At 71.4% G+C, this 56,136-nt stretch carries 44 protein-coding genes (1 of these 44 running past the window's edge); 12 read left to right on the forward strand and 32 right to left on the reverse strand.

All coding sequences use genetic code 11. From position 1 onward, the window contains the following. A protein-coding gene (locus AC4MBH_RS14645; protein WP_491795635.1) for a glycosyltransferase family 61 protein crosses the window boundary here: on the forward strand, positions 1-888 show its 3' portion. It extends 132 nt beyond the left edge of the window; the window shows 888 of its 1,020 coding nt (coding positions 133-1,020); its start codon lies off the left edge, out of view; its stop codon occupies positions 886-888. Between the two features lie 4 nt (positions 889-892). Here AC4MBH_RS14645 and dmpG read toward each other — a convergent pair whose 3' ends face one another. From dmpG to AC4MBH_RS14660, 3 genes are read right to left on the reverse strand one after another with little or no spacing between them, the layout of a single operon-like run. Beyond that, positions 893-1,996, reverse strand: a complete 1,104-nt coding sequence (gene dmpG, locus AC4MBH_RS14650; RefSeq protein ID WP_491795636.1) for a 4-hydroxy-2-oxovalerate aldolase — start codon at positions 1,994-1,996, stop codon at positions 893-895. A 1-nt stretch (position 1,997) separates the two neighbouring features. Then, positions 1,998-2,912, reverse strand: coding sequence for an acetaldehyde dehydrogenase (acetylating) (locus AC4MBH_RS14655; RefSeq protein WP_491795637.1), 915 nt, complete (start codon positions 2,910-2,912; stop codon positions 1,998-2,000). Between the two features lie 2 nt (positions 2,913-2,914). Further along, positions 2,915-3,721, reverse strand: coding sequence for a 2-keto-4-pentenoate hydratase (locus AC4MBH_RS14660; RefSeq protein WP_491795638.1), 807 nt, complete (start codon positions 3,719-3,721; stop codon positions 2,915-2,917). Between the two features lie 34 nt (positions 3,722-3,755). Here AC4MBH_RS14660 and kstD point away from each other — a divergent pair, with 34 nt between their 5' ends. Beyond that, positions 3,756-5,486, forward strand: coding sequence for a 3-oxosteroid 1-dehydrogenase (kstD, locus tag AC4MBH_RS14665; protein WP_491795639.1), 1,731 nt, complete (start codon positions 3,756-3,758; stop codon positions 5,484-5,486). Further along, positions 5,486-6,367 carry a MaoC/PaaZ C-terminal domain-containing protein gene (locus AC4MBH_RS14670; RefSeq protein WP_491795640.1) on the forward strand — a complete coding sequence of 294 codons (882 nt, stop codon included), beginning with the start codon at positions 5,486-5,488 and terminating at the stop codon, positions 6,365-6,367. The genes kstD and AC4MBH_RS14670 overlap by 1 nt, the downstream gene beginning before the upstream one ends. Before the next feature lie 32 nt (positions 6,368-6,399). Here AC4MBH_RS14670 and AC4MBH_RS14675 read toward each other — a convergent pair whose 3' ends face one another. Then, the gene (locus AC4MBH_RS14675; protein ID WP_491795641.1) at positions 6,400-6,867 is read right to left on the reverse strand and encodes a winged helix-turn-helix transcriptional regulator; all 468 of its coding nucleotides are present in this window, start codon (positions 6,865-6,867) and stop codon (positions 6,400-6,402) included. 74 nt (positions 6,868-6,941) lie between these two features. Here AC4MBH_RS14675 and AC4MBH_RS14680 point away from each other — a divergent pair, with 74 nt between their 5' ends. Both AC4MBH_RS14680 and AC4MBH_RS14685 read left to right on the forward strand, forming a co-directional pair. Beyond that, the gene (locus AC4MBH_RS14680) at positions 6,942-8,345 is read left to right on the forward strand and encodes an MFS transporter (protein ID WP_491795642.1); all 1,404 of its coding nucleotides are present in this window, start codon (positions 6,942-6,944) and stop codon (positions 8,343-8,345) included. A 10-nt stretch (positions 8,346-8,355) separates the two neighbouring features. Further along, positions 8,356-9,348, forward strand: coding sequence for a lipid kinase (locus tag AC4MBH_RS14685; protein ID WP_491795643.1), 993 nt, complete (start codon positions 8,356-8,358; stop codon positions 9,346-9,348). On the opposite strand, the gene AC4MBH_RS14690 is transcribed toward AC4MBH_RS14685, so the two are convergent. The 15 genes from AC4MBH_RS14690 to AC4MBH_RS14760 form a co-directional block, all read right to left on the reverse strand. Then, complete coding sequence (locus AC4MBH_RS14690) at positions 9,345-10,577, reverse strand: DUF480 domain-containing protein (protein ID WP_491795644.1); 1,233 nt, start codon at positions 10,575-10,577, stop codon at positions 9,345-9,347. The two genes, AC4MBH_RS14685 and AC4MBH_RS14690, sit on opposite strands and share 4 nt — an antisense overlap. Positions 10,578-10,613: 36 nt before the next feature. Then, positions 10,614-11,102 (reverse strand): hypothetical protein, encoded by a 489-nt coding sequence (locus AC4MBH_RS14695; RefSeq protein WP_491795645.1) that lies wholly within the window; start codon positions 11,100-11,102, stop codon positions 10,614-10,616. Next, on the reverse strand, positions 11,099-23,134 hold the full coding sequence (locus tag AC4MBH_RS14700; RefSeq protein ID WP_491795646.1) for a DUF7507 domain-containing protein: 12,036 nt from the start codon (positions 23,132-23,134) through the stop codon (positions 11,099-11,101). The genes AC4MBH_RS14695 and AC4MBH_RS14700 overlap by 4 nt, the downstream gene beginning before the upstream one ends. A gap of 175 nt (positions 23,135-23,309) precedes the next feature. Continuing rightward, positions 23,310-23,867 (reverse strand): hypothetical protein, encoded by a 558-nt coding sequence (locus AC4MBH_RS14705; protein ID WP_491795647.1) that lies wholly within the window; start codon positions 23,865-23,867, stop codon positions 23,310-23,312. 73 nt (positions 23,868-23,940) lie between these two features. Next, positions 23,941-25,089 (reverse strand): zinc-dependent alcohol dehydrogenase, encoded by a 1,149-nt coding sequence (locus AC4MBH_RS14710; RefSeq protein ID WP_491795648.1) that lies wholly within the window; start codon positions 25,087-25,089, stop codon positions 23,941-23,943. 73 nt (positions 25,090-25,162) lie between these two features. Continuing rightward, the gene (locus tag AC4MBH_RS14715) at positions 25,163-25,666 is read right to left on the reverse strand and encodes a 2'-5' RNA ligase family protein (protein WP_491795649.1); all 504 of its coding nucleotides are present in this window, start codon (positions 25,664-25,666) and stop codon (positions 25,163-25,165) included. After that, complete coding sequence (locus AC4MBH_RS14720) at positions 25,666-27,171, reverse strand: cryptochrome/photolyase family protein (protein ID WP_491795650.1); 1,506 nt, start codon at positions 27,169-27,171, stop codon at positions 25,666-25,668. The genes AC4MBH_RS14715 and AC4MBH_RS14720 overlap by 1 nt, the downstream gene beginning before the upstream one ends. A gap of 50 nt (positions 27,172-27,221) precedes the next feature. Then, entirely contained in the window at positions 27,222-28,019 is a 798-nt protein-coding gene (locus tag AC4MBH_RS14725; protein WP_491795651.1) for an MBL fold metallo-hydrolase, read from the reverse strand. Positions 28,020-28,136: 117 nt separating this feature from the next. Further along, positions 28,137-28,883: a hypothetical protein gene (locus tag AC4MBH_RS14730; protein WP_491795652.1), complete on the reverse strand. Its 747-nt coding sequence runs from the start codon at positions 28,881-28,883 to the stop codon at positions 28,137-28,139. Between the two features lie 10 nt (positions 28,884-28,893). Continuing rightward, complete coding sequence (locus tag AC4MBH_RS14735) at positions 28,894-29,532, reverse strand: SatD family protein (RefSeq protein ID WP_491795653.1); 639 nt, start codon at positions 29,530-29,532, stop codon at positions 28,894-28,896. 51 nt (positions 29,533-29,583) lie between these two features. Further along, a complete protein-coding gene (locus AC4MBH_RS14740) occupies positions 29,584-30,756 on the reverse strand; it encodes a lipid-transfer protein (protein WP_491795654.1) in 1,173 nt (390 codons plus the stop codon). Further along, a complete protein-coding gene (locus AC4MBH_RS14745) occupies positions 30,753-31,139 on the reverse strand; it encodes a MaoC/PaaZ C-terminal domain-containing protein (protein ID WP_491795655.1) in 387 nt (128 codons plus the stop codon). Before AC4MBH_RS14745 ends, AC4MBH_RS14740 begins: the two co-directional genes overlap by 4 nt. Continuing rightward, positions 31,136-31,519, reverse strand: a complete 384-nt coding sequence (locus AC4MBH_RS14750; RefSeq protein ID WP_491795656.1) for a Zn-ribbon domain-containing OB-fold protein — start codon at positions 31,517-31,519, stop codon at positions 31,136-31,138. The genes AC4MBH_RS14745 and AC4MBH_RS14750 overlap by 4 nt, the downstream gene beginning before the upstream one ends. Beyond that, positions 31,519-32,034: an FAS1-like dehydratase domain-containing protein gene (locus tag AC4MBH_RS14755; protein ID WP_491795657.1), complete on the reverse strand. Its 516-nt coding sequence runs from the start codon at positions 32,032-32,034 to the stop codon at positions 31,519-31,521. Before AC4MBH_RS14755 ends, AC4MBH_RS14750 begins: the two co-directional genes overlap by 1 nt. Beyond that, positions 32,031-34,238 (reverse strand): acyl-CoA dehydrogenase family protein, encoded by a 2,208-nt coding sequence (locus tag AC4MBH_RS14760; RefSeq protein ID WP_491795658.1) that lies wholly within the window; start codon positions 34,236-34,238, stop codon positions 32,031-32,033. The genes AC4MBH_RS14755 and AC4MBH_RS14760 overlap by 4 nt, the downstream gene beginning before the upstream one ends. A 58-nt stretch (positions 34,239-34,296) precedes the next feature. Here AC4MBH_RS14760 and AC4MBH_RS14765 point away from each other — a divergent pair, with 58 nt between their 5' ends. Continuing rightward, entirely contained in the window at positions 34,297-35,205 is a 909-nt protein-coding gene (locus AC4MBH_RS14765) for an alpha/beta fold hydrolase (protein ID WP_491795659.1), read from the forward strand. A gap of 226 nt (positions 35,206-35,431) precedes the next feature. On the opposite strand, the gene AC4MBH_RS14770 is transcribed toward AC4MBH_RS14765, so the two are convergent. The 11 genes from AC4MBH_RS14770 to AC4MBH_RS14820 form a co-directional block, all read right to left on the reverse strand. After that, positions 35,432-36,559, reverse strand: coding sequence for a DUF222 domain-containing protein (locus tag AC4MBH_RS14770; RefSeq protein WP_491795660.1), 1,128 nt, complete (start codon positions 36,557-36,559; stop codon positions 35,432-35,434). A 464-nt stretch (positions 36,560-37,023) separates the two neighbouring features. After that, entirely contained in the window at positions 37,024-37,449 is a 426-nt protein-coding gene (locus tag AC4MBH_RS14775; RefSeq protein ID WP_491795661.1) for a hypothetical protein, read from the reverse strand. Between the two features lie 511 nt (positions 37,450-37,960). After that, entirely contained in the window at positions 37,961-40,681 is a 2,721-nt protein-coding gene (locus tag AC4MBH_RS14780) for a hypothetical protein (RefSeq protein ID WP_491795662.1), read from the reverse strand. A gap of 605 nt (positions 40,682-41,286) precedes the next feature. Continuing rightward, positions 41,287-41,484 (reverse strand): hypothetical protein, encoded by a 198-nt coding sequence (locus tag AC4MBH_RS14785; protein ID WP_491795663.1) that lies wholly within the window; start codon positions 41,482-41,484, stop codon positions 41,287-41,289. 50 nt (positions 41,485-41,534) lie between these two features. Then, entirely contained in the window at positions 41,535-41,714 is a 180-nt protein-coding gene (locus tag AC4MBH_RS14790; protein ID WP_491795664.1) for a hypothetical protein, read from the reverse strand. Positions 41,715-42,124: 410 nt separating this feature from the next. Next, entirely contained in the window at positions 42,125-43,300 is a 1,176-nt protein-coding gene (locus AC4MBH_RS14795) for a hypothetical protein (protein ID WP_491795665.1), read from the reverse strand. Between the two features lie 1,097 nt (positions 43,301-44,397). Continuing rightward, the gene (locus AC4MBH_RS14800; protein ID WP_491795666.1) at positions 44,398-46,104 is read right to left on the reverse strand and encodes a hypothetical protein; all 1,707 of its coding nucleotides are present in this window, start codon (positions 46,102-46,104) and stop codon (positions 44,398-44,400) included. Between the two features lie 28 nt (positions 46,105-46,132). Continuing rightward, entirely contained in the window at positions 46,133-46,894 is a 762-nt protein-coding gene (locus tag AC4MBH_RS14805) for an ATP-binding protein (RefSeq protein WP_491795667.1), read from the reverse strand. Further along, positions 46,891-47,103, reverse strand: a complete 213-nt coding sequence (locus tag AC4MBH_RS14810; protein WP_491795668.1) for a hypothetical protein — start codon at positions 47,101-47,103, stop codon at positions 46,891-46,893. The genes AC4MBH_RS14805 and AC4MBH_RS14810 overlap by 4 nt, the downstream gene beginning before the upstream one ends. Before the next feature lie 238 nt (positions 47,104-47,341). Further along, complete coding sequence (locus AC4MBH_RS14815) at positions 47,342-48,274, reverse strand: pseudouridine synthase (protein WP_491795669.1); 933 nt, start codon at positions 48,272-48,274, stop codon at positions 47,342-47,344. 22 nt (positions 48,275-48,296) lie between these two features. Next, positions 48,297-48,602: a hypothetical protein gene (locus AC4MBH_RS14820; protein WP_491795670.1), complete on the reverse strand. Its 306-nt coding sequence runs from the start codon at positions 48,600-48,602 to the stop codon at positions 48,297-48,299. 197 nt (positions 48,603-48,799) lie between these two features. On the opposite strand from AC4MBH_RS14820, the gene AC4MBH_RS14825 reads away from it, so the two are divergent. Further along, entirely contained in the window at positions 48,800-49,393 is a 594-nt protein-coding gene (locus AC4MBH_RS14825) for an AMIN-like domain-containing (lipo)protein (protein ID WP_491795671.1), read from the forward strand. A gap of 154 nt (positions 49,394-49,547) precedes the next feature. Here AC4MBH_RS14825 and AC4MBH_RS14830 read toward each other — a convergent pair whose 3' ends face one another. Continuing rightward, positions 49,548-50,369 (reverse strand): MBL fold metallo-hydrolase, encoded by an 822-nt coding sequence (locus AC4MBH_RS14830; protein ID WP_491795672.1) that lies wholly within the window; start codon positions 50,367-50,369, stop codon positions 49,548-49,550. 345 nt (positions 50,370-50,714) lie between these two features. Here AC4MBH_RS14830 and AC4MBH_RS14835 point away from each other — a divergent pair, with 345 nt between their 5' ends. From AC4MBH_RS14835 to AC4MBH_RS14855, 5 genes are all read left to right on the forward strand, one after another. Next, positions 50,715-51,164 (forward strand): VanZ family protein, encoded by a 450-nt coding sequence (locus AC4MBH_RS14835; protein WP_491795673.1) that lies wholly within the window; start codon positions 50,715-50,717, stop codon positions 51,162-51,164. Then, positions 51,161-52,339 (forward strand): cytochrome P450, encoded by a 1,179-nt coding sequence (locus AC4MBH_RS14840; RefSeq protein WP_491795674.1) that lies wholly within the window; start codon positions 51,161-51,163, stop codon positions 52,337-52,339. Before AC4MBH_RS14835 ends, AC4MBH_RS14840 begins: the two co-directional genes overlap by 4 nt. A 17-nt stretch (positions 52,340-52,356) precedes the next feature. Further along, on the forward strand, positions 52,357-52,692 hold the full coding sequence (locus AC4MBH_RS14845) for a hypothetical protein (protein ID WP_491795675.1): 336 nt from the start codon (positions 52,357-52,359) through the stop codon (positions 52,690-52,692). An 88-nt stretch (positions 52,693-52,780) separates the two neighbouring features. Beyond that, a complete protein-coding gene (locus AC4MBH_RS14850; RefSeq protein WP_491795676.1) occupies positions 52,781-53,377 on the forward strand; it encodes a dihydrofolate reductase family protein in 597 nt (198 codons plus the stop codon). A gap of 738 nt (positions 53,378-54,115) precedes the next feature. Further along, positions 54,116-54,562, forward strand: coding sequence for a hypothetical protein (locus AC4MBH_RS14855; RefSeq protein ID WP_491795677.1), 447 nt, complete (start codon positions 54,116-54,118; stop codon positions 54,560-54,562). A 32-nt stretch (positions 54,563-54,594) separates the two neighbouring features. Here the strand turns inward: AC4MBH_RS14855 and AC4MBH_RS14860 are convergent, their stop codons facing one another. Next, complete coding sequence (locus AC4MBH_RS14860) at positions 54,595-55,893, reverse strand: IS110 family RNA-guided transposase (RefSeq protein ID WP_491794885.1); 1,299 nt, start codon at positions 55,891-55,893, stop codon at positions 54,595-54,597. Between the last annotated feature and the right edge of the window lie 243 nt (positions 55,894-56,136).

Below are 56,136 nucleotides of genomic sequence, written 5' to 3' on the forward strand. Positions count from 1 at the left end.
ATCCGCGGCGCCGTGCACGAGGCCGACGGCGTCCTGGTGCCGGCCTCCCAGCACCTCTGGAACGGTGACCGGATGAACCCGGTCGCCGCCGACCCCGAGGTGGTCCCGGTCCCCGACGGCGCGCGCCGCCTCGACGGCACCTGGTTGTACGCCGGCCACTGGGCCGGCCACTTCGGGCACTTCCTGGTCGAGCTGCTGCCCAACCTGTGGCCTGACCCCGCCGACACCGGGGCCGTCGCCGGCGTGCTCACGCACCGGCCGGCGCGCGGTGTCGACTCCCAGCCGATGCGCCGCCTGCAGGCGCCGACCCTGTCGGCGTGGCAACGCGACCTGTTCGCCCTGGCCGGCTACGACCCCGACGGCGTCCGCATCGTGCGCGGCCGGCCGTTGCGGGTCGACCGGCTGCTGGTGCCGGCCCGGCCCGTCGTGCTCAAGCGGTGGGCCGCGCCGCCGGCGGTGCGGCTGTGGCGCCGGGTCTCCGACGCCGTCGGCACCCGTGGACCGCACCCGCGCGTCTACCTCTCGCGCACCCGCTTCCACGCCCAGGCCAAGGAGACGCGGGTGCGCACCGGGTCCGACCAGGACGCACGGCTCGACGCGGACTTCGCCGCGGCCGGGTTCGCCGTCGTCCACCCCGAGACACTGTCGATCACCGAGCAGATCGCGCTGGTGCGCGGCGCCGACGTCCTGGCCGGGCTGTCGGGCTCGGCCCTGCACCTCTCGGTCTTCGCCGCCCCCGGCACCCGCGTGCTCACCCTCGGCGACGCCCGCTCCCCGCTGCGCCCGACCCCGGCGCAGGTGGCGCTCGACGCCGCCTGCGGTCACCGGACGGCGTTCGTCGCCCAGGGCGACCAGGCCGGGCTGGAGGCCGTGCTCGCCACCCTGTGACCGGTCAGGAGCCGGCGGCGACCTTCTCCTGCTCGGTCCGGTCCTGCTGCTGCAGCATCAGCGCGATGTCGATGAGCTGGTCCTCCTGGCCGCCGATCAGCTTGCGGCGGCCGGCCTCGAGCAGGATCTTGGCGCCGGAGACGCCGTAGCGGTCGGCGGCGTTGCCGGCGTGCTTGAGGAAGGAGGAGTAGACGCCGGCGTAGCCCATCATCAGCGTCATCCGGTCGAGCCGGCACTCCTCCGGCATCGCCGGCCGGATCACGTCCTCGGAGGCGTCGACCACCTGGAGGAAGTCGACCCCGGTGGTCCAGCCGAGCTTGTCGCACACGCCGATGAACGCCTCGAGCGGCGTGTTGCCGGCGCCGGCGCCGAAACGGCGCACGGACCCGTCGATCTGGGTCGCCCCGGCCCGGGCGGCGATCACGGTGTTGGCGACGCCGAGGCCGAGGTTCTCGTGGCCGTGGAAGCCGACGTCGGCGACGTCGCCGATCTCGGCGACGACCGCCGAGACCCGGTCGGCGGTCTGCTCCATGATCAGCGCCCCGGCCGAGTCGACGACGTAGACGCACTGGCAGCCGGCGTCGACCATGATCCGCGCCTGCTTCGCCAGCACCTCGGGCGGCTGGGTGTGGCTCATCATCAAGAACCCGACGGTCTCGAGCCCGAGCTCGCGGGCCAGGCCGAAGTGCTGGACGGAGGTGTCGGCCTCGGTGCAGTGGGTCGCGATCCGGCAGATCTGGCCGCCGTTGTCCTGGGCGGCGCGGATGTCGTCCTTGGTGCCGACGCCGGGCAGCATCAGGAACGCGATCCGGGCGCGCGTGGCCGTCTCGGCCGCGATCCGGATCAGCTCCTGCTCGGGCGTGCGGGAGAAGCCGTAGTTGAACGACGAGCCGCCGAGGCCGTCGCCGTGGGTCACCTCGATCACCGGGATGCCGGAGGCGTCGAGGGCCGCGACGATGTCGTGGACCTCCTGGGCGGTGAACTGGTGCCGCTTGTGGTGCGACCCGTCGCGCAGGCAGGTGTCGGTCAGGCGCAGGTCGAGGTGGCCGAACGGGTCGTCCCCGTGGCTGCCCGACCAGGTGCGGGTGAGGGTGTCGCGGTCGTCCATGTCAGCTGGCTCCGATCCGGTGGCGGGCGATGTTGTCGCCCACCCGTGCCGCGGCGGCGGTCATGATGTCGAGGTTGCCGGAGTACGGCGGCAGGTAGTCGCCGGCGCCCTCGACCTCGACGAACACCGAGATCTTGGTGCGCCCCCGGGTCGCCTCGGACGGCCCGTCGACCTGCGGCTCCTGCAGCAGCCGGTAGCCGGGCACGTACTCCTGCACGGCCTTCTCCATCGCCACGACCGAGGCCACGATCGCATCGGTGTCGGCGTCGGGGTCGACGGCGCAGAAGATCGTGTCGCGCATGATCATCGGCGGCTCGGCCGGGTTGAGGATGATGATCGCCTTGCCCCGCTCGGCCCCGCCGATGGTCTCGACGCCGGCGGCGGTGGTGCGGGTGAACTCGTCGATGTTGGCGCGGGTGCCCGGCCCCGCCGACCTGGAGGAGACCGAGGCGACGATCTCGGCGTAGGACACCGGCGTCACCCGGGAGACCGCGGCGACCATGGGGATGGTGGCCTGGCCGCCGCAGGTGATCATGTTGACGTTGGCCTCGGCCACGTGCTGCTCGCCGTTGACCGGTGGGATGACGGCGGGCCCGACCGCGGCCGGGGTGAGGTCGACGGCGACGATGCCGGCCTCGGCGTAGCGCGGCGCGTACTCGCGGTGCACGTAGGCCGAGGTGGCCTCGAAGATCAGGTCGGGCAGCTCGTCCTGCTTCAGCAGCCAGTCGACGCCCTCGTGGCTGGCCTCCAGCCCCTGGTCGGCGGCCAGGCGCAGCCCCTCGGAGGCCGGGTCGACGCCGATCATCCAGCGCGGCTCCACGCTCCCCCCGTCGGCGGCGCTGCGCAGCAGCTTGTACATCAGGTCGGTGCCGATGTTGCCCGGCCCCACGATCGCAGCGGTCAGCTTCTCGCCCACACCTACTCCTCGAACTCGACGGACAACGGGGCGAACCCGCTGATGGTGGCCACGACCCGGTCGCCCGGGGCGAACGGCACGAACGGGCCCAGGGCCCCGGACAGGACCAGGTGGCCGGCGCGCAGCGGGTCGCCGAAGCGGAACGCCTGGACGGCGAGCCAGCGCAGTGCCTCGAGCGGGTCGCCGAGGCAGGCGGCGCCGGTGCCCGACGAGCGCACCTCGCCGTTGACGGTCAGCGACATCGCGACCTCGCGCGGCTCGACCTCGCCCAGGGTGCGGCCCTCGCGGCCCACGACGTACAGGCCGCTGGAGGCGTTGTCGGCGACGGTGTCGGTGAACCCGATGTCCCAGTCGGCGATGCGGGAGTCGACGATCTCGAGCGCCGGCAGCGCCACCTCGACCGCGTCGCGGACCGCCGCGAGGGTGATCTCGTCCTCGGTCGGCGGGGCGATGTCGGAGGCGAGCACGAACGCGACCTCGGCCTCGACCCGCGGCTGCACGAGGGTGCGCATCGAGACCGGCGTGCCGTCGGCGCCGTGGCTCACGTCCATGTCGTCGAGGAGGTAGCCGAAGTCGGGCTGGTCGACGCCGAGCTGGTCCTGCACCGCCTTCGACGTCGCGCCGATCTTGCGGCCCACGACCGTGGCCCCGCGGGCCAGCCGGGCCCGCACCAGGCCCTGCTGGACGGCGTACGCCGCGGGCAGGTCGTCGGTGCCGATCAGGTCGCGCACGGCGGCGCACGGAACGCGGGTCTCCTGGGCGGTCGCCAGCCGCTCGACAGCGGCCGCGACGGCGTCCTGGGAGGTCACGGCGCAATACTAGAACCTGTTACAGTTTCGCGCCATGAGCACCCCTCAGTCGTCGCTCCCCCGCGAGGTCGACGTCGTCGTGGTCGGGGCCGGCGGCGCCGGGATGACCGCGGCCCTCGCGGCCGCCGATCGAGGGCTCGGGACGGTCCTGCTGGAGAAGAGCGGCTGGTTCGGTGGCTCGACCGCCCGCAGCGGCGGCGGGGTGTGGATCCCCGGCAACTACGCGCTCAGGGCGGTCGGCCAGGACGACCCGCTCGAGAACGCCAAGCTCTACCTCGACTCGATCGTCGGCGACGTGGTGCCCAAGGTCCGTCGCGACACCTACCTCGACCGTGGCGCCGAGGTGATGGACTTCCTCCGGCGGCGCACGCCGGTCCGGTTCGCGTGGGTGCCCGACTACGCCGACTACCACCCCGAGCAGCCGGGCGGTCGCGCCCGCGGCCGGACCGTCGAGCCGGTCCCGCTCGACGCCCGCTTCCTGGGCCGCGAGCTCGAGCGGCTGCACCCGGCGTACACCAAGGCGCCGGCCAACCTGATCGTCACCCAGGCCGACTTCCGCAAGATCAGCCTCGGCCTGCGCACCCTCCGCGGCCCGCTCACCATGGCCAAGGTGACGTTCAGGCGGGTCGTCTCCGGGCTGCTGCGCCGGCGGATGTACGCCATGGGCAACGCGATCGCGATCGGGCTGCGCCAGGGGTTGGTGGACTGCGGCGTCCCGGTGCACTACGACACCGAGCTGCGCGACCTCGTCGTCGAGGACGGCCGCGTGGTCGGCGTGCGGGTGGTGCGCGACGGCGTCGAGCACGTCGTCCGCGCCCGTCGCGGCGTCGTGCTCGGCAGCGGCGGCTTCGAGCACAGCGCCGAGCTGCGCGAGCAGTACCTCCCGCAGCCGACCTCCACCGACTGGACCACCGGGTCGCAGAACAACACCGGCGGCGGCCTGCTCGCCGGCATCGCCGTCGGCGCCCGCACCGACCTCATGGACGACGGCTGGTGGGGGCCGACGATCCCGCTGCCGGGGCGGCCGTGGTTCTGCCTGGCCGAGCGCAACCTGCCCGGCTCGATCATCGTCAACCAGGCCGGCGAGCGGTTCATGAACGAGGCGCTCCCCTACGTCGAGGCGGTCCACGAGATCTACCGCGGCGAGGCCACCGGGGTCGGCCACGTGCCGTCCTGGATGGTCATCGACCAGCGCTACCGCAACCGCTACGTCTTCGCCGGGCTGATGCCGCGCCAGCCGTTCCCCGGCAAGTGGTTCGCGCAGGGCGTGGTCAAGAAGGCCGGCACCCTCGCTGGGCTCGCCGCCGAGATCGGCGTACCGGCGGCGGCGCTGGAACGCACCGTCGAGCGGTTCAACGGCTTCGCCGACAGCGGCGTCGACGTCGACCACCACCGCGGCGAGTCGGCCTACGACAAGTACTACTCCGATCCCACCGTCAAGCCCAACCCGTCGCTGCACCGCATCGACGAGGGTCCGTTCTACGCCGTCCAGATCGTCCCCGGCGACCTCGGCACCAAGGGCGGGCTGGTCACCGACGAGCGCGCCCGCGTGCTGCGGCCCGACGGGTCGGTCATCGCGGGCCTGTACGCCGCCGGCAACGTCTCGTCGGCGGTGATGGGCCACACCTACCCCGGCCCCGGCGGCACCATCGGCCCGGCGCTCGTCTTCGGCTACCTGGCCGCCGAGGACATCGCCGGCACGGTCGCGGTGCCGTCGACGCCGGCCGCGCCGGCCGTCGCGCGCCGCGAGCAGGAGACCGCCTGATGCCCATCGACCCCGACGTCGCGATCGGCGCCGACCTCGGTGACCGCACCTTCTCCTGGGCCGAGAGCGACGTGCTGCTCTACCACCTCGCCGTCGGCGCCGGCGCGCGCGAGGGCGACCCCGTCTCCCCCACGGCGCTCGCCTACACCCTCGACGGCCCCGGGCTGCGGGTGCTGCCGTCGTTCGGGGTGGTCGCGCCGACGTTCCACGAGACCGACCCGCCCCCGCTCGACCTGCCGGGCTGCGACATCAACCTGGCCCAGGTGGTGCACGGCTCGCAGGCGGTGACCGTGCACGGGCCGGTGCCCACCTCCGGCACCGCGACCATCTCCACGACGCTCACCGACGTCTGGGACAAGGGCAAGGCGGCCGTCATCTGGCAGGAGGGCGTCGCGCGGTCGGGGTCCGGCGACCCGCTGTGGACGGTGCGCTCGTCGATCTTCGTCCGCGGCGAGGGCGGCTGGGGCGGTGACCGCGGCGTCTCGAGCGCGGTGGCGGTGCCCGACCGCCGGCCCGACGCCGAGACGACGTACCGGGTCACGCCGCAGCAGGCGCTGCTCTACCGCCTCTGCGGCGACCGCAACCCCCTGCACGCCGATCCCGACTTCGCCACGAGGGCCGGCTTCCCGGCGCCGATCCTGCACGGCCTGTGCACCTACGGCATCGTGCTGCGCGAGCTCACCGACGCCCTGCTCGGCGGCGACGCCACCCGGGTGACGTCCTACGCCGCCCGGTTCTCCGGGGTCGTGTTCCCCGGCGAGACGATCCGGGTGCAGGGGTGGCGCACCGAGGGGTCGACGGTGGTGGCGACCGCGACCGTCGCCGGCGGCGAGCGCGACGGCTCCCCGGTGCTCGCCGACGTGGTGCTCGGCTCCGCCTGACCGGCGACCGCTAGTCGGGCGCTAGTCGGGCGCTAGTCGGGCGCCTCGCCCTGGGCGGCGTCGAACTCGGCCCGGGCGCGGGCGATCTGCTCCTGGTGCTCCTCGGTCCAGCCCACCAGCGCCTGGATCGTGCCGAGCAGCGTGCGGCCCATGGGGCTCAGGCAGTAGTCGACCCGGGGCGGCACGACCGGGTGCACGGTGCGGCACACCAGCCCGTCACGCTCGAGCTGGCGCAGCGTCACCGTCAGCATCCGCTGGCTGATGCCGTCGATCTCGCGCCGCAGCTCGGTGAACCGCATGGTGCGCTCCTGCAGCAGCGAGATCACCAGCAGCGACCACTTGTCGGCGATCCGGTCGAGGATCTGGCGCACCTCGCAGTCCTCGCGCCGGTCCCACTGGAAGGCGTCCCAGCAGTCGGGGCCGCCGGTCGGGTCCTGCTCGGGCCCGGACCCGGTCACCTCGGGGTAACCGGGTGACGTCGAAGTGCCTACTTCCTCCACCCGGGCATCGTGGACCACGCTGGGGGTCGGTTACAAGAGGTAACCAACCGTCGCCGTCGGCCCGAGGAGTGCCCGTGTCCACCGTCCCCGCCCAGGAACCGCACCGTCCCCTCGCCCGGATGACCGGGCGCGAGTGGGCCCTGCTGCTCGTGCTGTGCGGGGCGCTGTTCCTCGAGGGCATCGACGTCGCGATGCTCAACGTCGCCGTCCCGTCGATCAGCCGCGACCTCGGCCTGGCCACCGGGACCGCGCACTGGGTGATCAGTGCCTACGTGCTCGGCTACGCGGGCTTCATGCTGCTCGGCGGCCGCTCGGCCGACCTGTTCGGCCGGCGCCGGGTCTTCCTGGGCGCCCTGGCCGTGTTCGTGGCGTTCTCCGGCCTCGGCGGCCTCACCGACTCCGGGACGATGGTCGTGGTGGCCCGGTTCGTCACCGGCGCCGCCGCCGGGTTCATGACGCCCGCCGGCCTCAGCATCATCACGACCAGCTTCCCGGCCGGTCCGCTGCGCGACCGGGCGGTCGTCATCTACGGCGCCACTGGGGCCGCCGGCTTCACCCTGGGCACGGTCGCCGGCGGGGCGCTCACCAGCCTCAGCTGGCGGCTCGTCTTCCTGGCACCGGTGGTGCTGGGGACGGCGATCCTGGTGGCGGGTCGCGCGCTCATCCGCGCCGACGCGGTCACGCCGGCGCCGGCCGGTCGTTTCGACGTCACCGGCGCCGTGGTGGTGACCGCAGGGATGGTCGCGGCCGTCTACGGCCTGGTCTCCCTCGGCGAGGACGGCGACGTGGTCCGCGGTGTCATGGCCCTGGGCGTCTCCGCCCTCGCGGGTGCGGCCTTCGTCGCGGTCGAGCGGCGCGCGGCCGAGCCGCTGGTCCGGCTCGGGGTCCTGCGCGACGGCCAGCTGGTGCGCGCCACCCTGGCCGGCCTGCTGTTCATGGGGTCGTTCTTCGGCTTCCAGTTCCTGGTCACCCTCTACCTGCAGGACCTGCGCGGCTGGAGCCCGCTGGAGACCGGGATGACGTTCGCGGTGATGGGCCTGGACCTCCTGGTCGCGCCGCTGGTCACGCCGTACCTGGTGCGGCGGTTCGGGCACCTCGCGGTGATGACCGCCGGCCTGCTGAGTGCCGCGCTCGCCTTTGCGCTCTTCCTGCGGCTCGACGACGACTGGGACTACCTCGACATGCTCCCGATGCTGGTCCTGGTCGGCCTCGCCTTCGCGCTGGCCTACGGACCCCTCACCCTCGCCGCCACCCAGGACGTCGCCGAGTCCGAGCAGGGCCTGGCCGGCGGCGTGCTCTACACCGGCTTCCAGTTCGGGGCCGCGCTCGGGCTGGCCGCGGTCACCCTCGCCCTGGGCACCGAGGCGCACGAGACCTCGACGCTGGCCGACTTCCGCGGTGCCCTCGTCGTCCCGCTCGCGCTCACGCTGGCCGCGGTGCTCGTCATCGTGACGCGGTCGCACACCCGACGGTCCTAGAGTCGGGGCCATGGACGCCCCCGACACCGGTCACCAGCCACCAGGTCCCACGGTCTCCCTCGCCGACGTCGCGCTCGTGGTCAACGGCGGCTCCCGCAAGGGCCGCGAGGCCGGCGAGCTGGCCCGCGACCGGTTGCGGGCCGCCGGCGCCGGCACCGTCACCCTGTACGCCGCCCCCGACGGCTCACACCTCGGCTCGACCCTCGACGAGGCGATCGCCAGCGAGCCGAGCCTGCTCGTGGTCGGCGGCGGCGACGGGTCGGTCGGCTGCGCGGCCGGCCGGGTCGCGCACACCGGCACCCTGCTCGGCGTCCTCCCGCTCGGCACCGCCAACGACTTCGCCCGCACGCTGGAGATCCCGCGCGAGCTCGACGGCGCGGTCGCGGCCCTGGTCGACGGCCGGGTCGTCGACATCGACCTCGGCCGCGCCGGTGACCTGCCCTACCTCAACGTCGCGTCCCTCGGCCTCTCGGTCGCCACCACGGCGCGGCTGACGCCCGGCATGAAGAAGCGGATGGGGCCGCTCGCCTACCCGGCCGCGGCGGCCCTCGCCTACCGCACCCACGTCCCGTTCTCGGCGCGCCTGGAGTTCCCCGACGGCGACCACCCGCCGCTGGAGGCCCACGACCTGCTCCAGGTGGCCGTCGGCAACGGCCGGCACTACGGTGGCGGCTTCACCGTGGCCCGCGGCGCCGGCATCGACGACGGCACCCTCGACGTCTACTGCATCGAGAAGGCCCGGATCCGCGACCACGTCTCCATCGCCCGGATGTTCCGCACCGGCGAGTTCATCGACCACGACAACGTCCACCACGCCGTCACCTCCGCGGTCCGCGTGGTCACCGACCCGCCCCAGCCGGTCAACCTCGACGGCGAGGTGATCGCCGAGACGCCGCTGACGTTCCGGCTCGAGCGCAACGCCGTGCACGTCGTCGTCCCGGCCACCAGCCGCGCCGCCCGCTGGGACGGGAGTGGTCCCCAGGACCAGGACCCAGCGCCCTAGGGCTTGCGGCCGATCACGTAGAGGCGCTCCGACGTCTCGCCGCGGGCGGGGACGGGGCCCCGGCGGTACCACTCGACGTCGACGAGCCCGGCGCGCTCGACGAGCGCGGCGACCTCCGCGGGCTGGTGGTGGACGAAGTCGAGGTCGACCTCCTGCTCGAACCACGACGTGTGGTGGCGCACCTCGACGCCGGCGTGCATCGCCACCACCAGCCAGCCGTCGGGGCGCAGCGGCCGCACCAGCGACTCCACCGCGCCCGGCAGCTCGGAGGCGGCGAGGTGGATCAGCGAGTACCACGCCAGCACCGCCGCCCAGCCCGGTCCGTTGACGGGCCGCATCAGCGACCTGAGGTCGCCGACCTCGTAGACCCCGTCGGGGAAGCGGCGCCGGGCCTCCTCGACCATCTCCGGCGCCAGGTCGATGCCGGTGGCGTCGGCGCCGGCCTCGGCGAGGTACGCCGTGACGTGGCCCGGCCCGCAGCCGACCTCGACCACGGGGTCGGTGCCCGCGTGCGCGGCGACGCGGTCGAGGACCCAGCGCTCGAAGGGCAGCCCGGCCAGCTCGCCGGTCAGCGCCTCGGCGTACGACGCCGCGACGGCGCCGTAGGCCGCCCGCACCTTGGCGTCGCGCGCCGCGGGCCCGTCGGCGAGCACGACGTCGCGGTCGACCGCGTCAGCGGCGGGAGCGGCGGTGTCGGCCGGCAGCTCCACCGGGCCCAGCAGGTGGATCCACCGGCTCTCGCGCTCGCGGGGCTGGCGCGGCAGCTCGCGCACCAGCGGCAGGTCGCGGCCGGCCAGCCGCGCCAGGCACGCCTCGACGGCGCCGCGGTCGGGGAAGGTGTGCAGCCGCTCGGTGCGGGCCTTGAGGGCACCCGGGGGCTGGGCACCACGCAGCAGCAGCACGGTGACCAGCGCCCGCTCGTCGTCGGCCAGGTCGAGGCGCACCGACAGCGTCTGCACGTACTTCAGCGTGCGGCGGCCGCGGTCGTCCCAGGTGACCGCGGCAAGGTCGCGCTGCTTGAGCTCGCGCAGCGTCTCGTGCACCACGCGCTCGTCGTAGTCGACGACCGGCTCGCGGCTGCTGTTCTGGTTGCAGGCGGTGCGCACCGCGTTGACCGTCATCGGGTAGGTCGACGGCACCGTCACCTCCTTCTCCAGGAGGCTGCCGAGGACGCGTTGCTCCTCGGCGGTCAGCACGGGCAGGGCGGTCGGGCCGCTCGTCTCGCTCACGTCGGCCGAATCTAGTCCAGGTCGGACGACCCGCGGTCAGGCGCGGCCGCGCTCGACGAAGAACGTGCACTCCGAGACCCCGGCCGGCACCCGCGCCTTGAGCCTCGCCTCCGTCGACCCGTCGGGGCCGACGTCACGCACCACCTCCACCGCGCGGGCCAGCACGTCGGAGGTGTCGTTGATCCAGCTGACGGTGAGCGCGTAGTCGTAGCGCTCGTCGGCCGCGTTGGTGATCGTGCCGCGCACCACCTGGCGCCCCTCGTCGGTGCCGCAGTCGCCGAACTCGACGTCGCCCAGCGCCCCCTCCGCCCTGCGCAGGGTGGGGACCGGGGGCAGGTCGCTCGGCGAGATCTTCGCGGTGTCGACCTCGGGTGCCGGCGCGGCCTCGGAGGTGGTGCCCGTGCCGGTCCCCGACCCCGGGTCGGGCCCGTCGTCGTCCCCGGAGCACCCACCGAGCAGCAGCGGGGCCAGGAGCAGCGTCGACACAGCCAGGCTCGGCTGCCGGAACCGGCGGAACGTCGTCACGGGGTGTCCTCTCGATCTCTGCGGCGGCCGAGCAGCATCAGGACGGCACCCGCCAGCAGCAGGCCGGCGGTGAGCAGCAGGAACACGAACGCCACGCCGCCGGTGTCGGGCAGGAAGCCGCCGTCGCCGGTGCCGTCGGACCCGTCGTCGGTGTCGGTGCCGGTGTCGTTGCCGGTGTCGCTACCGGTGTCGGTGTCGGTGCCGCCCGGGTCGGGGTCGCTCGTCGTGGGCGGGTCGCTCGGGGAGTCGTCCCGGTCCACGGGCACGGCCACCGCGTCCTGGGTGCTGGCGACCTGCGCGCCGTCCGGGTCCTCCGCCGTCGCGGTGGCGACGTTCTCGACGGGTCCGTCGAGGTCGTCCCGGGTGACCTCGTAGGTCGCCGTGCAGCGGACGGTGTCTCCCGGACCGACCGGGCCCGCCGGGCACACCACGCTCGTCCCGGCCCGCTCGAGCATCGGGTCGTCCACGCCGACGTCGGTCACGGTGACGGTGCCGGTGTTGGTGACGGCGAAGGTGTAGGCGATGGTCTCCCCCGCATCGGCGCGGCGGTCGCCGTCGGCGTCGGCCAGCGTGGCGCTCTTGGCCAGCGTCAGGGCGGCCCGGGCCGCCAGGTCGGTGGACGTGGAGTCGGGCTGGCTGGTCACCGGGTCCCCCGCGGCCGCGGTGCCCGGGGCACCCGCCGCAGCGGCGGTGGCCGTGTTGGCGACCGAGCCGGCGTCCACGTCGCCCTGGGTGATCACGTAGGGCGCCGCGGTGCAGTCGACGGAGTCGCCCGGGGCGAGACGCCCCGCGGGGCAGGTCGCGCCGGCCAGCAGGTCGTCGTCGACGCTGACGCCGGCGAGGGACACGGTGCCGGAGTTGGTGGCCTCGAAGGAGTAGGTGATGGTGTCGCCGACGCCGATCTCACCGTCGTCGTCACGGTCGACCGGAGTGCCCGCCTGCTTGTCCAGGCGCAGGCCCAGCACGACGTCCGTGCTGGTGGTCAGGCGGTCCACCGCGTCCGGGACGGCGTCCCCGTCGGGGTCGACCGCGCCGGCGGTCGCGGTGTTGACCACCTCGCCGGCGTCGGCGTCGGCCTGCGTGACGACGTACGGCGCGTCGGCGGTGCAGGTGGTCGAGCCACCCGGCAGCAGCGGGGCCGGTGCACAGGTGACCGTGCCGACCAGGGGGTCGGTGATGCGCACGTCGCGGACCGGCACGTTGCTCGCGTTGGTGACGTCGAAGAGGTAGGAGATCGTGTCGCCGGCGGCGATGCGTCCGTCACCGTCGACGTCGACGGGGTCGGCGGCGCGCTTGTCGAGCAGCAACCCGGTGGCCGGCACCGTGGTCGTGGTCGCGGTGGTCGCCGGACCGCTCACCTCGGGGTCGCCGTCCGGGTCGGTCCCCCCGACGGTGGCGGAGTTGGCCACCACGCCGCGGGACTCGTCGGCCGCCGTGACGACGTACGGACCCTCGGCGCGGCACCGGGCCTGGCCCTGGGGGTCGAGCCGGGTCGGCGTGCAGGTGACGTCGATCCCGGCCTCGCCCAGGAGCGGGTCGTCCACCGCGACGTCGGTCATCGGCACGTTGCCGGTGTTGGTGACCACGAAGGAGTAGGTGATCTCGTCGCCGGCGTCGACGACGCCGGAGTCGTTGACGTCGATGGGGTCGCTCGCCGCCTTCTCGAGCACCAGCCCGGGCGCCGGCCGGGTCGCCGGCCGCTGGGCCGTGGCGGGCCCGCTCTCCACCGTGCCGCCGTCGGGGTCGCGGCCCGCGGCGGTGGCGATGTTGGCCACGGAGCCGGCCTGCTCGTCGGCCTCGTCGACGACGTAGGGCCGGTCGCCCGTGCAGCTGCTGCTGCCACCCACGCCCACCACCAGCGGGGCGCAGGTGATCCGCACCCCCGCCGCCTCGAGCATCGGGTCCGCCACCGCGACCGCGGAGACGGGCACGTTGCCGGTATTGGTCACCGTGAAGAAGAAGGCGATCTCGTCGCCGGCGTCGGTGAGGCCCGAGCCGTTGACGTCGATCGGGGTCCCGGCGCGCTTGGCCAGCGCGAGCGCCGGCTGCGGGACGGTCGTCGGTGTGGTCGACGTCGCCGGCGGGCTCGCGACCTCGGCGCCGTCGGGGTCGGTGGTGAGGGCCCGGGCCGAGTTGGCGACGGCACCGGCCCGCACGTCGGCGTCGGTGACGACGTACGGCTCGCTGGTGGTGCAGGTGGCCTGCCCGCCCGGCGGCACCGGACCCGCCGGGCAGGTCACGACGATGCGGCCGAGCAAGGGGTCGTCGATGCGGAGCGACCGCAGTGGGACGTTGCCCGTGTTGGTCACCGTGAAGCTGAAGTCGATCTCGTCGCCGGCGTCGGTGAGGCCCGAGCCGTTGACGTCGACCGGCTCCCCGGCGTCCTTGCGCAGCACCAGCCGCGGGGCCGGCACGGCCACCGGTGTCGTGGTGGTGTCGGGCAGGCTGCGGACCGGGGCGCCGTCGGGGTCGGTCGCGGTGGCCGCGGCGCGGTTGGTCACGAAGCCCGCGGCCTCGTCGTCCTCGCTGACGACGTACGCCGTGCCGGCCTCGCAGGTGGCCACCCGGCCGGCCGGCAGGGTCGTGGGTGCGCACTCGACCGCACCGACCAGCGGGTCGTCGACGCCGACGCCGCTCAGCGGCACGTTGCCGGTGTTGGTGACCACGAACGTGAACCGGATCCGGTCGCCGGCGTCGACGATGCCGGACCCGTTGGTGTCGACCGGCGCCTCCGCGGTCTTCTCGACCAGCAGGGACGGCCGCGGGGTGGTGGCGGTGGTCGACGTCGTGCTCGGCGGGCTGACCAGGGTGGCGCCGTCGGGGTCCGTGGCGGCCGCCGTCGCCCGGTTGGCCACCCGCCCGGCGGCCTCGTCGGCCTCGGTCACGACGTAGGGCCGGCTCGTGGTGCAGGTGGCCACCTCGCCCGGGCCGAGGGCGACGGGCTCGCAGGCGACGTCGACACCGGCCTCACGCAGCATCGGGTCGTCGACCGCGACCGCACCCACCGGCACGTTGCCGGTGTTGGTGACGGTGAACGAGAACCGGACGGTGTCCCCCGCGTCGGTGAGCCCGGAGCCGTTCCGGTCGACCGGCTCGCCGGCACGCTTGTCGAGCACCACGCCCGGCTGCGGCACCGTGGTGGTCGTCGACGTCGTGTCGCGCGCGCTCCGGACCTCGCCACCGGCGGGGTCGGTGCCGCCGGCGGTGGCCTCGTTGTCCACCCGTCCGGCGGACTCGTCGGCCTCGGTCACGACGTAGGGGTCCGCGGCGGTGCAGGTGGCGACGCCACCGGGGGTGAGGGTCGTCGGGTCGCAGGTGACCGCGATGCCGGCGCGGGCGAGCAGGTCGTCGGCGACGGTGACCCCACGGACCGGGACGTTGCCGACGTTGGTGACGGTGAAGGCGTAGGTGATCTCGTCGCCGGCGTCGGTGATCCCCGAGGAGTTGACGTCGGCGGGCGTGCCGGCGTCCTTGTCGATCGTGAGCGCCGGACGCGGCTGCGTGGTCGCGGTGGTGGTGGACGCCTGGTTGCTCGGCGGGGTGGCTGCGCCGTCGGGGTCGGTCCCCGTCGCGGTGGCCACGTTGACGACGTTGCCGGCCTGCACGTCGGCAGCCGTGACCACGTAGGGTCCGTCGGTCTCGCAGGTGGCCGTGGCCCGGGGCGACAGCGTCGTGGGCGTGCAGGTGACGGTGACCCCGGCCGCCTCGAGGGTGGGGTCGACGACGCGTACCGCCGTCACCGGCACGTTGCCGGTGTTGGTGACGGTGAACGCGTAGGTGATCTCGTCGCCCGCGTCGACCAGCCCGGAGCCGTCGACGTCGACCGGCGTGCCGGCCGACTTGGCGACCTGCAGCGAGGGCTGCGGGAGGACGACCGGGGTGGAGGTGGAGTCGGGGGGCCCGGTGACGTCGCCGCCGTCGGGGTCGGTGCCGCCGACGGTGGCGGTGTTGGCGACGGAGCCGCTGCGCTCGTCGGCCTCGGTCACCACGTAGGGGACGTCGGTGGTGCACGACGTGCTCTCCCCCGCCACGATCCGATCGGGACAGGCGATGGCGATGCCCGCGTCGGCGAGCATCGGGTCGGTGACCGTGACGTCGTCGAGAGGCACGTTGCCGGTGTTGGTGACGGTGAACGTGAACCGGATGGTGTCGCCCGCGTCGGTGAGGCCCGAGCCGTTGACGTCGACCGGCTCGCCGGCCGTCTTGTCGACCTCGAGCGCCGGCTGGGGCCGGGTGGTGGCGGTGGACGTCGAGCTGGGTGCGCTGCGCAGCGGGCCGGTGGCCGTGCCGGTCGCGGTGGCGGTGTTGGCGACGTAGCCGGCCCCGACGTCGGCGGCGGTCACGACGTACGGCGCGTCGGCGGTGCAGACGACCGACCCGTCGACCTCGAGCGTCCGTCCGGCGCAGGTGACGCCGGTGCCGACGGCCGCGAGGAGGGGGTCGTCGACCGCGACGTCGGTGATCGTGGTGTTGCCGGTGTTGCGGACGGTGAACGAGAACCGGATCGTGTCACCGCGGTCGGTGAGGCCGGACGCGTTGACGTCGACGGGGGCGGACGCGGACTTCACCAGGTTGAGGGCCGGCCGGCGGTCCAGCGGCGTCGACGTGTCGTCGCGCGGGCTCTGCACGACGCCGCCGTCGGGGTCGTTGCCCAGCCCGGTGGCGCTGTTGTTGACGACGCCGGCGTCGACCTCGGCCTGGGTGACCGTGTGGGTCAGCTCGACGCAGGTCGCGGAGCGCCCCGGCGCCAGGGTGATCGCGGCGTCGCACGCGGTGACGAACCCGCCGGTGGCGGAGGGGAACAGCGGGTCGGAGACGCGCAGCACCTCGAGCGGGACGTTGCCGGTGTTGCTGACCACGAACGTGTAGGTGACGGTGTCGCCGGCGTCGATGCCGTTGCCGTCGACGTCCTGCGGCTCGCCGGCGGACTTCTCCACGACCAGCGAGGGCTGCGGGAGCGTGACCGGGGTCGAGGTGGTGTCGGGGGGGCTGCCGACCGCTCGTCCGTCGGGGTCGACGCCCGTGGCCGTGGCCGAGTTGGCGACCGTGCCGGTCTGCTCGTCGGCGTCGGTGACGACGTAGGCACGGTCGGTGGAGCAGGTGGTGGACGCACCGACCGGCAGCCGCCGGTCGACGCAGGTGACGGTCAGGCCGGCCCCGGTCAGCAGCGGGTCGACGACGGCCACCGAGGTCACCGCGACGTTGCCGACGTTGGTGACCACGAAGGAGAACGTGACCTGGTCGCCGGCGTCGGTGATGCCGGAGCCGTTGACGTCGGCCGGCGCCGCCGCACGCTTGTCGACCTGCAGGCCGGGCTGGGGCGTGGTGGTGGCCGTGGACGCCTGGGCCGGCGGACTCACGACGCGGCCCCCGTCGGGGTCGAGGCCCTCGGCGGTGGCGACGTTGCTCACGGCGCCGGACCCGACGTCGGCGGTGGTGACGACGTAGGGCCCCGAGGTGGTGCACACCTGCTGCTCGCCCGGCGCGAGCCGCGGCTCGGGGCAGCTGATCGTGATGCCGGCAGCCGCCAGCTTGGGGTCGGAGACGGCGACGGCCCGGACCGGCACGTCACCGGTGTTGGCGACCGTGAAGGAGTAGACGATGCGGTCGCCGGCGTCGACCAGGCCGGAGTCGTTGGCGTCGACCGGCTCGCCGGCGGCCTTGTCGATCCGCAGTGCGGGCTGCGGCGCCCGGACCGGTGTCGTGGTGGAGTCCTCGCCGCTGCCGACCGGGTCGCCGTCGGGGTCGGTCGCCGTCGTCGTCGCGGTGTTGACGACCCGGCCCTGTGCCTCGTCGTCGGCGGTCACGACGTAGGCGTCGTCGGCCACGCAGGCGGCGGTCTCGCGAGGGGCGAGCCGCACCGGGGCGCAGGTGATCCCGGTGTCGAGCGAGTCGAGCAGGGGGTCGTCGACGACCACGGCACGCAGCGGCACGTTGCCGGTGTTGGTGACCGCGAACCGGAAGGTGATCTCGTCCCCGGCGTCGGTGAGCCCCGAGCCGTTGACGTCGACCGGGGCGTCGGCGGTCTTGCGCACCCGCAACCCGGGGGCCGGCGTGGCGGTCGGGGTCGTCGTGGAGGCCTCGTCGCTGGGGGGCGTGGGGTCGCCGTCGGGATCGGTGGCGCCGGCCGTGGCGACGTTGGTGACCGACCCGGCGGCCTCGTCGGCCTCGGTGACCACGTACGGCGCGGACGCCGCGCAGGTGGCGGACGCACCGGGTGCGAGGGCGGCGGGCGTGCAGCTCACCGAGACGCCGGCCCCGGTCAGCAGCGGGTCGTCGACCGTGACCCCGGAGACCGGGACGTTGCCGGTGTTGGTGACGGCGAACGCGTAGCCGATCTCGTCACCGGCGTCGGTGAGGCCCGAGCCGTTGACGTCGACGGGCGTCCCGGCGGTCTTGCGCACGACCAGAGCCGGTCGGGGCGTGGAGACCGGCGTGGTGGTCGCGTCGGGCGGGCTCGTCACGGCACCACCGTCGGGGTCGGTGCCGCCGGCCGTGGCGGAGTTGACGACGGTCCCCGCGACCTCGTCGGCGTCGGTGACGACGTACGGCGCTGACGCGGTGCAGTCGGTCGTCTCCCCGGGGGCGAGCGTGGTGGCCCCGCACGTGATCGTGACGTCGGCGTCGCGCAGCCGCGGGTCGTCGACGGCCACCCCGGAGACCGGCACGTTGCCGGTGTTGGAGACCGAGAAGGTGTAGGCGATCTCGTCGCCGGCGTCGACCAGGCCGGAGCCGTTGGCGTCGACCGGCCGAGCGGCGTCCTTGGCGACGGCCAGGGCCGGCACCGCCGCCGTGACGGGGGTCGCGGTGCTGTCGGGCAGCGAGGCGACCGCGCCGCCGTCGGGGTCGGTGGCCGACGCCGTCGCGGTGTTGGTGACCGCGCCGGCCGCCTCGTCGTCCTCGGTGACGACGTAGGCGCCGCTGGTCGTGCAGGCGCGGGACGCGCGGGGGGCCAGCGGCGCGGTGCCGCAGTCCACGGCGACACCGGCCGCCTCGAGCACCGGGTCGTCGACCGCGAGGTCGTCGACCGGCACGTTGCCGGTGTTGGTGATCGTGAAGGTGAAGGCGATCGTGTCGCCGGCGTCGGTGATGCCCGAACCGTTGACGTCCTGGGGGTCCGCGGCGCTCTTGTCCAGCACGACGGCCGGCGCCGGGCTGGTCACCGGGACCGACGTCGAGTCGGCGCCGCTGACGACCTCGTCGCCGTCGGGGTCGGTGCCGGCGGCGCGCGCGGTGTTGGACGCGGCGCCGGCGGCCTCGTCGTCCTCGGTGACGACGGTGGCGGCCGTCGCCCGGCACGCGGTGGAGGCACCGGGTGCCAGGGTCGTGGCCTCGCACACGACGGCGACGCCGGCGGCACCCAGCCGCGGGTCGCGGACCTCGACGCCGCGCACGGGGACGTTGCCGGCGTTGGTGACCGTGAAGGAGTAGGTGATCCGGTCGCCGGCGTCGGTGAGGCCCGACCCGTTGACGTCGACCGGGTCACCGGCCTCCTTCGCCACGACCAGCGAGGGCGACGGCGTCGACGTCGGCGTCGAGGTCGCGTCGGCGGCGCTGACGACGACCCGGCCGCCGGCCAGCACGCCCTCGGCGTAGGCACTGTTGTCGACCGACCCGGCGGCCTCGTCGGCGGTGGTGACGACGTAGGCCTGCGACGCGACGCACGTGGCGGTCGCGCCGACCGGCAACCGCGACGGGGCGCACACGACGGTGATGCCCTGGGCGGCGAGGGTGGCGTCGTTGACGGAGACCTCGGTCACCGGCACGTTGCCCTGGTTGGAGACCCGGAACTGGTAGCTGATGCGGTCCCCGGCGTCGGTGAGGCCCGAGGCGTTGACGTCGACCGGCGTGCCGGCGCTCTTCTCCACGACGAGCTCGGGGGCCGGCTCGGTGGTGAGCACCGTCGCGGAGTCGGGGTCGCTGCGCACCGGGTCGCCGTCGGGGTCGGTGGCGCGCGCGGTGGCGGTGTTGCGGACGAGCCCGTCACGCTCGTCGGCCGCCGTGACGACGTACGGCGTGTCGGTCGTGCAGACGGTCGACCCGCCCGCGACCAGCGGGCCACCGGGGTCGCAGGTGACGGACCCGCCGGCGAGCCGGGGGTCGTCGACCGACGCGGCCCGCAGCGGCACGTTGCCGGTGTTGGTCACCACGAACGTGTAGTCGACCTCGTCCCCGGCGTCGGTCACGCCGTTGGCGTTGGCGTCGAACGGCGCGCCCGCGGTCTTCTCGATGCTCAGCGAGGGAGCCGCGGTCACCGTCGGCACGCGGGTGCTGTCCTCGTCGGAGACGCGCGCCCCGCGCGGCGGTGCGGCCGTGACCCGTGCGGTGTTGACGACCTCGCCGGCCTGCTCGTCGGCAGCCGTCACCCGGTAGCCGCCCGACGCGACGCAGGTGCGCTCGGCGCCCGGGGCGAGCGGCCCCGCCGGGCAGGTGACGGTGAGGCCCTGTCCGGTCAGGAGCGGGTCGTCCAGCTCGACCGCGGTGAGGGGGACGTTGCCGTCGTTGACGACGCGGAAGCCGTAGGCGATGCGGTCACCGGCGTCGGTGATGCCGGAGCCGTTGGGATCGGTGACGGCATCGACGGTCTTGACCACGCGGACCGCGGGCGCGGGCGCCACGACCGGCGTGGTGGTCGAGTCGGGCGCACTGCTGACCGGGGCACCCGAGGGCGCCACGGCCCGCGCCGTGGCGGTGTTGGTGACGGCCCCGTCGGCCTCGTCGGCCGCGGTGACCACGTACGGCGCGCTCGTGGTGCAGGCGGCCGTCTCCCCCGGCGCCAGGCCACCCGCGGGCACGCACCCGACCGTGGTGCCGGCCGCGGCCAGGCGCGGGTCGTCGACGGCGACGGCGCTCAACGGCACGTTGCCGGTGTTGCGCACCGTGAAGGAGTAGCGGATGCGGTCGCCGGCGTCGGTGTTGCCCGAGCCGTCGACGTCGACGGGCTGCTCGGCGACCTTGTCCACGGTGAGCGACGGCGCCGGCGCGGCCACCGGGGTGGTCGTGCTGGCAGGCGGGCTGGTGACCGGGCCGTCCGTGGTCGTGCCCCGTGCCGTCGCGGTGTTCTGGACCGCGCCGCGGTCCTCGTCGGCGGTGGTGACGACGTACGGGCCCGAGGAGGTGCACGTCGCGGTGTCGCCGGGCGCCAGGGTGCGGGGCGTGCACGCCACCGTCACACCAGACCGTGCGAGCGTCGGGTCGTCGACGAGGGTGCCGCCGACGGTGAGGTTGCCGGTGTTGCGCACCGAGAAGGAGTAGGTGATCCGGTCGCCGGCGTCGACGATCCCGGAGCCGTTGGCGTCGACCGGGGCGCCGGCGGTCTTGGTGAGGGTGAGGGCGCCTCCGCGCGGCAGCGGGGTCGAGGTGGCGTCGACGTTGCTGGTGACGGTCGTGCCGGAGGGCCGGGTCGCCGTGGCGGTGGCGGCGTTGTTGACCGCGCCGGCGTCGACGTCGTCCTGGGTGACGGCGTACGGCGCCGCGGAGCAGGTGGTGGAGGCCCGCGGTGCGAGCGTGGTGGCCGCGCAGGTGAGGCCGGTGAGGCGGGAGTCCTGGACCGCGACGTCGCGCAGGGTGGTGGTGCCGGTGTTGGTGACGGCGAAGTCGTAGGTGATGCGGTCGCCGGCGTCGACGCGACCGCTGCCGTTGGTGTCGGCCGGCAGGGTGGCGGTCTTGTCGAGCAGCAGCTCGACGCGGGGGGCGAACGTCGTGGTGGCCGTCGCCGGGTCGCTGGTCACCGCACCGCCCTGCGGGTCGGTGGCCGTGGCCCGGGCCGTGTTGGTCACCGACCCGGCGTCGACGTCGACCTGGGTGAGCGTGTAGGCGGCCGTGCACACCCGGGTGGCGCCCGGGGCGAGCGGCCCGGTCGGGCAGGCCACGTCACCGACGAGCGGGTCGACCACCGTGACCCCGGTCAGCGGGACGTCGCCGCTGTTGCGCACCGTGAAGGTGTAGGGCACCCGGTCGCCGGCATCGACCCCGTTGCCGTCCAGGTCGGTGACCGGACCGCCTGACTTGGTCAGCTGGAGGGCCGGGCTGAAGACGTCGACGTCGGCGCTGTCGCGCGCGGTGACGACGCTGCCGACCGGGCCCGAGGCCCGGACCTGGACCGTGTTGGTGACGTCGGCGGTCACCCGATCCACGGTGCAGGTGTAGGTCCGGCTCTCCCCCTGCGGCAGGCTGGCGAAGGTCCGGTCGCAGGCGTCGACGCGGTCGTCGTCGACCACGACGTCGGTGAGCACGATCTCGCCGGTGTTCGCGACCACGACGGTGTAGGTCACCGACCCCCCGGTGCGCACGACCTCCGGGCTCGCCGTCTTGGTCACCGCCACCGCAGGGCGGACGACGTCGACCGTCGCGGAGGCCGAGTCGGTGGCGGCCCGGCCGAGCGAGTCGACGCCACGGGCGTTGACCGTGTTGGTCGTGTCGGCGGTGATCGTGCCGGTGCAGGTGTAGGTCTGGGTGGCGCCGACCGCGAGGGTGCCGAGGTTGGGACGGCTGCAGGCGGGGTTCGACGGGTCGCCGACGCTCACCGAGGCCAGAGGGGTGTCGCCGGTGTTGGACACCCCGATCGTGTAGGTCACGGTGGTGCCGGTCACCACCACGGCGGGCGCCACGGTCTTGACGACGTCGATCGCCGGGTTGAGGACCTCCACGGTCGCCGACGAGCTGCCGCTGATGGTCTCGCCGATCGGGCTCCGGCCCACGGCCTGCGCGGTGTTGGTGAGGTCGTCGGCGGGGGCCGCAGAGGTGCACGTGTAGGTGACGACCTGGCCACCGGCGAGCGTCCCGCTACCCAGCGGGCTGCGCGCGCACGCCGGGACCGCGGTGTCGACGACGCGGGCCTGGGTGATCGTGCTGGTGCTGGTGTTCTCGACGCGGATCGTCCAGGTGAGGGGGTCGCCCTGGTGCGCGACCGTCGGCGACACCGTCTTGGTGATGCACAGGTTGGGCACCACGACCGAGAGCCCCACCGCCTGCAGCAGGTAGGCGTCGCCGCTGGTGCCGAGCGAGAGCCGCGCGCTCGTGTCGCCGACCTTGATCACCGTGCCGGGCACGCTGAAGTTCTTGGCGTCGACGGAGAAGTTGTTGCTGTAGGCGGGCGCGCTCGCTCCCCGGGCGTTGCTGGTGAAGAAGTTGTTGGTCGCGCCGGTCAGCGGCTCGGGGATGTTGGTGCCGTTGATCGACAGCGTGTCGCCGGTGATGCCGGCGTCGCCCTCGTAGGCGATCACCCCCACGTTGGCGGGGGTGTCGCTGACGCGGAAGCCCCCGACGTCGACGACGGTGGCGGGGTCGTTGGCGCCCTGGCGGACGTGGCCGTCGTAGAGGAACACCCGCCGCTTGGGGGTCGCGCAGTCGGGGTTGACGACCTCGTAGACCACCTCGAGCGCCCACCCGCCGTGGCACGCGGGCCCCGAGCCGGAGAACACGTTGCCGACGGTCACGGTCGCGGTCGTGCCGCCGGCGACGGACGCGAGCTGGGCGGTGACGTCGGCCTCGGCGGTGTACTGCCGGGCGCCGGCGGTGCCGCCCGGCGTCGGACCGGTGTCAGCGGTGTACGACGCCGGGGCGACGGAGGAGTAGGCGCCGGCGTTGACGGCGAGCTGGACCGGGTCCCGGCTGGTGCGGTTGGCGGGAAAGACGGTCCCGGCCGTCGTGCCGGCCTCGCAGAAGGAGCCCTCGCGGACACCGCTCCAGTTGAGCCGGGCGTAGCGGACCCGGGTCCCGGTCGGGATGCTCAGCTGGGCGCGGGAGGAGTTGAAGGTCGAGGCCACGCCGTCGACGTCGGCGAACGACATCGTGTACAGGTTGTTGTGGCCGCTGGTCTGCCGGCTCGCGGCGGTGAGGCAGGCCGGTTGGTTGGGACCGCACTGGAGCACGGTGTTGCCGACCAGCACGAAGTCGCCGTAGACCTCCTGGTCGTAGACCGAGGTGACCGGCTCGATCACGCCCGCCAGGGCCCGCGGCGGCGTGAGCACGTCGACACTCGACAACACGCCCGCCACCAGGGCGACCACCGCCACCTGGATCCATCGCACTGATCTGAACACTCGCCGCCCACCGTTCCCTGGAGAGGGGCCCCCACCCCTTGGTCGTGCACTTGCGCGCACCCAAGGACCACGAGCCGTGGGGGGCGACGACGGCAAGATACTAAGTGTGACGCCGTGCCACACTCACCCCATCGGGCGTTTGCCACCTCGCACCACGTAGGGGTCAGCGACGCACGCGCCTGCCGATCGCCCGGACGACCCGGTAGCCGCCGGCACCGAGGAGGACCCACGGCGCCGCGACCACCACCGGGTCGAGCAGCTGGTGCCCGACGTCGACCCGGCCCTGGCCGAGGCGGGAGCGCAGGCCGTGGTGGGACGTCTCCGCGCGCAGCCCCGTCGGGACGAACGGCAGCTCGGGCCGGCCCCGCGTCCACGACCGGACCGTCGACTCCGCGACGTCGATGCGGTCGGCGGCGATCAGCGTCAGCCAGTGCGCGGCCCGGGCCTCGCTCCAGCGGGCGTAGGACAGCCGGCGTACGGCGCCGGACAGGCCGCGGGTGGGGCAGGACGTCCCGAAGACCGGGGTCAGCCTGGCGTGCTCGATCGACCGCTCGCGGTGACCGTCGGGGGTCTGCTGGGGGATCGGCTCGTCGCCGTGGACGCCGCGCACGTCGGACGGCAGCTCGCGCGGCACGGAGGGCCGCTTCGACCAGTCGGCGTCCACGCCCCAGCCGGGGATCCTGGCGCGCAGCTCGTCGGGGTCGTGGTCGGTGGTGCTCATCTCGGGTCGCCTCGTCGGGTCGTCCGGGTCGTCGGGGTCGTCCGGGTCGTCGGGGTCGTCCGGCCGTCGGTGGTCACGAGGCCGAGACCGTGACGAGCGGCTTGATGCACCCGTCGAGCTTGGCCGAGAAGACGTGGTAGCCCTCGGCCACGTGCTCGAGCGGGAAGCGGTGGGTGACGATGTCGCTCGGGCGGAACAGGCCGGCCTCGAGGTGCTCCAGGAGCCGGGGCCACTGCCGCTTGACCGGGCACTGGTTGCCGCGGATCGTCAGGCCCTTGTTGAGCGCGTCCCCGAACTTGACCGCGCTGAAGATGGGGCCGTAGGCGCCGACGACCGAGACGGTCCCGCCCTTGCGGACGCCGTCGATGGCCCAGTTGAGGGCCACCGGCGAACCGCCCTGCAGCTTCAGCTTCGCCGAGGTGATGTGCATCAGCGCGTTGCCGTCGGCCTCGGCGCCCACGGCGTCGATCGCACGGTCGAAGCCCCGGTGGTCGGTCAGCTGCTTCATCAGCACCACGACGTCGTCGTGCTCGCCGAAGTTGTAGGTCTCGGCGTGGGCGAAGGAACGCGCCATCGCCAGCCGGTCCTCGAGGTGGTCGATCACCACGACCCGCCCGGCGCCCATCAGCCACGCCGACCGCGCGGCGAACAGCCCCACCGGCCCGGCGCCGAGCACGACCACCGAGTCGCCCTCGCGGATGTCGGCGATCTGGGCCCCGAAGTAGCCGGTGGGCAGCGCGTCGGTCAGCAGGACGGCGTCCTCCTCCGACAACCAGTCCGGGATCCTGCTGGGCCCCGCGTCGGCGAACGGGACGCGCACGTACTCCGCCTGGCCGCCGTCGTAGCCACCGGTCGTGTGGGAGTAGCCGTAGATCCCACCCACCGCCGTCGCGTTGGGGTTGACGTTGTGGCAGTTGGAGTAGAGGCCGCGCGAGCAGAACCAGCAGCGCCCGCAGAACACGTTGAACGGCACCATCACCCGGTCACCGGCCCGCAGGTCCTCCACCGCCGACCCGACCTGCTCGACCACCCCGACGAACTCGTGGCCGAAGGTGTGGCCGACGCGGGTGTCCGGCATCAGGCCGTGGTAGAGGTGCAGGTCGGACCCGCAGATCGCCGCCGTGGTGACGCGCACGATCGCGTCGTGAGGGTGCTCGATCCGCGGCATCGGCTTCTCCTCCACCCGGACCCGGTAGGGACCGCGGTAGACCATCGCGCGCATGGGTGCTCCTCTGGGCTCGGACGCCGTGACGCTCGCCGGTACCCCGCACCCGGGACGTGACGCGTCGAACCGGTCATGGGACCAGGACCGCCACGGTGCCGGCGTCGGGGTCCCAGCGCCGCAGCGTCGCCAGGGTGATCGTCACGTCGTCGGCGCCGAGCACGTCGGCGGCGCGCTGGAGGTCCGCGCGCGGCAGGCGCCGGGCCAGGGTGAGGTGCGGCAGCCACCCCGGGTGCTGGTGGCCGGCGGTCGCGGCGCGCAGGTCGAGCACCGCGCGGAGCACCGCGTCGTCGACGTCGACGAGGCGCGCGACCGTGAGCTGGTGGCGCCCGAGGACCGCCAGGCCCGACGCGCGCACGGTGACCGGCAGCAGGGGCGCCAACAGCTCCACCGCCCGCTGCTCAGTGGCCGCGTCGATCGCCGGGACCGCGACGACCGTGAGGTGCGGGGTGTTGGTGGCGCCGCGGTGGTCGAGCATCGAGGGGAGCCCGGCGTCGCGCAGCGCCTGCCAGTCCCGGCGTACGACGCCCTCGCCGTCGGCGTCCGGCACCAGCTCGAGGGCGTGCAGGCGTGGCATCAGCGCAGCCAGGGCCGGGCGTTGCGCGTGTGCCGGGCCTTGGTGGCGCCGTCCAGGCCGTCAAAGGTGCGCACGGCGAAGCCCGAGCGGGCGTTGCGCTCGAACGTCTCGCGGTGGTCACGGACGAAGGTCCAGTAGAGCCCGTCCCAGGCGGCCTGCCAGTCGGCGCCGTCGCGGTCCCAGTCCTGGCTGGCGTAGTCGCTCATCTTGCGCAGGTAGTTGCTGCCCGAGACGTAGGGCTTGGTGGTGATCGCCTCGCCCGCCGCGAACTGGCTCATCGCGTAGACGTTGGGCACCATCACCCAGTCGTAGGCGTCCACGAACATCTCCATGAACCACTCGTACGCCGCGTCGGGGTCGGTGCGCAGCAGGCACATCGCGTTGCCGAGCACCATCAGCCGCTCGATGTGGTGGGCCCAGCCGTGGTCGAGCACCCGGCGTACGACGTGGTCCACCGGCGCGAGCCCGGTCTCGGCCGTCCACCACCCCTGGGCCAGCGGCCGGCCGTGCTCGAGCCGGTTGCGGGTGCGCAGGGCGCGGCCGCGGACGACGTAGGTGGCGCGCATGTACTCGCGCCAGCCGATCACCTGGCGGACGTAGCCCTCCAGGCTCTGCAGCGGCACCTCGTCGCGCTCGGCCACCTCGAGCGCCCGCGCCAGCACGTGCCGGGGCGAGACCAGCCCGATGTTGAGGGCCGGGGTGAGCAGGGAGTGGAACACCCAGGGGTGCGCGCTCGGCAGCGCGTCCTCGTAGGGCCCGAACTCGGCGAAGCGCCGCGCCAGGAAGTCCTCGAAGTGCTCCTCGGCCTCGTCGTGGCTGGTCGGCCACGCGAACTTGGTCGCGTCGCCGGGGTTGTCCGGGAACGCCCGGCGCACCCAGGCGATGGCCTCCTCGACCACCTCGTGCCGGTCGGGCCACTGCGGCTCGGGCACGGGGTGACCCCGTGGCAGCTTCTTGCGGTTGTCCTCGTCGAACGACCACCGCCCGCCGACCGGCCTGCCGCCGTCGGTGACCAGCACCTCCAGTCGCTGCCGCTGCCAGGCGTAGAAGTGCGCCATCCGCATGGTGCCGCCGGTCTCGGCGACGTAGTCGCTGAGCTGCTGGCGGGTGGTGAGGAAGTTGGGCGTGTCGAGCACGTCGCCCGGCGCCAGCGGGTAGCCGCCGTCGGCGAGCGCGGCCGTCAGGTCCTGCGCCAGCCAGTCGTCGACGACGTCGTGGACGGTGACGCGGGTCGGGGCGAGCCGCTTGACCACGCGGGCCAGCGCCGCGCGCGAGGTCGTCCGGCCGTCGGTCTCGAGGTGCTCGACGTCGTACCCCTGCTCGCGCAGGCGGGCGGCGAACCGCCGCATGCTGGCACGGTGGAGCACCAGCTTCTGCGTGTGGAACCGGTACTGGCGGAACAGCAGGTCGTGCTCGACCAGGACGAACGTCGTCCCCGCCGCCGCGTCGAGGTGGGACTCGAAGAGCTGGTGCGGCATCACGAGTCGGACGTGTCGCTCGGCCATCCCGGCAACCTAGGTGCCAGGGCGGGGCCCGGTGCTCACCCGCAGGATGCTCACCTCCCGAGCGTGACGGTCTCCCCGCGCGCCACGGTGCGCACCCGCTCCGCGAACCCGCGGCGCTCGCCCTCCGCGAGGAACTCGTGCAGCGGTGACCGGAAGACCCGGTAGTCGTCGTGGTGCACCGGGACGACGACGTCCGGGTCGAGGAGCTCGACGAGGTCGGCACCCTGACGGCCGTCCATGGTGACCAGGACGCCGGCGATCCTGGTGCCGCCGAGGTGCACCACCGCGGTGTCGAGCGGACCGGTCCGCTCGACGACGTCGGCGAGCCAGGAGCGGTACAGGGTGTCGCCGCTGAGGTAGAGGCGGTGCACCAGCGTGCCGGCCTCGCGCAGCTCGAGCACCGACCCCATCACCGTCGGCAGCAGCCGGCGCAGCACCGCCGGCGCGTGCTCCCCGGGGACGCTGGTCACCGTGAGCGACCACGGGCCGTCGGTCAGCTCGATCGTCTCCCAGCGCTGCATCCCCTGCGCCTCGCCGAAGCCCCACGCGTCGAGGCGGCGGGCGGCGGCGGGCGTGGTGAGGATCGGCACCGACCGGTCGAGCCCGCGCCGCGCCACCCGGTCGAAGTGGTCGCCGTGCAGGTGGGACAGCACGACCGCGTCGAGCGCGGGCAGCGTGGCCGGCAGGATCGCCGGCTCGGTGAGCCGCTTGCTCCACAACCCCTTCCCGAGGTAGGCCCGCTGCCCGCGGTGCAGGAAGTTGGGGTCGGTCAGGACGGTGAAGGGCCCGAGCCGCAGCAGCGACGTGGCCGTGCCGCCGAAGGTGAGCCGACAGGTGGGGAGCGCCATGCGCCGCCGGTACCCACCCGCGCGGCCCCGGCTCTCCCCCGACGCTGGTCGAGCCGGGCGAGCGCCAGCGAGCCCGAGTCGAGACCCGGCGAGGGAAGGCACCCACCCGCGCTCGGCTCAGACGACCCCGACGAGCGCGAGGCTGGCCAACGACACGGTCCAGCTGACGAAACTCCCGACCAGGAAGTACTCGGTGACCTCGTGCAGGCCCGGGCGGGAGCCGTCGGCACGGGCGGCCTGCAGCTCGGGAAAGCGCAGCAGGGCCTTGGCGGCGACGACGATGCTGGCCGCGGTGGCCTCGCCGGCCAGCCACAGCACCACGATGAACACCCGCTCGAGGGGTCCGAGGATGCGACCGCCCTTGAGGGACGGCGGGGGCGCGGCGCTGGTGGTGTCGCGCAGCGGGTTGGTGATGTGGGTGACCCCCAGCACGAGGCGGACCAGGACGTTGCCGGTGGACAGCTGCACCAGCAGCACACCGCCGACCAGGAGCGCCCGGTCGGGGTCGGTGCCGTCGAGCACGGGTACGTCGGACGCACCGAGCCAGTCGTCGAGCAACCCGCCGGCCTCGGGCGCCCACCCCGAGGCGAGCAGCGTCGCCGCCACGAGCACGCCCAGCACGGTCAGCGGCACGGCGTAGCGGTGGCGCGAGAACCCGTAGGTCACGCTCTCGCCGTAAGCGGCGACGGCCGCGGCGAGCACGACCAGGCCCAGCAGCTCGCCGGGGCCGGTCAGCCCCACCAGCAGCCCGACGGCGACCACGGCGACCGCGGCGCCGGCCTCGGCGACCCGGGGTCGGCGCGTGACCGAGAAGCCGATGTCGGTGAGCGCGACGCCGACCAGCAGCAGTCCCAACCAGGTCATGCAGGTCTCCTCACGTCAGCTCGGCCAGCAGCTCGCTCATCATGACCACCACGCCCAGCGCGTCGGCCCGCACCCGCTGGGAGACCGCCGAGGGGCTGATGCCCTCGTCGGCGGCGACCTCCCGCTGGGTGCGTCCCGCCAGCACACCACGCAGCACCGACAGCGAGCGGGCGTCGAGGCGACCGACGAGCTCGTCCCGGCCGAGGAGCGCGGCGTCGACCGCGCCGGTGGCCTCGTCGACGCCCTCGGCGACCCGGTAGGCCGTCCGCGCGCCGCGCGTGGCCGCCCGGGTGGCCGCCGCGTGGGCGGCGTCGATGGCGGTCCGGGCGGCCCACCACGCCGAGCCGTCCTCGATGCCGGTCCCGGCGTCGAGCAGGTGGCGTTCCCCGCGTCCGATCCCGTGCCGGACGTCGTGGTCGGGCAGCAGCGCGAGCCGCAGGGACAGGGCGACGGCGGCGGCCGCGCCGAGCGACGGCACGGTGCCCTGGTACTCGTCGCCGGCGATGATCCGCAGGTCGCTGCCCCAGCGGTCGTTGACGTCGTCGAGGGCGCGGGCGAGGCTGTCGTGCAGCCGCCCGCGGTCGCCCGCGCGGCGCGACCCCACGAGGTCGCCGATGACGACGACAGCCATCTGCTTCACCTCCGTCACATGAAGATCATACCTTCACCTGACCAGGATGAAGCAAGACACTTCACTAGGCTAGCCGCTGAGGATCAGCCCGCTCGTCGGGACGCCGGTGCCGGCGGTGACCAGGACGTGCGCGTCGACCGCCGCGGGCACCGGGTTGACCGACGTACCGCGGACCTGGCGCACGGCCTCGGCGATCCCGTTCATGCCGTGCAGGTAGGCCTCGCCGAGCTGGCCGCCGTGGGTGTTGAGCGGCAGCCGGCCGCCGACCTCGATCGCGCCGTCGGCGACGTACGCCGGCGCCTCGCCGCGCCCGCAGAACCCGAGCTCCTCGAGCTGCATCAGCACGTACGGCGTGAAGTGGTCGTAGAGGATCGCCATCGGCACGTCGTCGGGCGTCAGGCCCGACTGGCGCCACAGCTCACGACCCACCACGCCCATCTCGGGGATGCCGATGTCGTCGCGGTAGTAGGACGTCATCACGAACTGGTCGCGCCCGCTCCCCTGGGCCGCCGCCGTGACGTACGCCGGCCGCTGCGGCAGGTCGCGGGCCCGCTCGGCCGAGACGACGACCAGCGCCTGGGCGCCGTCGCTCTCCTGGCAGCAGTCGAGCAGGTGGAGCGGGTCGACGATCATCCGCGACGACTGGTGGTCCTCCAGCGTGATCGGCCGGCCGTGGAAGAAGGCGTGCGGGTTGGTCGCGGCGTGCCGGCGGTCGGCCACGGCGACGGCGCCGAAGTCGGCGGAGGTGGCGCCGTACTCGTGCATGTAGCGGCGGGCCTGCATGGCCACCGTCGCCGCCGGTGTGCCGAGGCCGAACGGGTAGGTCCAGGCGTTGTCGAGCCCGTTGGTGTTGACCTGCGTCGCGGCCGCGACGGAGAACTGGCCGAACCTGCTCTCGGACCGCTCGTTGAAGCCGCGGTAGGCGACCACGACGTCGGCGACCCCGGTGGCCACGGCCATCGCCGCCTGCTGCACGGTGGCGCACGCCGCGCCGCCGCCGTAGTTGATCCGGCTGAAGAACCGCAGCTCCGGCAGCCCGAGCTCGCGGGCCACCGCGATCTCCGAGGAGGTGTCCATGGTGAACGTCGTGAGTCCGTCGACGTCGCCGACCTCCAGGCCGGCGTCGGCGACGGCGGCGCGCACCGCCTCGACCGAGAGCTGCAGCTCGGAGCGGCCGCTGTGCTTGCTGAACTCGGTGGCGCCGATCCCGACGATCGCGGCCCTGCCGCTCAGCGTGCTCACACCGCGACCCGGACGGTGCCGGTGACGTGGTCGCCGAGCGAGACCCGGCCCACGACCGCGATGGTGGCGACGCCGTCGGCGACCTCGACGACGTCGCCGGTGAAGGTCAGCGTGTCGTAGGGGTGCGCGGGGGCGCCGAGCCGGATCGCGATGCCGCGCAGCTCGACGTCGTGACCGACCCAGTCGGCGACGTACTTCTCGACCAAGCCGTTGGTGGTCAGGATGTTCATGAAGATGTCCTTCGACCCGGCCGCCTGGGCGACGTCGCGGTCGTGGTGGACGTCCTGCCAGTCGCGGGTGGCGATCGCGGTGCTCACGATCGTGGTGGGGGTCATCGGCAGTCGCCACTCCGGGATGACCTGCCCGGCCTCCAGGGTCCTCATGCGGTCCTCCAGATCGGCAGGGTGAGGTCGTCGTCGACCCGGCGGTAGTCGACGCGCACGGGCTGGCCGATCTCGAGGTCGTCGACGTCGACCACCTCGCCGACCATCCGCACACCCTCGTCGAGGTCGACCAGGGCGATCACGATCGGCAGCTCCCGGCCGGGCACGGGCGGGTGCCGGTGCACGACGTAGGAGAAGACGGTGCCCTCCCCCGAGGCGACCTCGAAGCCGCGGTCGTACGCCGGGCACGACTGGCAGGCGGGACCCGGCGGGAAGCGCTTGGCGCCGCAGGCGTTGCAGACCTGGATGCGGAGCTCACCGACCTGGGTGCCGTCCCAGAAGAACTGCGAGTCGCGGTTGACCATCGGCCGCACCGTCATCAGCCGCGCTCCTTCGGGATGAACTTCAGGACGCGGAAGAGCATCGTCGCGACCACCTCGCTGCTTCCGTCAGGTGCGGCTGCGTACCAGGTGTTGCGCGAGGTGACGAAGTAGCCCTCGCCCATCGCGGTGCGCTTGGGCCCGACCACCGAGTCGAGAGCACTGGTCACGCGCAGCTGCTCACCCACCCGCACGTAGCGCTCGTAGGTCTGCTCGCAGTTGGTGCCGAGCACGGCGCCGTAGCCCTCGGCGGTGAGCACCTCGGTCATCCGGCTCAGCGGGTCCTCGGGCGGGCGCCTGCGGCCGAGGCCGGGCATCGTCCAGACCTGGGCCATCGACGGTGGCGCCTCGCCCCGGCGGAAGCGGTCGTTGTCGTAGCCCATCGCGTCGAGCCAGGTGCCGATCGTGGCCTGGTTGACGGCGTACGGCGCCTGCGACTCCGAGGCCTCGCCGAGCGCCTTGATCGTCTCGGCCTCGGCCATGATCCGTGCGTGCCGCTCGTCGGCGGTGCTCATCTGGGGACTCGCGGCAGCCCGAGACCGAACATCGCGATCAGCTCGCGCTGCACCTCCTGGACGCCGCCGCCGAAGGTCAGCACGAGGTTGCGCTTGGCCTGGTCGTCGAGGTAGCGGAGCAGTGCTCTCGTCTCTTCCTCGGCCGGGTCGCCGTAGCGCTGCACGATCGCGACGAGGTCGGCGGAGAGGTGCTGCACCCGGTCGGCGGCGAAGACCTTGGACGACGACGCGTCGCCCACGGAGATCTCGCCGACCGCGGCCGCGCGGGCGACCTCCCAGTTGAGCAGCTCGTTGACGCGGAAGACCGCGGTCACCCGGCCCAGCACGTCGCGCACGTCGTGGCGTTCGACCACACCGGCCTTGGTGGCCCAGTCGACGATCCGGTCGCGCAGGCCCTCGATGCGGCCGGCGGGGCCCAGCATCACCCGCTCGTGGTTGAGCTGGGTGGTGATCAGCCTCCAGCCCTGGTTCTCCTCGCCGACCAGCATGTCGACCGGGACCCGTACGTCGTTGTAGTAGGTGGCGTTGACGTGGTGGGAGCCGTCGGCGGTGATGATCGGCGTGAACGAGTAGCCGGGGTCGTTGGTGTCCACGATCAGGATCGAGATCCCCTTGTGCTTGGGGGCGTCGGGGTCGGTGCGGACGGCGAGCCACACGTAGTCGGCCTGGTGGCCGCCGGTGGTCCACATCTTCTGGCCGTTGACGACGTAGTGGTCGCCGTCGCGCCGCGCGGTGGTGCGCAGCGAGGCGAGGTCGGTGCCGGCGTCGGGCTCGCTGTAGCCGATCGCGAAGTGCACGTCGCCCTCGAGGATCCGGCGCAGGAACAGGTCCTTCTGCTTCGGCGTCCCGTGCTTGATCAGGGTGGGACCGACGGTCTGCAGGGTGACCGCGGGCAGGTGGACGTCGGCGTGCTGCGCCTCGTTGGCGAAGATCGTCTGCTCGATCTCGCCGAGGCCGTGGCCGCCGTACTCCTGCGGCCAGCCGACGCCCATCCAGCCGTCGGCGCCCATCGTGCGGATGACCCGCTGGTAGGTCTCGCCGTGGCGGTCCCGGCCCATGTCGGCGTGCTCCTCGTGGGAGGCGAGGCCGTGGAAGTAGTCGCGGAGCTCGGCCTTGAGGGCCCGCTGGGCGGCGGTCAGCTCGAGGTTCTTGGCGGTGGGGTCCTCGACCTCGACGTCGCCGGGCAGCGCGCCGAGCGCGTGGCCGAGGTCGACGACCCAGGAGTAGTAGTGGTGCAGCGGGTAGGTCTCGTCGACGCCCATCCCGCCGTGCAGGTGGTGGCAGGTGCGCAGCGCGGCCGGCGCCTCGGCGCACACCCAGTACGCCGCCACGGCCAGGTCGTCGGTCGCCGGCAGGCCGGCGCCCACCCGCCACGCGGCGTTGTCGGCGACGAGGTCGAGGGTGCGCGAGGCGATGTAGAGGTCGGCGGCCTGCATGGCGACGGCCTGGAACTGCGCGAGCGCCCGGCCGAACTGCTCGCGGCCCTTGACGTAGCCCGCGGTCAGGTCGACCGCGCCGCGGGTGACCCCCGCGGCGAGGAGTGCCAGGCCGGCCACGGCGTGCTCGACCAGGACGACGGCGGCGCCGTCGCCGAGCAGCTCGGCGGGCGCGCCGTCGAGGACCACGGTGTGCTGGGTGATCCGGGCCGAGGAGCCCGACTCGAGCAGGGTCACCCCGGGCCCCCGGGGATCGACCAGCGCGACCACGTCGCGGTCGCCGTCGCGCGCGGTCACCAGGAGGCGGGCGGCGTCGGCGGCGTACGAGACGCCGACCTTGCGCCCGGTGAGCCGCCCGTCGGCGTACGCCGTCTCGGGCCGGTCGGTGATCCGGCGGCCGACCTCGCGCAGCGCGGGCGACAGCACGACCTCGCCGGCGGCGACCCCGGGCAGCAGGGCCGCCTGCTGCTCGGGTGTGCCGGTCGCGGCGAGGGTGAGGACGCCGCAGCACAGCGTCTCCCAGACGGGCAGGTGGGCCGCGCGGGCACCGGTCTCGCGCAGCAGGACGCCGACCTCGGCGAGACCGAGGCCCTCGCCGCCGTGGGCCTCGGGCACCGGCAGCGCGAGCAGCCCGGCCGCAGCCAGGGCCTGCCACTCCGGCGCGGACGCCCCCTGTTGGGCCGCCTGCTCGAGCACGGAGGTGATGACCGAGCGGACCGCGTCGAGGGACTCCGGGTCCGCGGGCGTGTAGCCGTCGTCAGAACTCACGGACGAAACTGTAACCTGTTCTAGTTCTCGCTGCCACGCCTCACGACAGGGGTCCCCGATGCCCGCACCGACACCGGTCGGCCTGCTCCGGCGCCGCGCCTACCTGCCGTGGACACCGATCCCCGACGGCCGCCTCGTCGAGCTGCCCGGGCGCGGCACGACGTACGTCACGGACACGGCGGGCCCCTCCCAGGACTCCCCCACCATCGTCCTCCTGCACGCGCTGGGCTGCACCGGGCTGCTCACCTGGTTCCCGGCGATCGAGCGCCTCGCGCGCCGCTACCGCGTCGTGACGCTCGACCAGCGCTGGCACGGGCGCGGCATCCAGAGCGCGCAGTTCTCGCTGCCCGACTGCGCCGACGACGTCGCCGCGCTGGCCGACGTGCTCGGCCTGGGCAAGGTGGTCGTCGCCGGCTACTCGATGGGCGGCGTGGTCGCGCAGCGCGTCTGGCGCCAGCACCCCGACCTCGTGCGCGGCCTGGTGCTCTGCTCCACCACCGACCGGTTCCAGCACCACGCGGTCGAGCGTGCGTTCTTCACCGGGATGGGGGCGACCATGCTGGGGCTGCGCGAGGTGTCGCGCTCGCGCACCGCCACCAGGGCGGCCCGCGCCGCCGCCGGCGCCGTCGACCTGCGTCCCACCGACGTGCAGGACTGGGCGCTCGCGGAGTTCCGCTCGACCAGCCCGTGGGCCGTCGGCCAGGCGCTCGCCGCCCTGGGCCGCCACCACTCCCGTCCGTGGCTGGGGCGGATCGACATACCGACCGCCGTGGTCGTCACCACCCGCGACCGGGTCGTGCCCGCCGCGCGCCAGGTCGGCCTGGCCCGCGCCATCCCGGGCGCGACCGTGCACGAGGTCGACGCGGGGCACGCCGCGTGCGTGCTGGAGTCGGAGAAGTTCGTGCCGGCGCTCCTCGAGGCCGTGGGCACGGTGGTCGCCCGCGGGCGCGACGTCACGCGGAGGTGAGCGACCAGGCAACCCGACCCGGACCACCTGGCCGCTACCCGCGTCGCGGGCGTCCTCGGATCCAGTGTTCGGGTGGTGCGTCGTCGCGCCGCCGGGGTGGGGGTCGGAACTCGGGCCTGCCGTCGGCGCTGGACAGTCGGACCTCCCACGGCGTGTGGTGGATGGCCCGGTGGTGGGCGCCGCACAGCATCACGAGGTTGTCGAGGGCCGTGCGCCCGCCGTCGGCTCAGTGGCGGATGTGGTGCGCGTGGCACATCACGGGCGGCCGGGCACACCCGGGGAACACGCAGTGACGGTCGCGGGCGATGAGCGCGATCCACAGGGCCAGGGTGACGAGCCGGTGGGCGCGGCCGACATCGAGGAGCTGGCCCTGGGAGCCGAGGCAGACCGGGATGATGTCGGCGTCGCAGGCCAGGCGGCGTACGGCGGCCGCCGAGAGCGTGAGTCCGTCCTCGGTGACCGCAGGCCCGGTACCCGTGGCGCGACGCAGCCGTTCGAGGTCGATCAGGACCGCCACCCTCGGCCGAGCGCCGTGGCCGCTCGGTTGGCGGTCGGTGTCGAGCGAGTGCTGCGCGACCTCGACGAGCGCGTCCCACAGGCGCGCGCCGTGGTCGCGGGGGTCCTGCTGAGGTGACGCGGACGGGTCGTCGGTGTCGGACGCCGGCTCGGGCTTGGTCAGCGGGATCAGTGCCGCACGCAGCACGGCGGCGTCCTCGATCGAGCCGCGACCCTTGACCCGTACGCCGCCCGCCGCGTCGTCGGCGAGCGAGAGGAACCGGCCGAGGTGAGCGGCACGCTCCTCACGGGCGAGCTCGGACTCGGCCTGCCGCTCGGAGCGGTCGGGATCGACCACCTCGACCAGGTGGCGGGCGGCCTTGCGGAGCTCGGTGGCGTTGAGGCGCGAGGCCTCCTCGAGCAGCGCCTGCTCGCCCTGCTCGCGCAGGGCCGGGCTGGTCGGGAGCTGGTCGACCGCGTCGCACACGATGCCGGCCTGGACCGGCGAGACCTCACCGGCCGCGAGGGCGGACCAGGTGGCCTCGCACGCAGTCGTGAGGGCCTTGGCGTGCCCGACCGCACGGCGGGCCTCCCCCACGGTCAGCCCGGCGAGGTGGGCGTACCAGTCGTGCGTCGAGGTCCACGCCAGCTGACGCCGCGGCAGCTCGCGGTGGTCGATCTCGGCGAGCATCCGCGCCCGCACCGCACCGGCCTTCGCGACCAGGTCCTCGAGCGCCCGCACGCCGTCGAGCAGGTCCTCGTCGGCGGTGGCCGCCCAGAGCCGATCACCCAGCGCGCCGATCTCCGACCCGGCGGCCTCGAGGACCGCGGCCGGCGTGGCCGGCGAGGTGAACGACATGGGACTGCCTGACGAGTCGAACGTCGCCCGGGGACCCACCCGCCGGGACTTCACAGGACCTCGATGCCAGCGCGCCACCCGCGACGAGCTCCGGAGCACACCCGGAGGACTACTGCATCTCTTGGTGACGCGGACGCCACCGTGCTTGTCTATTAGAACACCTGTTCGGAGTCCGCGCAAGGCTCACGGATGCCGCATTCGCGACGGAATGACCCACCGGGATCAGTCGCAGCGCGGTGCTCAACTGCTGTTGAGCGCCGCACGATTTTCACGCACCCCCGGAAGACGGTCAATGGCTGCAAGATCTGGAAACGACCTCCGGCCGTCTATCGCTGCCCCTCAGATCCACCCCGGACTCGCGGACCTTACAAACGGTGCAGGTGCTGGGACTCTGCCGAAGTGGCTGCTGTCCCTCCGACGTCAAACGCCAGGTCGCAGCCGTCTTAGCGCGGAGAACTTCGCTCCTAAGGGTCAGGTGTGTGGAGGAACTTTTCCCAAGCGACGTTCTTGTTGAAGACGTACGCAGCAAACGAGATCGTGGCGGTGCCAACCAGGATGATGATTGGGTTCCACGCTGAGTAGTCGTACCCTTTGATATCTCGGAGGGGTGTGCTCGGTAACGCCAATGCCCATACCGCGAAGGCCAGGCACGCAGCGCAGATGTCGAAGTACGGCACCTTGAACTTCCCCGTGGGCCGCGCGTTCCTTTGTGCCCGATAGCCGAGGCCCAGGGTCATGACAAGGGTGGCCAGCACCATGATCACCAACACTGCCCATGGCCCACTGAAGTCCGCTTCGTGGAACTTCTTGCCCACGGGCGGCTTAACGTCGCCCATAGCCGCCAGGACAGCGATGTAAATGGTAATCGCCTCCGTGGGGACGTACTTCACCAATTGTGCTACGAAGTTGGAGTTCACGGAGCCGGAGGCGCTTGACGAGACGGCGCTCTTACCCGCTTCCGTGCCTTTCGCGGTTGCCTCATCCTTGCTCGAGCCGCTCTCGACTGCCGCAACGGCCGCCTCCGCGGACCTCCGCGCCACAACTTCGCTATGGCTAGCGGCCGGCGCTCCAGGCGCGAGACGTAAGGCACTATCTTGAGCGATTGACGAGATGCTCATTCTGGGTCCTTCCGTTAGAGCTGAAATCGTCATTATTCCTCGGCCGAGCGACGTTTGGAATAGTCACAACGGCCAAAACAGCACATGTGCCTGCCCTAAGCCTTCAGGCATGTGGAACGGCTCGGCGCCCGCTGTCGCCGCTTGCAGCCAGCTTTCACATACAGACGGGCGGTTCAGAGCAGTCGCCAAGCAATAGTCACCTCGCGTCTGTGCGTAGGGAACCTGCATGTGTTGGCGACAGCGCGACCCGTTCCGCATGACGACCTAGGTCCGAGGGAAGTGATCAGACGCGCCTGCGGCCGCCGATAAGCGATACGTCGCGGCCAGCGTCCTGCCGCCGTGGATCGTTCTCCATCAACTTTGTGATCGCCCGACGCGCGACGGCCTGGCCTAACAGCGTCGTCGCTTCGAACTGGTCGTCGGTGAGCCACTGGTTGAAGGTCGGAGTCTTAGGCACGTTGCGTACGTTCCAGGGCCACTTCGCGAGTCGGCGCGGACCAGCGGCGACCCTCTCCGCAGACTCTTGAGCCGACGGGTCGTCTTCGATCTCGGCGGCGAACGCCGCCTTGGCGAGAACGATGGTTCCCTCCGCGGTGGGGATGCCGTTCGGGGTGGAGTAGATGACGTGACGCACGACAGCGCAGTCCTCGGATACGTCTAGTCCGGCTAGCCGTGCGCTTGGCGTTTGACAACGCCTCAATGGGTCGGGTGTGGGGTGGCCGTCTAGTGCGCATGCCGGATGTTCTTGCGTTCCAACTGGATCGCAGATCGTCACCCCGAGATGTGCATGCGCGAGCCGCAGTGAGGAGTCAAAGGCGCTGGTGGAAAACCGAGGGTCGGCGCTTGCGTCGACGAGCAGGATTAACCCGCACCGCCGACGAAGGAGCTCCAGCAGTCCGAGGTTCTCGAGGTGCCCGCCGTCGCTGACATATATGTAACGACGCCGTCCTGGCATGAGGCCCGCTATCTCACGCAGCAGCAGGCTCGGGCGTCTCGTGCGTGCCCAGGCCGAGCGCGGGCCGCCGTTCTCAATCGGCCATGTGCCCTCAAATCGTGGGTTCGGCAGCCAAACTCCAAGGCGGCCGTTGACGAGCGCGATCGCGGTCCCGAGGGTGGGGATGCTGCTTCCCTGGCGGCCCAAGGCGGAGGCCACGGCGGCGCCTGAAATCGCGGCCGCCGACTGCAGGGTCCCGTCGGCGGCGAGTCTTGTGCCGAGGGCGCGCCGGAAGTCGCAGGTCCGCCACGAGCCGAGCTCGGGTGATCCGACGAAGTCGTGGGCAAACACGAAGGGGACGGCGCGGGTCCCGAACGGGGGGATTGAGGTGTCGACCACGTTGGCTGTCGCGCACACCAGCAGCTGCGGTCCGCCTGCCGGCGCCGCCCACGTATCGAGGTAGGTGTAGGTGTCGTAGTCCATCGGCAATGCGTCTGTGCCAGCGCGCCTCAAGGCGTAGGTCGAGGCGATCCGCGCCTTGTAGAAGGGGTGCGGGGAGTACCAGGTCTGGTCGGCGAAGAGGAAGACAACTGTGACGACGACGATTAGTCCGATCAAGCCCCTACCGTGGGCGAAAGGCCAATCGTCGGCGCTTCTCATCGTGCGGTGAACGATCGTGAGCGCGACGGTCACCCAGACGCCGGACCAGAGGGCGGCAACCAATTTGTCACTCTGATGACGGCCGGTAACTTTGACGATCAACATGGCTACGAGGGCACACATCAGCAGTCCCGGAGCCAACAGCCACGCGGGGTAGGTCGCCCCTGTAGTCGGCATGACGTAGCAGGCGCTAACCCAGCCAAACCCCGCGATAACGAGAGAAGCGGTGCGGAGCCTGTCGGACAGGCGGTCTCTGGGGGACGTCGACGGGTCGCCGGTCTGACTTGCCGACGCCTCGCCTCCTCCAGCCGGCGAGGCGCTACCGACTTTGCCTGCTGGTGCCCCGAGCTGCCAGAGCGCCCCAGAGACTATAAAGAGCACCACGACGCCCACGCACCACACCGACCACGATGTCGCCGGGTTCCTGACGAGGGTCATTGTGGCACCGATAGTTACTAGGAGGCCGCCCACGATTAGGACGTTCATCGCAATGCCTGCAACCACCGCGATAATAGTGCGCAACCGGCCGAGAGCGTCGTCACCGAGATAGCGGTGATGCGCTCGGACATAGCCCGACTCAGGAGCGCTCTCGGTGAATATCCCGGGCCCGGTCGCGGTGGCCTTGTCATTTGCCAGGCCGTGCCGGATCTGTTGCGATGCAACGCCCACGTAGCCTCCGCCCGAGACCGTGGTCAGGTACGCCGCCTTCTCCAAGGCGTACGCCGTTCCGGCAAGCGCCTGAATTGCGCCGGCCGAGAACGCTGCTGAGCGGATGCCACCGCCTGATAGACCGATCCCATATCCGCCTCCGGCAAACTGGGCGCCAGTGCCGTCGACGTACCAGTCGGCAGGAGACTTACTTGGAGTCACTTCCATCAGTCTGCTCCCGACCGCCCCTCGCGGGACCGCGGGTGAAAACCCCGGTGGCACGCTCCACGGCAGGACGAAGCGCCGGAGCCCGAGGAGAAGGGCGAGCGAAGCGACGAATGCACAGATCCCAAAGCCGATAAACTTCGCACTGGTGACCGCAGCCAGCGGGCCTGCGAGGTCGATACCTCCGTGTAACGCGACCAGTCCGTTCTCCGCGAGATCGATCAGGGCGGTCGCGGGCACGAGCCACCGGAGCCGGGACTTGAGGCTGTCGCGGATCCATCGCCGGCCTGCGCACCGGGCACCCCAGCGCCACGTCTCGCGAAACGTCCAGGTGTAGACGGCGATGAGCGCGAGGTCGCGCCACAGGAACGAGTTCAGATCGCCGCCGTCGGATGGGTCCTCGTCCACCGTCCAGCGGAACACTAGGTAAGTGATCGCGGCAAGGACCCAAAGGCCAGCGGCATTCTCGTTCCTAACCCTGTCCCCCTCATCGAGGACCGCGGCCTCCTGCTCTACTTCGCACGGTGGCTCGGTCATCGATCTGCCGCCACGGTCGTTCCCTGGCCCCAGATGCCTAACCCTCGGGGGCGTGCACGGCACTCCTCCCTGGTGCCGTTGACACCCAGCAGAACGAGCAACGTGGTCGATGTCCGGCCGCTGTCTACTGTGACGTCTCTCGAGCTCAACAGGGTCCCCTCTCGACACCGCCGGGGTCTACGCGGCATCGCCGGCGTGAGCGGAGTGTGTCGGTCCGTGTCAGCGTTGTCCATAGCCCATTCGGTGTCGGCTTAGGCTCCAGGGCACTGGGACCGGCGCTCGTGCAAGGTAAGGCGGGACGCGATGCCACGGTGAGTTCGGAGTCGCCAGAGTCAACGGCACGGGCGGCCGTGCACATGAACATTGACGCTGCCGCAAGGGCGATGGAGGTGGCCGCAGCCGGGGCGAGGCGGGCCCGGTGCGAACGGACAGCCCGACCGATCAGACGGCAAATGGTCGACGAGACTGAACCGTCCAGTTCCCCACACCCACGCCCACGCTTACGGGCTTCGCCTCGGCATGGAGGGGCGTTTTCCCTGTCCCAGAGGCGGCGGAATGTCGCACACGCAACGGGTGACTGGTCGGTCGTCCTGGGGTGTCATCTACTAAGCGAGGATGCGAACGTAGCGACCTCGAGTGTTCAGGCGCTCGATCTTGCCCTGAGCAGCAAGTTCGGTCATCGCGATCCTTCGGATTCGTGCTGCGTCCGGGTAGCCCAACCCGTAGGTCTTCTCCAACCACGGTCTGATCGACGTCATGACCTCGTCACCTGGATCCCCTAGCGACCGCAGGTAGTCGTACACGGCTGCGGTGTAGTCCATGCCTCCGGATCGAGCCGGCGTGCTCTGGTTACTCATTCTGCTTCCACCTCCAAGTCGTCTATCGCCTTAGAGAGGTTGCTAACAACGTTGGACAGAGCGAGGTAGCGGGGGTTGGCGTTGGACTTGGGCTCGCAGTAGCGCGTCCTAATCGCCCGAATGCGCTCCTGCATCACCTTGAGTTCTTGCACTGGGTCTCGGTAGTCGCCGCTCATGAAGACATCAGACATCGTCGAACGGGTCTGGTCCAGGGAGCCAATCCCGGCAGGAAGACTCACTGCAAGATCAATGCGTTCGGTGAGTGTCCCTGGGGTCAGGCGCCGACGCCCCGGGGTCGGCCCGGACGAACTAGCGCGAGCGCTCGTGAAGCTGGGAACGCGTCGCGTTGGTGCGGCAAGCTCTGCGACTGGGTTCGGAGGTGCGCCGACCATCGCCGTGACGCCTGCGCTGACGTTGCAAGCAGGCATCGTCCTCGCGGTCCCGGCTGCTTACGATCTGGTCGACAGCCCGGACCTGCGCAGGACGTCGTCCTGATCCTCGCGGCAGCACCGGCTCGCGTGGACCCACAGGGGACCTGCGGGACACCCGTACGCGGCGATACGACGCGGGTGAACGAGCGATGCGATCAGGTTTGGTCAACCACGTCGTCGACTTTGTCGTCCATCTCGGAGTCGAGGTCGGCCATGGACACAGGATGATTCCTTGCGAGCCACGCTAAGCCAGCTCGTAACGCACTCTCGGCCACATGCACCAAGTACATTGATGTCTTCTCGTCCCAGTTCAAGCCCCCTTCACGAGCCACGGCGTTGCGCGCTGCAAACAACGGTGGGTAACGAAGATGAGGCATGGCATCGATCGGAGCGACAATGTGCAGGAAGGCGCTGCATTGCCACTGGTGGCCGTTCTCGACGTGGTCGACCAGGTCGCTGAGCAACTGCTTCTGGCTCTTTGAGCGCTCGGTGTAAAGGCAGTGCGGCCCGCTCTGTCCGCAGCCGGCTCCGCAAGACAGGTAGGCGATACGACGTGCAATAGCCATCGTTTGCGATTCTTGCGGCGGCTTGTCCGCGCGGGAGAAAAGCAACTCGACGGCGATGCTCGACATCAGGACTCGCTGGTCAATGTCTTGGGTGCGAAAGCCTCGGTCGATGAGGCTCAGGGCTCTTAGCGCGCGCCGCTCGCCGTCAGCGCGAGACGCCACTTCGCTGCCGATAAGGGAGCCAAGCCACGTCATCGCGGCGTCGAGTTCGATGGCGGCGATGATGCCCTCGTCAAAGTCGAAATCAGACCATCCGCCGACGTTCTGCCAACCAGGTGCCGCTATCGGGGTCGCTCGGTCAAACAGTACGATGCTGTCGCGGCGACCAAACGCATGCTCGCCAGTGCGCCCGAAGCGATGGGTGTCGACGTTGACCCGGATGTGTGGCCGCGCGGCGAAGCGCAAGAGGGCAGTGGCACTTGACGCGATCTGTTCGACGATGGCCCGGTTTCCCTCCTGCCGAGCTCGCTTTTGGCCGTAGTTCTCGGGATGCGATGGGCGGCTCGGGACATTGCTGATTTCGAGCGCGGCGTCCTTGCCCCACTCGGCAAGCGACTGATGCACCGCTTCATGCGCTGCTCGCATCGAATCGGTGGTCGGCTCGCGACGAAGCGCGACGTCCAGTTCGGACTTGAGTGTGTGTCGGTCAACGAAGCGGGCTGCGCCGAAGGTCAGCGGACGCGCGAAGGTCATACCGGGCAGGCGAAAGAACGTGCGGGTGCTCCGGCCGACAGTGCCGTCAGCGTCGGAATGGGTGTCGGTCACATTAGGCCCAAGTTCGACGCGCGGCTGGCCGGGTCCCCCGCAACGGTGAAAGCACACGACGATGCTGGCACACGGTGAGCAAGCTCAGTTCAACGTGCTCAAGAAGATTACAACCAAGCACCACGGCATGGGGACGTCCCATGCCGTCGCTGGTGAGCGCCGTGGCCCTCGGCGCTTAGGGCTGGCTGCAAGGCTCTGCACCGACCGTCAAGTGTGACAACGGACGCGGCGGACGGACGCACCTGCTCGACTCGCGCCCGGGTCCAGGCACCGGTCTCGTTGAGTTGAGTTCCATTGCTCGAGTACTCCTCTACAAGATCGATGAGTTCGGCGTCCGATGGAGAACGACGATGGCGCGCGACGAACTGACCTTTCAGGGACGTCCGCCCACGCTCAGCTAGTTCGGCCATCATCTCAGCCCCACGGAGCCCCCACATCCCATCGAGAATCCCGATGGTCACCTTGCCCCGGGCAAAGTGCAGGTTGATGCCCTTGCGGACCCAGCCCAAGCTGAGCGCGTTCGCGCGGCTACGGTGCACCTGCACGTCCTCAACTGCGTGACCCAGGTGGTTCTCGGTTCGCGACCATAGCGCCTCCGCCGAGCTAGACCCGACCCGTAGAAGGTCTCGCGCAATCCCCGCCCGACCTCGACCGATTGGGCGCCTCAGACCGAATTGAACGCTGTGGATCCCAATCTGTTGAACACCACTGATGGGGCGCTCGAAGTTCTTCAGAATCACTTTCGACACCGCATGCTGACCGCTGACATGTGTCTCGGACGCAGCCAAGAGCCCAGCGGCGCGCGCTGCTGGGCTGAACTCGTTGTACCGCTCGGTCATACGCAGTTGGTACCCGAAGCACGACCACGATGTCGTGTGGATTTCGACCCCGGGCCCGAACCCGTTGTTGATGATGCTGCTCGCCGCCGCCGAAGTGCCGCCCAGACACGTCGACGGGGAGATCCCATATGGGCCGACCCGGAGCGTTGGCCGCGCCGATCGGGCGTAAGGCGGAGGAAACAACACCTCACTCAAGTCGCAACCCGAACGAGAAACGCCGGTGGGCGGCGGCCACGAAGGGTTTTGGGGCCAATGCGCCTACCGGGATGTGAGCGACCGATACCAACGGCGGGCCACGGGCGTGCTGCTGTGGTCGTCGTATTTGAAGCACTCAGTTAGATCCTCAGCCGCCTGCAGCACACCTTGGAGCACTGGTGGACTTAGGCTCGCCGACACAGCCGTTGAGTAGTGACTGACCCAGTTCGCAACTAGGGCGGGCACGTGCCTGGTCTCCAAGTCCGCGACCTGGCTGGCTTCGAGGATCAGACCACCAGCACGCTCCTGCAACTTAACCGCCGCCATGATTGCGTCAAGCGAGTTGCCAACCATGCGCATGTGATCCCGAATGGCGAAGTCAAAGGGAACAGGGATGTTGACCTTGCGGATGACCCTCTCCAGCGAAAACTCCAGGTACTGCCGGATGAGTGGCTCCGCCTCCTTAACTTGGCCAGCAGCAAGGAAACCATCCGCGGTTTGTCGGACTCGGTTGGCATCCTGCCCGACCGTCCAGACGGCGCCCAGTGGAGGCCAGCCCTGTAGGCGCTGATGGTGCCAGTCTGTCCCGCCTGAGAGTTTGTCGAAGTACTTTTCGAGCAGCCCGTCATGGCTGAGAAGGATGAACTGCAGACCGTCAGCACCTGGACGGTGCTGCAGGCGGAGTCGGATCTCATCCATGAGCCGCCACTGATGGCCGGCGTCGAAGCTCGACGTCACGTCGTCGAGGATCACCAACCGAGAGGCTGTCTTCTGCTGGGCAGCGGCGCTGAGGAATACGGAGATCGCCAACGCATTCCGATAACTCTCTGAAAGGAGGGCCCGTGCCGACAGACCAGCCATTCCGTGAAAGTCCTGAAGTCGCACGTCGAGTTGCTCGCCTCGATCCGATCGAGACAGCGTAGGGATGACGTCCCCCACGCCCATGATCTTGTGGAACAGCTCTCTGTACTGGTCACCCATCGCGTCCAACCGCGCCGCCGTTAGATTGGCTTCGGCCTTGCAGAGGTCCTCAGTGACTTGCCGGATGTACTTGGCCCAACTCTCGTACTTCGCGATGCGAGCTCGCGTCGCTGTCAGGTCGCTTGTGGCCTGCCAATACGCGGTCAACGCATCGCGACCCTGAGAGGCGTGCTCGATCTGAGTTGTGACCGCTACAAGGGATGGCGGCAGCTCTCGTTCGAGATCAGCACGACGACTCGATACCTCTGCACGGCGAGCGGCCAGCCGCTCCAGCAGGGTCGTGTAATGAAGTAGAGCTGTTGCAACCAACTCGGGGCTTGCATTGCCCAGTTGGACCGCGTCGGTCAACGGGCCCCATGCCGGCGCGGAAGCGGGAACGGCGAGTTCGTCGATGCTCTCGAGCCGCTTGAGCGCGCGCAGCCAGGTCAGGCGCGCGGTCAGGTTTCGAACCAGATCCTCCTGGGTCCGAACGGCCTCAAATCTGGCGACCTGCAATTGAATCGTCGGGAGTAGCGGCCTTGTGAACGCCGATTGACAGACCGCACATACGTTGGGCTCGTTCCACTCATCCGACCGGTAGAGACGGAGCGCCGCATCGTGAAGACACTTGTAGAGGTTGCCTGGCGTTGTCATCAACAACTCAGTGCGTTGCCGCAACGCTTCGGCCAGCTCTGCGGCTTGCGTTTTCGCACTCGCCAAAGACTCGGGCGCGAGGGCGTCCAGGCGAGCGCCTGCTTCGATGAGCTTCGCGAGTTCGTCGCGCTTCGCGCCACCCTCTTCGACTTTCACTGCGTCTCTGAGGGAAGTGAAGTCAAGCTCAGAAAGACGCTTCTCGCCGATGATCGGACGAAGAAGCTCGATGTTGATCCAAGGCTTGTCGAATGTCCGCGCCCCACCGCGCTACGTCTGAGGTATCGCCTGGACTTTTCCCAGTCAGATCGGTGTAAGCGCCACGAAACCGAGCGAACGCCTCGGCGGCGTTCTTTTCGTGATTCCAGGCCCGCGTTTCTAGTAGTGGTATCTCAAAGTCTGAGTTCAGGTTCCCCGTATGACTAAGCGTGCTTAGTACCTGGCGGAGTTGTGAGTACGCCGAGAGGCCAAGCAGGGAGGCAAATGAACGGCCGCGCTCAAGCGGGGTTCGGTCGATGAAGCGGGTGAACTCCTCGTAGTCCAAGAGGGTGAAGTCCTCGTTGAGGCTCCCGAGAACATGCTCTGGATCGGCGAGCCCAGAAGGGCTGTCGACCACCCTGGCACCGCTGGGTGTCCGGGTCACGCGGATTGATGACAGGTCCCCGGCTTCGTCCTTAAGTTCGATTTCAACGACTGCCGTCCTCTTCGAATGAAAGAGGTTCGAGACGTACCTGTCTGGCTCTTCGCCGGCCCGCAAGTGTCGGAGCTTGGGGACATGACCCTTGATCGCGAAGCACAGCGCCTCGAATATCGAGCTCTTCCCAGAGGCATTGGCCGCGAAGACCGAGTTGACAGAATCTGGCTTGAAACGGAGTTCTAGCGGCTGGTCCTCGTTGTTGATGCCCCTAAAGCCTTCAATCTTGACGCGCGTGAGGAAGTATCGACTCACGGTGTCAGTCCCTCGTCCAAGGCCCTGCGGACTTCTCCGCTGACCGCCGTCCGGACCGTCCTGCGGTCCGTGTCGGACATCTGCTCCAATACGTCGAACCTGAGGAATGGAGCGAGGATGGCTCCGAACATCGGATCCTGCTCGAGCAGGTACGCCTCAAGCGTTGCCTCATGGTCGTTCTTGGACGCTGCAGGGTCGAACTCGACCATGGTTCCCACTCTCCCAAGTGACGGATAGCTTCCGCCATCCGAATGACCGGCCGGCCAGGTCGTTGACGGTTGTCTTGCCCAGTGGTTCGCCGCCGGCCCGAGCCGCGGCATCCCAGTCGATCAATCAAGCCTAGTCACGGTTAGCGATTTGAGTCGGGATCTCTTCGCGTGGCGTCTGGCCAGGTGACCGTGCGTCTATCTGGGCGGAAAGACCCACCCCGCCCTCACCACTCGCAGATCAACCAGACACCACCTCCGCACCCAACGGCAACCGCCGCCGGCTCACGTGGTGGTACGCGGTCCCGTCGACCGGGTCGTCGTACTCGAGCTCGGCCGCCAGCAGCTGCAACGGCTCGGAGAAGTCGTCGATCGAGACCTGCCGGTCGACGGGGTAGAGCGGGTCGTCGACGATCGGCGCGCCGAGGCCGTGCAGGTGGAGCCGCAGCTGGTGGGTGCGGCCGGTGCGTGGGGTGAGCCGGTAGACCGCGAGGTCGCCGCGGCGCTCCTCGAGCTCGACCAGCGTCTCGGCGTTGACCGGGGCGCCCGGCACGACCTCGGCGCGTCCGGTGCGTGGGATGGCCCGGATGTGGTCGCGCACGGTGACCGGCTGCTCGAGGTCGGCCCGCCACGGCGCCAGGGCGCGGTAGGTCTTGCGTACCGTGCCGGCCGCGAACATCGACTGGTAGGCGCCGCGCCAGGGCCGCTCGACCACGCAGAGGACCAGGCCCGACGTCACCCGGTCGAGGCGGTGCATGGGCGTCAGGTCGGGCAGCCCGAGCGCGTCGCGCAACCGCACCACCAGGCTCTGCACCACGTGGTTGCCCCTCGGCACCGTGGACAGGAACGCCGGCTTGTCCACCACCACGACCCGCTCGTCGCGGTGCACGACGACCAGGTCGCCGGGCACGGCGGGCTCCTCGCGCAGGTCGCGGTGGAACCAGACGAACGTCGTCGCGCGGTAGCGGTCGCCCTCGCCGACCGGCTGCCCGTCGGCGTAGACGAACCGGCCGCGGGCGAGGAACCCCGCGACGTCGACGCGGGCGTCGACGTGGTGGTGCAGCCACTCCCCCATGGTCGACCAGGGCGCCGGTGTCGCCGGGTCGCGGTGCGGCGTGCAGACCCAGGCCGCGCTCAGCCCGTGCCGCAGCGGCAAGGGGGATCGGGGCGGCACGGCCCGATGCTACGGAGCCGCGTCAGCCGCGCTGCTCGCGGCGCTCGTGCAGCCGCTGCTGGGCGTCGGGCAGGTAGGCCAGGCAGGGCGCCTCGGCCCCGCGGTGCTGCTCGTGCAGGTGGAAGACCCAGCGGTCCATCGCGGCCAGGAAGCCGTTGTCGTCGCCCGGTCGGTACGCCGACCACGCCCGGTCGCCCTTCGCCGTGCAGGTGGTGCAGCTGATCTTGTAGACGAACTGCTGCTTCTCGTCGACCTCGATGCGCACCTGCGCCAGCGGTCCCGCCTCCGCGGCCGCCTTGCGCTCGCGCGCCGATCGGCTCGCCACCATGTCGTGCCCCTGTCGTCGACGTCCCGCCGACCCTACGGCCCGACGCCGAGCCCCTCGACCCCGCGGCCGAGGCGGGTGCGGCAGCGGGCCCGCCTTCTCGTCCGCTGGGAGGACCGTCGTGCCAACCGACGGCCCGGCTCGGGCGTCGCACCCACATAAGGACCCGCGCCTTCCTGACCACCGCGATCGCGGCCACCGTGCTCAACGCGTGCGGTGACACCGGCGACACCGGCGACACCGGCGACACCGGCGACACCGGCGAGGCTTCCGAGGCCGCGAGCCAGGGCACCGAGCCGGCTCCGACGTCCATGGTCGATCCGACGCCGACACCACAGGTCGAGACGGGGAACGACCGCAACGGCACTCGGCGCAAGACCAACCCGTCCGGCCCCTACGACCTGGTGCCCCGACACCTCCGGGTCGAGGAACGCGCGGCCGGCGACCGGGTGGTGCTCACGTTCGGAGGCCGAGGGACGGCCGGGTGGACCGCGACGTACGTCGAGCAGGCCGTGCTGGACGGCAGCGGTCGGGTCGTCGACCTCGACGGCGCCACCCTGTTGGAGATCGCGGTGTTCGGGACGCCGACCCGGCCGTCGGACCGCATCCGCCGGGTGCCCGCCACGGTCGGGGGTGAGGTCGCCGACGTGTTCGTGGGTGCGGCGTGGGAGGGCGCCACCCCGGTCTTCCTCGGGCTCGAGGGCGGCCGCCTGCCGTACCGGATCTCGACGCTCGGCTCGCCGTCGCGGCTGGTCGTCGACCTCGGCAACCGAACCTCACCGCGCCGGGAGTGATGCGTTGCCCGCTCCGCCGCGTTCGTCGATGCTGCCGGCCAGACGCGCCCACGCTCACGTCAACGCTCGGTGGGCTCACGTCGGTGCGCTGTCTGCCATGCCGCCCGTTGGGCTCCGAGCGTGGCTCGAACTGCTGGTCCACGGGCTCGAGACGTCACCGCGTCGGACGAGCGGCAACGCTACGTGCTTGGCCTTCGTGGATGTCGCTCACCCATTCCCAGCCGGGCTCGGCACTGTCTCCGATCCGCGGGTCGTCCGGGAGCCGGCCGTCACGCAGGGCGTGCAGGTAGGCGCGGTCCAGCTCGATCCGGGCGAGCACCTGGTCGCCGCGGCCGATGGACCCGTGGCCGGGCACGACGACGCTGACGCGCTGGGCGGCGTCCTGCACCACGCGCAGGCCGATGAGGTACTCCTCGACCGGATCGTTCGACTCATCGAAGTCGTCGAGCATGGGGACGAACACGTCCGAGAGCATGTCTCCCGCGACGAGCACCTCACTGTCCTCGACGACCAGCGCGGCGTGCCCCGGCGAGTGCGCCGGGTGCTCCACGATCGATACCCGCGGGCCGTCCCAGGGGATCTCCGTGCAGTCGAGCGCCACACCGGTGATGAGGCCGTACCAGTCCAGTGGCACGTCGTCGGCGATCTGCGGTGGCAGGGCATCAGCGGCGCGGGCCGCCCAGTCGTCACGCAGCCGCACGTCGCGGGCGGCAGCAGCACAGCGTGAGGTGCCGTAGCGGGGCACATCGCCGAGCGCCTCGTGCCAGAGCACGTGGTCCCAGTCCGGGTGCGTGGCGAAGCCTGCCGCCACACGCGCTCCCCTGACCCGCAGGTCGCTCGCGAGACAGCGCATCTCGGCATTCGTGGTGCCGGGGTCGACCAGCAGCACACCGTCTCGACCCTCGACGACGACCGTGTTGTTGCGCAGCAGCTCGCTCTGGTGGACCAGCACCCCCTCCGCGACCTCGATCAGCACCGGCGAGTCACGGCCTTCACAGTTGAGCTGTCCATGGCACTGAGACCCGGGCTCTCGACCAGACTCATCGGTGTGACTCATGGGGCGCCCGGGGACCGTCCCGGTGATCGCCCACGGGGCGCGGGCGCGTGGCCCTGTCTGCTACGACCCGCAAGCGGCGCTAGCGATCTCCTCGCGTGCGCCTCGAGTCCCACTCGTCCGTGCCGCGCTGCGGGCGTTGCAACGGTGTGGCCGATGTCGCGCGTGCGCCGCCCCGTGGATGCCCGGTAGACGCGGCACCCAGGTACCGACCCGCGGCACCCGGGACCGATGGGCCGTACCGCCCAGGCTCCTAGCGTCGACGACATGCACCGCCCCGTCGCGCTGGTCCTGGTCGCGCTCTACTCGCTGCTCGTCGTGCACCTCACCCTGACCGCTCCCTCGCAGGGCAGCTGGGCGTTCGACCTGGCCGACCGGATCGCGACGCGCGCCTCCGGCGGCCGCCTGACCTGGACCGAGACCGAGGTGCTGGCCAACGTCGCGCTCTTCGTGCCCTTCGGCTTCCTGCTCACGGTCGCGCTCGGTCGGGTCTGGCCCGCGGTGACGCTGTGCCTCATCGCCTCCTCGATGGTCGAGTGGGCCCAGCTCCGGGTCGTGACGAGCCGGGTGCCGACGATCGACGACGTCGTGCACAACACGACGGGCGGGTTGGTCGGCGCACTCCTTGCCGGCCTGCTGCTCGCAGCGGCGTCGCCCAGAGGACGTGCACACCGGACCAGCGACCGGCACGATGTCGTCATGGAGCCGTTGCGGTGACCCGCTTGGACCTCTCCGACCCCGCGTTCGACGTGACGTCGCCGGCGGTGCACGCGGCCCGGGAGGAGCAGTGGTACGTCGAGACCACCTACGGCTGGGCGGTCCTGCGCCACGCCGAGGCGTCGGCGGTCCTGCGGGACCGGCGCTTCCGCCAGGGCAACGCGCGGTGGCCGGCACAGAACGGCATCCACTCCGGGCTGTTCTCCGACTGGTGGGGCGAGACCCTGCTCAGCCTCGAGGGCGACGACCACGCCCGGATCCGTCGGCTCCTGGTCCCGGCGTTCCGCAACCGGACGATCGCCGCCTTGCGACCACGGTTCACGGCCCTGGCCCACGAGCTCGTCGACGCCTTCGCCCCGCGCGGGTCGGTCGAATTGATCAGCGAGTTCGCCGAGCCCTACAGCGCCCGCATCATCTGCGTCCTCCTCGGCCTCGACGAGGCCGACTGGCACCAGGTCGCGCGCTGGGCCGACGACCTCGGGGCGTCGTTCTCGATCGACGTCGGCAACCAGGTGCCCCGCATCGAGGCGGCGATCACCGGCCTGTCCGGCTACCTCGACAAGGTGGTCGCCGACCGCCGGCGCGCGCCGCGCGACGACCTCGTCTCGACCCTGGTGGCCGCCGACCAGCTCAACGACCGCGAGCTGAGCGTCGCGCTGGTCTTCCTCGCCTTCGCCGGCATGGAGACGACCCGCAACCAGATCGGGCTCGCGCTGCAGACCCTGCTGCGCCACCCCGACCAGTGGCGACTGCTGGGCGAGCGGCCCGAGCTCGGCGCCAGCGCCGTGGAGGAGGTCATGCGGGTCAACCCGACCGTCACCTGGGTCACCCGCGAGGCCCTCGAGGACGTCGACCTCCACGGCCTCCACGTGCCGCGCGGCGGCATCGTCCAGGTGCTCTCGCACGCGGCCGGCACCGACCCGCGGTCCGCACCCGACCCGGGGTTCGACATCACCCAGCAGCGGCCGCCGCACCTCGGCTTCGGCGCCGGCATCCACCACTGCCTCGGGCACTTCGTCGCCCGCACCGACATGGCGGTGGCCCTGCCGCTGCTCGCCGCCCGCCTGCCCGACCTGCGACCCGACGGACCGGGGCAGTGGCTGCCGGTCTCGGGCAACACCGGTGCGCTCAGGTTCCCACTGGTGTTCACACCCCAGGCGGTGCCCGCCGGCTGAGGCTGTCGGGAACAGTCGTGGCGGTCGTGCTCAGCACCTACGTGTTGCTGTACCTCATGCATGCCGCCTTCCTGTTCGCGTTTGCTGCCGAGGGCTCGCTGCCACCTCGGTGGCGCATCCCCGAGGTACCCGCCGGGGCGCGCGTCGTCAGCGAGACGAAGGAGTGCGGCTCGGGTGGGTGCTGGCGTCAGCTGGTCGTCCGGCCAGAGGTTGGTCAGACGCCCCGTGACCTGGCCAACGAGCTCGGCCCCACCGAGAGCGGACGCCAAGGCTGGCGGTGGTACGACCCGCACTCGGTGCAGATCGGCGTCCTGGTCGTCGATGGTGACGTCCATGTGACCGTGGGCTACTAGGCCGCGCTCCACGAGCCCGGCCCAGCCCGCCGATAGACCCTCACCTGCCGAAGGTCGGGCGCACGGTCAGCTGGTCACGGTTGTTCCGATGAGAACTCGCCGCGAGAGCAGTCAGAGGCTCGTCCACCACGATCGGAGAAGCGCTGTGCGAGATGTCGTGCTCTACACCCTGCTGTCCTTGGACGGGGTCGCAGAAGAACCAGGCAACTGGATGTTCGAGGCCGACGACGACATCTTCAGCAACCTGGCCCGGGTCATCGCGCCTCAGACCGACGTCGTCCTCGGACGCGGAACCTACGACTACTGGGCCGACTACTGGCCGGGATCAGACGTCCAGCCCTTCGCGGACTTCATCAACCACCGGCCAAAGCACGTGTTCACCTCCACACCGCTCGCAGCACCTTGGTCCGAGACCGTGGTGGTGAGGGAACCGCTGATCCCCTATGTCCACAGGCTCTCCGAGAGCGTGGGCGGCGACATCGGCGTCCACGGCAGCATCGAGCTCGCCCGAGCCCTCCTCGCAGCTGACCTCGTCACCCGTCTCGAGCTCGTCGTGGTCCCCACCCTCGCCGGCTCCGGGCGGCGTCTCTTGACCGACGCCACCGCCCTGCGACGCCTCGAGCTCACCGACGTCAGCCGTTCAGCGAGCGGATGCGTCCTGATGAGCTACCGCCGCCTGGCCTGAGCCCTCCCTCGGCACAACCGGCTCGACGCACCACGAAGACCACTCCCTGACAGAACCGACTGCGTAGGCGTCACCTCGAGCGCGCCGACCACGTCGACAGCGTCAGATCGGACGACCTCCCGCAAGGGCACTCGTCGACGCCGGCTACCTGTCACTGAGCGAGCTCCCGGCAGCCCTGCACCAACTCGCTGGAATCCGCGGAGTCGGACCCGCCGCACTCCGACGCCTCGCTGACGCTCGAGGCTGACTCCGCCCGAGCATGGCGCACTGCGGGCTCCGCCAGACCATGCCGCCGGGAGGCGTCAACTCTCGTCGCTCATGCCAGGTTCGTCGAAGATCAGCGTGAGCGTTGACTCGTAGGCGGTCCTAGTTGCGGTACCTGACCGAGGCGTCCGGGCTTGACCCTCGGGCCACGCCTCCACAGTTCGATACCGGAATCCGTCCTGCTCGGCATGCTCGAACTCGAAGGTGACTTTCTGTCCCGCCATCAAGGTGGCGAGACCGTCAACTAGAACCGAAGAGAAGTGCGTCCAGCAGCCACCAGGGGTTAGCGGTGAGTCGATGACCCCCCAGCCCTCGTCGTCATGCCACGTACGGACCACGCCAGACGCACTCATGCAGTGAGCATGCCCTGCCGGCGCCGAGGCGACTCGAGACCTCCGCTCATCTGCCGCGATGAGTGCGCGATCCTGCCGGGAGTCGGGCGGTTGAACGGAACGGCGTAGGTACGGTCTGAGCATGACCACTGCGTGGGGCGAGCCTCAGCACCATGCGGTGGGTGGGCTGACCGAAGCAGGCTTCGATGTGGATTCCGGTTTGCTACTGGTCGTGAGCCACCAAGGACGTGGCGTCTACGACCCGAGGACCGGTCAGAGACTGGCGCGTGACTCGGACGAGACGTTCGACTGGTTCGACCAACGCACCTTGCTTGTCGAGGGCGTCGGCCCCCTGGCGGGGCGGGACGTGAGGGTGACTGGGCTCGCTGGCGGCGAACCACTCACGCACACCACGAGCGACGGATGGTCTGTGCGCCCCACTGATGACGGGTTCTCCCTGAATGGGCCTGACGACCGCGTGCTGCTCCTTGGCGAGTGCGATGAAGCCCGTGCCTGGGGCTTCTCGCCGGATGGGTGCTCGGTCGTTCTCGCAACTTCGTCCACACTCACAACGCTGTCCCGGCTGTAGCGGACTCCGCCCGACCATGGCTCCCTTCTGTGTCAAGGGACGCGTTGTAGGGCCTGGTTCCTGAGCTCTTCCGGTTGCGCAGCAGGCGGTTGTAGCGTCGGTTCTGCGGGTCCGTGGAGTGGCTTATCCGAAGTGCCGATGTGCGGGGTCAGGTCGGTCGCGCTGGATTCTTGAGTCGCCCCGCAGTGCCCTCCCGGGCCCGCGCCATCCGCTGGCCCGTCGGCCTCTTTGGACCCAGCTTGGTCATCGACATGGTCCGTGGCAGCAGCCGGCTCGGCGTCGCGTCGGGCGTCGGCGAGCAGTTGGCGGTAGATGGCGTCGCTGATGCGGCGCTTGAGGCATCGCAGTGCTTCGAGTGGGGTCTTGCCGGCGGCGAGCTTGCGTCGGTAGTAGTCCCGGCCGGGGGTGTCGTTGCGGATCTGCACGACCGCAGCGAGGTAGATGACGTGGTTCATCCGCCGGTTCCCGGCCCGTGAGAGTCGGTGGCGGATCTGCTCACCGGAGGAGGCGTCGAGTGGTGCGGTGCCAGTCCACGACGCGAACCGGTTCCTGTCAGCGAACCGCCTCACGTCGCCGACGTCGGCCAGGATCCGGGCTGCACCTGCCGGGCCGATGCCGTACAGGTCGAGCAGGCTCGAGCCGCGTTCGCGCACTGCGGCGGCTTGGTCGGCTTTCATGGCCTTGAGCCGCCGGTCGAGGCGAACCAGGTCATCGATCAGCTCGACGACCATCCGCCGGCGGGTCTTGCTGGCGATGTCGCGCGGACGCACGGTCGCCAGGATCGCCTTGGCCTGCTGGGCGGAGAGGTCCTTCTTCTTCGTTCCCGGCACCAGCTCGGCCAGCAGCCGGTGGATCCGGTTGACCGTCTGGACCCGTTGACGCGACAGCTCGTCGCGGCGGTCGCATAACATTCGGATCGCCTCGAGCTCACCGTCCTCGCATAGTTCCCGCAGCCCGTCGCGGTGCTCAGAGCTGACCGCGACCATCGCGATCGAATGAGCGTCCAGGGCGTCGGTCTTGCGGTTGTGACCGGTGTCGAACAACCGGACCCGAGCCGCCAGCTTGGCCGGCACATCGACCACCCGCTCGCCAGCAGCAAGCAGCCGCTGCGCCACCGACCGGCCCGCCCCATTCGCGCCCTCGACCGCCCACACCCGCCGCGCCCGGTCGGACTCGAGACGATTGACGTAACCCCACATCGCGGCGAACCCCGCCTTGTCGGTGGCGAACCGACCCTCGCCGAGCTTGACCCCGACCGTATTGACGACCTCGATCGTGGCCGACAACTTGTGCGGATCGACCCCGATAACCACCTGCTGCTTGCTGCTCAACACCCACCTCCCGAAACGGACCGCGCCCCGAAACGGGGCCTGAGGACGGTCGGGTGGGCAGCGCTACTACGAGCAGAGCAGTCCCTTCTCGAGCCACACCAGACCACGGTGACCAGCCGGTCGCAGACCATGGAAGAGCCACACCAACACCCGGTGGGCAGCCGCACAGAGAGCCACCCAGCCAGTCACCTAGACCGCAGTCTGGCCAGACCCCGATCCTGCAGTCGAGTCTCTAGTAGCCGC

This window comes from Nocardioides sp. WJ219 (genome assembly GCF_058559815.1).

Bases quoted from the DNA above. Each gene is read 5' to 3' on its own strand.
- dmpG (WP_491795636.1), bottom strand. From the start codon at position 1,996: ATGGACGACCGCGACACCCTCACCCGCACCTGGTCGGGCAGCCACGGG.
- kstD (WP_491795639.1), top strand. From the start codon at position 3,756: ATGAGCACCCCTCAGTCGTCGCTCCCCCGCGAGGTCGACGTCGTCGTG.
- AC4MBH_RS14670 (WP_491795640.1), top strand. From the start codon at position 5,486: ATGCCCATCGACCCCGACGTCGCGATCGGCGCCGACCTCGGTGACCGC.
- AC4MBH_RS14685 (WP_491795643.1), top strand. From the start codon at position 8,356: ATGGACGCCCCCGACACCGGTCACCAGCCACCAGGTCCCACGGTCTCC.
- AC4MBH_RS14705 (WP_491795647.1), bottom strand. From the start codon at position 23,867: ATGAGCACCACCGACCACGACCCCGACGAGCTGCGCGCCAGGATCCCC.
- AC4MBH_RS14710 (WP_491795648.1), bottom strand. From the start codon at position 25,089: ATGCGCGCGATGGTCTACCGCGGTCCCTACCGGGTCCGGGTGGAGGAG.
- AC4MBH_RS14715 (WP_491795649.1), bottom strand. From the start codon at position 25,666: ATGCCACGCCTGCACGCCCTCGAGCTGGTGCCGGACGCCGACGGCGAG.
- AC4MBH_RS14720 (WP_491795650.1), bottom strand. From the start codon at position 27,171: ATGGCCGAGCGACACGTCCGACTCGTGATGCCGCACCAGCTCTTCGAG.
- AC4MBH_RS14725 (WP_491795651.1), bottom strand. From the start codon at position 28,019: ATGGCGCTCCCCACCTGTCGGCTCACCTTCGGCGGCACGGCCACGTCG.
- AC4MBH_RS14730 (WP_491795652.1), bottom strand. From the start codon at position 28,883: ATGACCTGGTTGGGACTGCTGCTGGTCGGCGTCGCGCTCACCGACATC.
- AC4MBH_RS14745 (WP_491795655.1), bottom strand. From the start codon at position 31,139: ATGAGGACCCTGGAGGCCGGGCAGGTCATCCCGGAGTGGCGACTGCCG.
- AC4MBH_RS14750 (WP_491795656.1), bottom strand. From the start codon at position 31,519: ATGACGGTGCGGCCGATGGTCAACCGCGACTCGCAGTTCTTCTGGGAC.
- AC4MBH_RS14755 (WP_491795657.1), bottom strand. From the start codon at position 32,034: ATGAGCACCGCCGACGAGCGGCACGCACGGATCATGGCCGAGGCCGAG.
- AC4MBH_RS14765 (WP_491795659.1), top strand. From the start codon at position 34,297: ATGCCCGCACCGACACCGGTCGGCCTGCTCCGGCGCCGCGCCTACCTG.
- AC4MBH_RS14770 (WP_491795660.1), bottom strand. From the start codon at position 36,559: ATGTCGTTCACCTCGCCGGCCACGCCGGCCGCGGTCCTCGAGGCCGCC.
- AC4MBH_RS14780 (WP_491795662.1), bottom strand. From the start codon at position 40,681: ATGACCGAGCCACCGTGCGAAGTAGAGCAGGAGGCCGCGGTCCTCGAT.
- AC4MBH_RS14790 (WP_491795664.1), bottom strand. From the start codon at position 41,714: ATGAGCGGCGACTACCGAGACCCAGTGCAAGAACTCAAGGTGATGCAG.
- AC4MBH_RS14810 (WP_491795668.1), bottom strand. From the start codon at position 47,103: ATGGTCGAGTTCGACCCTGCAGCGTCCAAGAACGACCATGAGGCAACG.
- AC4MBH_RS14820 (WP_491795670.1), bottom strand. From the start codon at position 48,602: ATGGTGGCGAGCCGATCGGCGCGCGAGCGCAAGGCGGCCGCGGAGGCG.
- AC4MBH_RS14835 (WP_491795673.1), top strand. From the start codon at position 50,715: ATGCACCGCCCCGTCGCGCTGGTCCTGGTCGCGCTCTACTCGCTGCTC.
- AC4MBH_RS14850 (WP_491795676.1), top strand. From the start codon at position 52,781: ATGAGAACTCGCCGCGAGAGCAGTCAGAGGCTCGTCCACCACGATCGG.
- AC4MBH_RS14855 (WP_491795677.1), top strand. From the start codon at position 54,116: ATGACCACTGCGTGGGGCGAGCCTCAGCACCATGCGGTGGGTGGGCTG.